Source organism: Alkalihalobacterium sp. TH-98, assembly GCF_057473385.1.
This window is the reverse complement of the sequence record NZ_JBYCKM010000020.1, coordinates 115,343-173,013: the sequence shown is the minus strand read 5'-3', so window position 1 is coordinate 173,013 and position 57,671 is coordinate 115,343. Positions and strand designations below refer to the sequence as shown.

The following is a 57,671-nucleotide window of genomic DNA, read 5'->3' as shown; positions in this document are numbered from 1 at the left end:
TTGCTTTATCTTGATACAGTTGTCTTAACATTACTTCCATGAGTGGTCCCCTCTCTACAAACACTACAATAATAAAACATACACCCTCGTTACTATATCCAAAGGAACATCAATGTTCCTAATATAATAAGTCAACTAGTTCTTCGACAAGAAAACTCTAAACCCTTTTCCATTTATAAATTGCTATTAAATAATTTTTTAACATCTCACTATATGCTATACTAAAAAAAGGAGGGAAACTACTATGTCTACTAAACACTCTAATAAAATAAATAAAATAAGAACATTCGCCCTATCACTTGTGTTTATAGGGATTATCGTTATGTATGTAGGAATTTTCTTTCGGAATTCTCCTATTATAATGTCCTTAACGATGTTGCTCGGTTTTCTATTCGTTATCGCAAGTACTGTCGTTTACTTTTGGATCGGTATGATCTCAACGAAGTCAGTGAAAGTCGTCTGCCCTAACTGTAACACGACAACAAAAGTATTAGGCCGTGTTGATGCATGTATGAATTGTAACGAGCCATTAACACTAGATCCTGAGCTTGAAGGTAAAGAATTCGATTTAAAATATAATCGCAAAAAAAGCTGAATGCCATGATAGGCATTCAGCTTTTTTTTACTCCTAATGAGTAGATTTCTTCTTACAATCCGGACATACACCGTAGATTTCCATTCGATGATTACTAACATCAAAGTTCGTCACATGCTCAGCAAGAGTTTCTACCTCATCTAGACCTGGATAATGAAAGTCAACGATCTTTCCGCAATCCGTACAAATCACATGATAGTGGTCCGTCGTTACACAATCGAAACGACTCGACGAATCTCCATAAGTTAACTCTTTTACAATCCCTACTTCTTTAAACATACGCAGGTTATTATAAACTGTCGCAACGCTCATATTAGGAAATCGACCTTCTAATGCTTTATAAATGTCATCCGCTGTTGGATGAGTCATCGATTCGTATAAATACTCTAAGATTGCATGACGCTGCGGAGTCATGCGAACTTTCGTCGTTTTCAAAGAATCGATCGCTTCCTGCAGGCGATGTTTGGCCATCGTCATGCACCTCGCTTTCAGAACAACAATTCTTAATTTATAATATTTATAAATAGTATAATAATTTTTCGATAAATTGTCAATGTTTACACTGTATCATTAAAGAAAACGATTTAAACCATTATTAAGTCTGTAGTAAAGGCACTAATGCGGGACTTGTTGGGATGATGAATGATGTGTATCGATGGGCCACCGCTCTCTTTCTCCCTTTTTGCTTTTCAACATGCAGGCAGGCTTCTTGTAATGACTTCCTTAATTCCTCAATATCTTTTTCTTCAACACCAAACAAGAATGTCGTACTACCCTTCCTTAAAAAACCACCAGTACTAGCTAGCTCCGTCATGCGGAATCCTTTAAATTTCAATTGCTTTTCTACTTCATTAGCATAATAATTTTCCATAATACAAATCATCAACTTCAACCCTGTTACATCCCCTCTCCTTAATTATCCTTTGTTAACATTCACTAAATTAACCCAATCACTTATATCTAAACAGATATAGTCCAAATACTCGATAATGATACTGATGGGACTCCGAGAAATATGGTGTAACCGTTACGTCCCCCCGTAGAATATAAGTATTTCTGTATCTTCAAATTCATTCTACTTCATCTATATTACAATACTACTGAATGGTTACCGGCGGAAAATCTTCTTTTAGAAGCTGTCGTAGACCTAATTTAACTTTAGCAGAAGATAACCTTTACACCGGACCCCTCTTCTAAATTTGTTACTATTGCTTTTTAGGACCCTAACCAAGCAGATGCTCAGCTAGAGTCCCATTAGTTAGAAGCATTAAGAAACCAATCGTCCCAAGTTGTTACGTCAAGTTTTCTCTTATATAAGTGAGGGCTTCTTCCACATGACCTTTCACTCTGACCTTACGCCATTCCTTCACAATTTTTCCTTCTTTATCAATAATAAAGGTCGATCTTTCAATTCCCATATACTCTTTTCCAAAATTCTTTTTTAACTTCCATACACCATACGCTTCAGCTGCCTCATGGTTTTCATCAGCTAGCAAAATAAATGGAAGTCCGTGTTTATCTATAAACTTTGCATGACGTTCCACAGGGTCAGGACTGACACCTAAAATAACAGCATCAACATCCGCAAAACTTTCATGATGATCCCTAAAGTCACAAGCTTGAGTGGTACAACCCGGCGTCATATCTTTAGGGTAAAAATACAATACGATATTTTTCCCTTTATAATCATTTAATGAAACCGTATCTCCAGTATTTGCTGGTAATTTAAATTCAGGTGCAGTTTGTCCAATTTCTACAGTCATTTCTATCCCTCCAAATGTCTTCTTTCGTATAGATTAACGAAAGTTCTCAAGAAGTACAACTAATCTGAACGTTTGTCCATATATATGACCGTCGTGACAACAAATGCCGCCGGGAGAACATACCCAATTAACGCTTGAAACATCGCGATCGGCCGTCCAAACCCTAACGGAGTAATATCACCGTAACCGACAGACAATAACGTAACCGCACTAAAATACATCGTATCTTCTATTAGATGAAGCACATTCCCGCCGACATGTCTTTTTCCTTCAGTAAGAACTGTATACCCTGCCATTTCCAAAGCCATATACAAAGCACCAAATCCAATCGTAATGGTTACATAGACGATTAAGAGTACAACAAAATTACGAAGTGAAAGCGCTTGGCCTCGTACCGGGCGGCTTTTTAATAGTAATAATATACTCATCAGAACACCCAAAACGGCCATTAGGATAACGGTTAATATCAATAATTCCCCCATAAAACCACCTCTAACCCACTTTATGAGCGAATTAAAAAAAATAGGACAACTTCAGAGAAAAGCGCAAGGTGCCTGCTTATCGGCGACAAGCGCTGGAGGACCAGCAATACGTGTCCTGCCTTTCAGACACATTTGATGGACCGAAGCGACCTCGAGCCGATGGCACCTGGAGCTGGACAGAGAAAAGCGGAAGCGACCCGGTTAGCGACGTACGGACTGGACTGAGCCGTAGGAGATAAAGGAAATACGACGATCGCTAGTGAGTCGATGTTGACTTATCGTACGAAGGTGAGGGAAGTCTCGCTAGGCGCTGGGAGCTGGAGCTAGACAGGGAAAAGCGGAAGGTGCCTGCTTATCGGCGACAAGCGCTGGAGGACCAGCAATACGTGTCCTGCCTTTCGGACACATTTGATGGACCGAAGCGACCTCGAGCCGATGACACCTGGAGCTGGACAGGGAAAAGCGCAAGCGACCGGTTAGCGACGTAAGGCGAAGAGTTAAACTTAACTCCTCGCCTCATATCAGTTTCCTGCCCCTCGATATTTAGTTACACCAACATTCCAAATCACAATGGCCAGGATAAAGAAGATAATTCCCATTACAGGTGTCAGGGCCGCATACATAAACCACTCTTCCCTGCCTAAAAAGTAAGCCGCGGGATATACGCCGACAAACGCGAATGGTAAAATCCAAGTTAAAACAAAGCGAATTACACCATTATAAATATCCACTGGGTACCGGCCGTAGTTCCCAATATTGTACATCATCGGCATGAAGTCGGTCTTGCTATCCGACCAGAAGCTAATACTAGCAAGCATCGTAAATATACTGCCGTAAATTAACGCCCCACCTGCTACTAACGCAACAAAGATAAACGGATCATACCAAGACAACGACAGTCCTAATTGACTGCCCGCATAAACCATAATTGCTATACCTGTAATAACTCCAAATAATGACTCTAATTCCATCCGCTCGAGTACAATTTGAAATAAACTATGGATCGGTCGGGTTAGAACACGGTCCATTTCCCCTTTAACAATGTACCTGTCATTAAAATCCCATATATTAAAGAAAGAAGTGAAAATAGCATAAGGAACTAGAAAAAAGCCATAAATAAAAATAATTTCCTCTCGATTCCAACCGCTTAAGAACGAGGTATGCCCAAAGACAACGAGAATAAATACAAGATTAACTGCTTGAAATAGTAAATCTGAAAAAATCTCTACAACCGTATCTACACGGTAAGTCAGTCTTGTTTTTATATATTGAGAGGCGTATTGGAAAAACATAGATACATGAAACATCATTTTAGCCTCCTTGTACAACCATTTGTTTTCTAGCAATCACCCATAATACTTGGATTGGCACAATTAAGACAAGCGCCCAAATCAATTGAATAGCTAACCCTTGCCAAACTTCATGATGCGTAAAGCCTTCAGTGAATATCATACTCGGTATATAACTAATCGCCTGAAAGGGTAAAAACGTCATGACATTTTGGGCCCAAATCGGATAAAAGCTAATCGGTAATAACAGACCTGAAAAGAGATCAATTACAACACGTTTCCCTCTAATTAATCCGGTATTATTGTAGAGGAAGAATGTCAATATACCCGTAAGTAAATTAATTTGGGTATTAATAATAAAGCTGAACATCAGAGAAATAACAAAGAAAACCCAAGTCGAAGGACTCGCTGAAAAAGTAATTGGGAAAACTAACCAAACAATGAACATACCAGGAACAGAGAAGAAAAACAGTCGAAACAGCCCTTCCCCAAGCCCTTGCATCGTCTTCATGCCCAAGTAGTTATAAGGTCTGATAAGCTCTATCGCAACTTTACCTTCTTTAATTTCTTGAGCAATTTCACGGTCAATATTATTAAAGTAAAATGCCCTCGCCATCCAAGCAACAGCAACATACGTTGTCATTTGTAAGACCGAGAGCCCCTGTATTTCATCGTTCCCACCATAGATGGCCATCCATAAAAAATAGTAGGCACCAATATTAATGCTGTAAATCAAAATACCACTATAGTAATTTGTACGGTAAGCAAGCATCATGAGGAAACGAATTCGGATCATCTCCACATATTTACTTGCCATAGAACACACCTTCTTCATAAATGTTACGAATAATTTCTTCTGTCGAAACTTCGTTAATCCTCATATCCGACAACTTAAAGTGACTAGCAATTAAACTAATAATCTGCGAAACTGCTTCTTCTTGAGAAACGATCGCTGCCCAAACATTTTCTTGATCACCTTGTTTCCATTCTATAGGAAGACCAAGCCCTTCTGTTTTTTCTACTAAACTTGTTTTTAAAACCAATTCATCAAACTGGAACTGAATCTCCTTTCCTTTACCCCAATTTCCCTTTAGATCTGCTAAGGAGCCATCGTAAATAATTTTACCTTCATCAAGCATAATCACCCGTTCGCACAGCGCTTCAATATCACTCAAATCATGTGTGGTTAAAAGAATGGTAGTGTTAAATCGCTCGTTGATTCTCTTTAGAAACTCACGTATTTTTAACTTAACAAGCACATCTAATCCAATCGTCGGCTCATCCAAAAATAAGAGTGGCGGATTATGAATCAAAGCCGCTGCTAGTTCACAGCGCATTCGTTGACCTAATGATAGTTTACGAACAGGTTTATCTAATAGAGGTTCCAAATCTAACGTTTCAATGATTTCCTTAATGTGCGGTTCATATTGCTCATCAGGAATATTGTAAACCTTTTTTAGAAGTCGAAACGATTCTTGTACAGCGATATCCCACCATAATTGTGAACGTTGACCGAATACAACACCTATCGTCCGAACAAAACGCTCTCTTTCTTTATGCGGGTTCATACCGTTCACAACGACTTCACCTGCACTCGGGGTTAAAATTCCTGTAAGCATCTTAATTGTCGTTGATTTACCCGCACCATTTTCACCGATGTAACCAACCATCTCCCCTTTTTTCACTTCAAATGAAATTCCGTCAACCGCTGCAAGTATCTTATAGTTTCTCGTAAATAAATCACGAAACGCCCCTGCTAAACCCGAGCGGCTGGAATAGGACTTGAATTCTTTTCGTAATTCACGTACTTCTATTGCATTCATGTTTACACCTCTTCCAAATTTCCTTATCCTTCATATTTAATACTTCTATCTTTTTTCTATAACTCAAATAGTTTAACGCAATCCCTGTTTTCGCTCAAGGTAGGAGCTTATGGTAATATAAAGTTGGTAAATTTACATGAAGAGGTGCAAAGATATGAATCATACAAATTCTGAAACACTTTACACAGAAGCACTTGAACATATCGTAGGAGGCGTTAACAGTCCTTCACGTTCTTTTAAAGCAGTTGGTGGCGGTGCTCCCGTTTTTATGGATCGAGGACAAGGTGCTTACTTTTGGGACGTAGACGGTAACCGATATATAGATTACCTTGCAGCCTATGGACCTATTATTACAGGACATGCCCACCCACATATCACAAAGGCGATTACAAAAGCTGCTGAAAATGGTGTGCTGTATGGAACGCCAACCAATCTTGAAATTCGATTTGCAAAGATGTTAAAAGAAGCTATCCCTTCTATGGAAAAAATTCGCTTTGTTAATTCAGGTACAGAAGCCGTCATGACAACTATTCGTGTTGCTAGAGCTTATACTGGCCGCGACAAGATCATCAAATTTGCGGGCTGCTATCATGGACATTCCGATTTAGTCTTAGTAGCTGCAGGTTCCGGTCCTGCGACACTAGGAACTCCTGACTCTGCCGGTGTACCTCAGTCCATTGCTAAAGAAGTCATTACAGTTCCTTTTAATTGTATAGATAGTTTTAAAGAAGCATTAGAAAAATGGGGTCATGAAATAGCAGCGGTTTTAGTTGAACCGATTGTTGGAAATTTTGGAATCGTTGAACCGAAAGAAGGTTTCCTTGAAGGAGTAAATCAATTAGCACACGAAGCTGGTGCATTAGTGATTTATGATGAAGTCATTACAGCCTTCCGCTTCATGTATGGCGGTGCGCAAAACTTAGTAAACGTTGAACCTGATATGACAGCTCTAGGTAAAATAATTGGCGGCGGTCTTCCAATTGGTGCATATGGTGGAAAAAAAGAGATCATGGAGAAAGTCGCTCCACTCGGCCCTGCGTATCAAGCTGGAACAATGGCTGGAAACCCTGCTTCTATTAGTGCTGGGATCGCTTGCTTGGAAGTTCTGCAAGAAGAAGGATTATATGATCGACTGGATCAATTAGGCGAAATACTCGAAACTGGTATACTTGAACATGCAAAAACATACAATATTCCGATAACACTTAATCGCCTTAAAGGAGCGCTAACCGTTTACTTTACAAACGAGAAAATTACAAACTATGAACAAGCTGAAAAAAGTGATGGTGAAATGTTCGGCAAATTCTTTAAGCTCATGCTTGAGCAAGGGATTAACCTAGCTCCTTCAAAGTACGAAGCTTGGTTTCTTACAATAGCCCATACCGAACAAGATATCAACGATACCCTCACCGCTGTCAAACACGCATTTTCAAAATTGGCCAAATGAATAATTATGCATCCGATACAACCAGAAAAGAAAATCCTTTTCTGGTTTTTTTATTGAAAACCCCAATGAAAACGCTTACACATCCATTATTTTCTTATTTTATTTTAAACAATTAAACTGTAATTTTTGAATGACAATAGCATAGAAATGAATAAAAATAATTGATTTTATTCATTCATCATGATATACTTGATATACAATTCTGACAATTAGAACCTGCTGTTTTGAGGTTCTATTTTTAATATGTTAGAAAAGTATTTTTACAAACGTTTTGAAGCCAAGAAGGCTGTTCGAAAAGTTCACAAACAGAAGAACGAACGCGGAACTAATTTCTTGAGCACATTTGAATTTTTTTATACATTTTTGTAAGGTTTTATTACATGATTACACACTGCTTGCAAACTTTTCGAACATGCACTTTCAACCTTAGGAGGTGAAGGTCAGATATTCTGACCAGTTAAATGGAAAAAACATGGAGCCCGAGTACATTTAAAAATTTTAACACAATTGAACATGACAGCTGTGGGATTGTATCTGTCATGGAAAAAGCAAAAAAACCGACGAAAAAGAACATCGATGACTGTATTGACGCTTTAGTTAAGATGAACCACCGTGCTGGTTTTATTAATGATGAAGGCGATGGAGTCGGAATTCATATCGATATCCCTAAGACGTTATGGGAACAAAAGTTGTCAGCTGCTAATGCAGACAGCAGTCTCGTTGACCGACCTGATTTTGTTGTTGGACATTTATTCATTGATAAAAAAGTAGATACCGAAGCAGCAAAAGAACGAATTCGTAACTTAGTTGGAAAACATGAATTTAATCTTGTCTTTGAAACGGATCAAGTGACAAACAGCGATGCGTTAGGCCCATTAGGTCGTAAAGAAGAACCGGTATTCTTCCAGGTTGCCTTACTCCCTAATTTTGACGTGTCTAAGTTAAACCTAGCAATCTATAATTTAATGCTTGAGATTGAAGAGGATACTAGTATCCACGTCGCTTCTTTAAGTAATTATTATGCTATTTACAAGGTAATGGGCGCCGGAGATGTCCTACCTCGTTATTATGATGACTTAGCTAGTCCACTCGTTGCTTCTGCTATGACGCTTGGACATAACCGTTATTCAACAAATACATTATCTACATTTTTCCGTGTGCAGCCATTCAGCGTCATTGGACATAATGGTGAAATTAATACGATTGCCAAGCTAAGAGATGAAGCCCGAATGATCGATGTTCCTCTTGTAGATGGTGCATCTGATTCGCAAGACTTAAACCGTGTGATTGAGACGATGATTTATAGACATGGTTATAGCTTGTTTGAAGTATTAGATATTTTATTCCCTCCGATCATCAATGAAATTAAAGCATTACCTGAACATCTACAAGATTTATATACTTATATTAGAGAAGCTTGGGGACACTTTGCTCAAGGTCCAGCAGGGATTATTTCTCGTTTTGGTGATGAAGCTGCATTTAGTGTCGATGCCCTTGGTCTTCGTCCCGTTTGGATGATCGAGAATGAAACGTCTTATTATTTCGCTTCAGAACAAGGAATTATCTCCTCTTCAGAATTCGTATCAGAGCCAAAACCTTTAGCGCCGGGTGAAAAAGTCGGACTGAAATGGAATGAGGATGATACGTTATCCGTGTACTTCCAAGATGAGTACCAAGAAGAAGTGTACCAACGTCTAAATAAGCGATTAAATACGGCAGGTAGTCACGACAGACTGAACCCTCCAGCACTTGAAACAAACAATAAAGTATCAAGCTTACCGTTAAAAGTAACGAATAACCATTACGCTGCTTTTGGATGGGATCGTGAACACATTCAAATGGTCGAGCAAATGGCGGAAAAAGGTGTTGAACCGATTCGTTCATTAGGTCATGATGCACCGTTAGCAGCACTGCATCAAGGCCGCAAAAACATTGCTGATTTTATTAAAGAAAGTGTTGCTGTTGTTACAAATCCAGCGATCGACCGTGACCGTGAAATGGAGCACTTTTCTACGCGTGTTATTTTAGGAAAACGCCCTTCACTTTTTGATCATGAAGAAGGTCATACAAATTTAGAACTTACTTCACCTATCATCGTTGAAGGTGAAGCTGGAGTTTATTTAACAGCACAAACAGCACACCCATCCTATGAACAAATCGTTAATTACTACACAAACCTTGGAAGCAGTCACGTATTATCAGCAACATTTACAGAGTCAGAAACAGTAGATAAAGCATTAGATCGTCTGGTCCAAGAAGCAGCAGAAGCTGTTCAAAACGGCAAAGAGCTGATTGTTATTGACGATGCAAAATCACATGTCGACGGGAATCTATGGCTTGACCCTCACCTTGTGACTTCTGCAATCGACCAAGGATTAACAGAAAAGCAAATTCGCCGTAACTGCTCTTTAGTAATCCGTTCGGCTTCCATCCGAAGTTTACATGATATCGCTGTTCTTTTCGGCTTAGGTGCAGACGTTATTAACCCATATTTACTGATTGCAACGGTTTGTGGTGATACAAATGAGCCTGTACTTAAAGTAACTGAAGCATTAAATAAAGGGCTAGAAAAAGTAATCTCGACAATTGGTATTCACGAGCTGCGCGGGTATGGACGCCTATTCTCAGCAATTGGTCTGAATAATGAAGTATCTGATGTCCTTAACATCGTTAACTTCCTTGGTTCGGACGAATTAAGCTATAACTTTGAAGAAATGAAAAAAGACGCTTTAGATCGCGTTGAAGATTTCGCGAGTGACAAAGCACGAGCTGGGAAATCATTCCACTTCTTCCCTCGTATCTGGAAAGCAATTGGTGATATTGCATCTGGTTCAGGAGAATACAGTCAATATAGTCAAAAATTAAAAGATCAAGAAGAAAGCAATCCAATTTCTATTCGTCACTTGGCTGATATTAAAGAAACTGATCAAAAGGTTGAAGCTGAAAAAGTTAATGTAGGAGTTAACAAACACAGCCTTCCTTTCATTATCAGCTCAATGTCTTTCGGTTCGCAAAACGAAATTGCTTTTAGAGCGTATGCTGAAGCGGCGGACCGTTTGAACATGATCAGCTTCAACGGTGAGGGTGGAGAAATTAAAGATATGCTCGGTAAATATCCGAACACACGCGGACAACAAGTTGCTTCGGGACGTTTCGGAGTCAATGCTGAGCTCATTAACTCTACTAATCTAATCGAAATAAAAATTGGTCAAGGAGCTAAGCCTGGAGAAGGCGGACATTTACCAGGTTCAAAAGTAACAGCGAAAGTTGCTGCTGCTCGTAATGCTACTCTAGGTTCCGATTTAATTTCACCGTCAAATAACCATGATATCTATTCGATTGAAGATTTAGCGCAAATGGTTACTGAAATTAAGACAGCAAATGACCAAGCGAAAGTGTGTGTTAAAGTTCCTGTCGTTCCTAACATCGGGACCATCGCAGTAGGTATTGCAAAAGCTGGTGCTGACTACATCACCCTCAGTGGTTTTGACGGCGGTACAGGTGCAGCCCGTGTTCATGCCCTTCAACACGTTGGTCTTCCAGTTGAAATTGGTATCAAGGCAGCACATAACGCTTTAGTAGAGTCTGGCCTCCGTCATAAAGTTGAGCTTTGGGCAGACGGCGGTATGCGCAGTGCACTTGACGTTGTGAAAATTATGCTGCTTGGTGCTAACCGTGTTGGATTCGGTACACTAGCAATGATCGCTGTTGGTTGTACAACATGTCGTGGCTGTCACTTAGACACATGTCACGTTGGTATCGCAACACAAATTGAATCTGAAGCTCAAGCGAAAGAACACGGTCTACGCCGTTTCGTTCCTCGTCAATTCGATAACGCTGTTCAAGGACTAATGAACTTATTTACAGCGTTTGGTAAAGAGCTGCAAGTTTTAACGGGTGCACTTGGCTTTGAAAATACACAAGATTTAGTCGGACGTTCTGACTTGCTAGAGCAAACACGCGGTACAAACTTAATGGATTTAAGCAACATGTTACAAGTCGTTGCTGCGCAAGATGTTCCAATGTTACCGCAACTTGAAGTTGCTGCTTCTTCTGAAGAAAATCAACTTGCTGTGGCTGCTGGTGCAGAATACCTTGACTACAATGTAGAAGATCTAAATAAATCTCGAGAATTCTCAGGCGTAACTGCTGAGCAGCGAATTCTTGGAAGCCGCGTCTCTTGTCACCGTGTAAGAGGTCACTTAGATGGCTCTTATCGCAACCTTCCAGAAGTTAAGTTGAGCTTTAAAGACGGCTCAATTCCTGGAAATGGTCTTGGTGCTTATAACAGTGAAGGAATTGCTATCCATGTTGATGGCGGTGCTCAAGATGGGATTGGTAAAACATCTTTCGGTGGTCAAATGATGATCTTTAAAGCCAAAGGAAAAGATGGGAAATTCTATAATGGATCTGTTGGTAAAGGAGCAGGTTATGGTGCACAACAAGGTGTATTCATGTTCCAAGGAAATGCCGATGCCCGTGCTGGTATTCGTCTATCAGGAGCTGACATGATTTTCGGTGGTCGCCTGACAAAACCTTTAAAAGAAAACCACTACGCTAATCTTGGAGTTAATGCGAACCTTAAAGGCTTTGCATTTGAGTATATGACGAACGGACGTGGGGTTGTTTTAGGTGATCCAGGTCCATGGATTTGTGCGGGTATGACAGGTGGAGTGGTTTACCTTCGCCATCAGCCTGAACTTGGCTTAACGACAAAAGCGTTACAAGCGCGTATCGCAAAAGGTGCTAAAGTTGAGCTTCAACCGCTAGCTGAAGCTGGAAAAGAAGACTTAAATGAACTATTAGGTCTTTATCAAGATCGTTTAACGGAGTACGGTCAAACAGAAGAAGCTGCTTTAGTCGCTGAACTTCTAAAAGACTTAGAAACCAATTTCATGCAAGTCATTCCAGTTAAACAACAAGCAGACCCATCTGTTTCAACTGAGTAAAAAGTTCAATCGCCCTCTTTCCTTTGAGGGCGATTTTTCTTTAAGCTTTTTTCTCAATCCATGTATCTAGTACCTGATCCAAAACATGTTACATAAGAAAGAAACGGACTCACAGGCCCTTATTTCTACATAAAACATACTTTTGGAGTGCTAAGCGGACTGAGAGGCCTCTATTATCTAATCTATGTGCCGATTTACACTGATTTTAAGCAACTAGCGTCCTTTGAGTCCGCTAAATCAAAAAAATGGAGCATCCACTTCATATAGAGGCCTCTGAGTCCGCATAATAAGAAGTATTAATTAAAATTATGTTAACATTATATAAGTTTGTCTTTTCTACTTGATTATTATTTGGTTAGGGTGTATATTACGTCATTGTCTTAGTTTTATTATGCTTGTAGGCATGAAAGGATCATACGACTATGAAATTAGGTGCAAGAATTTTTAAAACTGGCTTGGCTATCATTTTATCGTTATATATTGCGATCTGGATTGGTCTCGAGAACCCGTCCTACGCTGCCCTAGCCGCAACATTTGCGGTTCAACCGTCTATCCATCGATCGTTTCAAACGATACTTGAACAAATACAAGCAAATATTATCGGGGCCGTCCTTGCTGTCATCTTTGTTCTTACATTCGGCCCTGATCCATTTGTCGTTGGATTGGTAACCGTCATTGCCATTGCTATTATTATAAAATTAAAGCTAGAGGCTTCTACAATTCCATTAGCGATCGTAACTATCATTATTATTATGGAAAGTCCAGTCGATAACTTTATTGAGTTTGCTTCATTTCGTTTTTTACTCATACTAATCGGTGTATTTTCTGCCTTTATCGTTAACCTTGTGTTTATCCCACCGCGTTACGAAACCAAACTGTACCATCAAGTCGTGGAATATACAGAACAAACTATTCAATGGACGATATTGCTATTGGCACGAGATGCAGATCATAAAGCGATGCGTAAAGACCTTTCAATCCTGCACGAGAAAATGGTAAAGCTCGAAAACCTCTTTCTCTTATATAAAGAAGAACGAAATTACTTTATAAAAAACAAATACAGTAAAGCTCGTAAAGTGGTTTTATTTAAACAAATGATTTTAAGCAGTCAAAAGATCTCAACCATTTTAAAAAACATCGAACGTCGTGAGAATGAACTGTTTCATATGCCAGAAAATCTTCAGGAACTCATTAAAGATCAATTAAGACGTTTAACCGATTATCATAATCGAATACTACTCAGGTATGCTGGAAAAGTAAACTCTCAACCAAGCCCTGAAGTATTAGAGGAAATTGATGAAGGTAAAACTAACTTAATGGAAAGCTACTTGGAGTTATATGAGCAAGCTGAAATTAGTAAAGAAGAATGGCTTCACCTTCTCCCTATCATTTCTCATATCATGGAATACGAAGAAAAACTCGAGCATTTAGATCATCTCGTCGACAGTTTCTTTACGTATCATAAAGACGATAATAAAGTACTGGTTCAAAAAGAAGAAGAATAATTCAGCTCAGTATAAGAAAACCAGCAGACACAAGCGTGCCTGCTGGTTTTTTACTTTATAATTTAAATTCCTGTCAATCAATAGGCGCTATGAACTTAATGATTACTGGTAATTAAAATTCATTTGCCAAGGAGATGGATTAAAGAATGCTGGTAACACTCCGTTTGCCGCACCTTTACCGTTTGCTGGAGGAAACGTGTCCTTACCACTATTCATTCTCGGGTGAGTAGCACCATCATTTGACTTTTTAGGGGAATGACCTGGATTTCCTTTTCCTTGCTTATTGTTGTCCTTCCCTTTGTCATTTCCTTGGCTATTTCCTTTTCCTTTTTCCTTACCTTTTCCTTTGCCAGGATGAGTTGGTTCTTCAACCTCTTCATCACTGATCTTAACAACAACAGCTGTTAAAGCATCTAGTGTAATATGGTCAGCAGAAAGGTTAAAACCATTAGGCTCAGTGACTTCTGTAGTACCTGCTTCATTACCGTCAACAATGACACTACCTTCTGTAAGATCAATATCTGCTAATGTAAGTGTACGTTCCTTACTATCAGCATTTACGAACACGTAGTACGTCTCAGATCCATTAGAAGAAACGGTTTGATAGCCGATAATTAAATCTCTCTCATTCATTTCTGGAGCATTAATTAACGAGACATTCGCATTTACTTCGTCCATCGTACCTAATCTAAAGGCATCGCTCGAACGACGCAGTTCAATTAAACCAGTTGTATACTCACGAGTTAAATTATTAATTGGGTACTTTTCTGCATTTGTTGCCATTTCCCAATCAATCATATTAATTCGGTCTGAAGAATCATACGAATCATGGATGAAGTACGGGTAAACAAATGGCTTACCATTTTCATCTGTCATATAAGTTGATTTGTACGGCGCTTCTGACGTTTCAGCTCTAAACTGTTTCGTACGTCCAAACTCTTGTCCAGCATGGATAAAGGCTGTTCCTTGAGCAGTTAAAACCATTAAGTTCCCTAAACGAATTCTCTGATGAATTTCTTCTTGATGGAACTCAGGGTCTTTTTTAATTGATTGCGCAATTACATCATGTAACGTTAAGTTATCATGTGCTTCAATATAAGGAACGACATCTCCAGGGTGGGTTGCAACAAAATTATGCGGGTTTGCTGCAACGTTATCAAAGATTTGCTGAATGCTTCTTGCACCACCTGTAATGAAACGAGGCTGACCTTCACTACCAAAACCAGATTTTAATTCATTACGGAAATCATCAGAGAATACTCCGACACTTTCTGTATGTTGCATCCAGTCTTGGTCCGCTGCCATTACAGGATCTCCCTCATCACCAACAAACGTTCTCCAACCTTCACCAATCATAATAATGTTCGGATTCAGTTCTTTTGCTCGATCATAAGCGATCTGAATACTTTCTGCATCATGGTCGCCCATCATATCAAAGCGGAACCCGTCTACTTTAAACTCATCGACCCAATATAAAATCGAATCAACTAAAATTCTACGTGCCATTTCATGCGTTGTCCCTAAACGACCACCACCAAAACTCGTTCTCGGTGTACCATCCGCATCCATAAAGTGATAATAGTTAGGAACTAAATCTTCGAAAATATCAACGCGCGCTGTGTGGTTGTAAACCACATCAAGTACAACTCCCATACCACGGCTATGAATTTCATCAATTAACATTTTGAACTCTTCAATTCGTTTTTCCGGGTTATCCGGATTTTCTGAGTACATGCCCGTAAGTGAGAAGTAACTATGTGGGTCATAGCCCCAGTTGTAATTGTTACCTGTTGATGAATACTCCATCTCTCTAATGGTTCTTTCCCATTCATTACCGAAGAAATAGCTCATTACTGGTAAAAGCTGAATGTGCGTCACACCTAAAGCTTCAATATAATCGAGCTTATCAATTAACGCTTTAAACGTACCGAAATCGGCCTTTAATTGTTTTTCAATGCTTGGATCAGATGTAAAATCTCTTACATGCACTTCGTAAATGATCGCATCTTCTCGTTTTTCAAAGCCATCAATGTTAGCAAAATCTAACGCAGGTCCAACAGAAGAAGGATCTACTATCGCCGCTTTTCCTATAGAGTATTTGCCACCCTTTTCTGGATTTGCCCAAGTTGCCATTGACTTCGCATAAGGATCAAGCGCTAGTTTCGTTTCATCCCCATGTGTAATTGCATAATGATAATAGAAACCTCTTAAGCTATCTTTTCCTGTGTTCTCTTTGTTTAACGTGACTTGCCATACTCCACGATCACCTAACGTCATCGGGATGTCTTCTTTTACTACTTTAAATTGATCTTTGTTATCATAAAGAACAATTGAAACATTATCTGCTTTCGGTGACCAAAGCTTTAACGTCGCTGTTCCATCTTCATGTAACGTTGCTCCTAACTCACCGTCATAACTAAACATCTCATCGATCATTCTCCAACCACCAGCAACTGTAATCGTACGTTCACCATATGTGATCGTGAATGGAAGAACCTCTAAGTCAAATGCTCCATTTAGCTCAACGATACTATCGTCTTTAATCGAAATGCCATCAATATTTACCACTTGATCATTACGATCTACTACTTCGATCTCTTCTTTCAAATCTGCTTCTACTAATCCTTCTGTTTTAGAAAAACGAAGTTGGATTTTCGAGTCAGATAGCACTTCACCTGAGAGTAATGTAACCGGAATCGAACCGAATGGGTTAGTATACACTTGGTCGTCACCGTCTTTAATAAAAATTTGATTGTATTCTAGTTGTGAGAACTTGTAATCACCTGTTTGTGCACCACTTGCTTTATTAACAAAAAGGAAACCAATTTCTTTTGCTGCCTCTGTTAATTTCACATCATAGTAAGCACCGTACTTACCTACACCTGCTGCATCTACTGCATCACTTGGCCAAGTACTTGAAGGAGAAGCTACATCTCCCCATAACCACGTGCCCCAGCCGTCGTAGTTTTTATCTGTTCTTTCATAGTGGATACGTAGTGTGTTTTCTGGAAGCTCAATAGGCTCGACGATAAATACTTGATCTGAACCTTGTTTAATCCAAACTTCATTGATTTCTGGAGAGAAGAGTTCGACTAGTTTATCATCGCCGTCTTTATCACCGTTCTTCGTATTTAATACGAGAAAACCGATCTTTTGAGCATCCCTTTTAATTGGAATATCCACATAGGCTCCATATGATGTACGTTGACCTTCTACAAAAGGAGTTCCTCCAGCTGGCCAGTTTTCAGAAGGTGATGCCACATCATGCCATAACCATAAACCTAAATCTTTAAAGTTATTGTCTGTTCGTTGATAGTGGATACGAAGTGTATCGTTTGCGATTGGCGGAACTGTAATTTCGCTCTCGTCATCTTTTTCACTAGATACGATGACAAAAGTACCTCCGTCTTCACGCCCTGGAAGAGTTAATGTAACTGTCTTATCACTACCAACAGTCAGTGTCGTGTTGTTATAAACGTCTACTACCGTTTCTCCTGCTTTAAAAGGAACTGCAATCGTTACTTCTGCTGCCTCTTTTTTTGTATTAATTCCTACTAGGGCTGTTTCGCCTTCATAACTTCTCTTAAAAATCATATGACCTGAAGCATTATTACCTTTAACTAGTTCATGACTACCTTTTGAGAATACTTGTGAATAATCTCCACGAATATTAAGTAGTTTTTGATAATGTTCATGAACATCGTTTCCTTCTACTTCATCCCACGGGAAGTTGTAACGATTATCATAATGCGGCCAGTTATCCTTGCCAGATAACCCTAGTTCTTCACCGTAGTAAATGACCGGTTGACCTTTAGACGTAATTTGCAGTGCTGCCGCTACTTTCAACTTACTAGTATCCTGGTCATTGATAAGATGTAGGAAACCATCCTCATCGTGACTTCCTAAAAATTGTCCTAACGTTGCACTGTTGTTAATGCTGTCATTTCTGTCTTTAATTCTTCGATTCACCGACTCGATTTGCCCGTTTACTAAGTCACGTGCAATATATTTAAAATCAAAGTCTAATAGAGAGTCCATCATTCCTGAATTTAAATATTGTTCGGTATATTGATTATTCGCCCCTGCCCCCCATGCTTCACCAATCATCTTAAATTCAGGCTTAGCAAGTGTTAATTCGTTTTTAAAGTGCATCCAAGTCGTATCTTCAACATGCTTGACGGTATCGACACGGAAATAATCAATTGTATTTCCATTAGGTGTGGTGGCTTTTTGTAACCAACCTACTTGCCAATCGACGATTTGCTCACGAACAGCTGGGTCCTCCGTAATCAAATCAGGAAGTCCTGCAAGTTCACCAGTTACTGCATCACCGCCGCCACCATCTTGACGAAGCATGTCTGCATACTTTTGACGGTCTTCATCTGAAGGAAAACCATTCGGCGGGTTCTTTTCATTCCCATTTTCCAGTTTTAATCCGTAACCTGTATGGTTTAATACGACGTCAACCATGATCTTAATGCCACGATCACTAGCAGCATCAATTAACTCATGGAAATCTGCTAACGTTCCTAAATGTGGGTTAAGCTTTTCAAAATCTAATGCCCAGTAACCGTGATACCCGTAATAAGGGATCGCTGCATTAGAGTCATTGTAAGCGACGTTATGATAGACATTTTCTACAATCGGTGTAATCCAAATAGTATTGATTCCTAAATTATCAAGGTAATCTAGATTACTAGTAATTCCTTTGAAATCCCCGCCTTGATAAGATCCTCGATTGTTTGGATCATACCCGTAATGAACATTATTTGTTTCATCGCCATCAGCAAAACGGTCTGTCAGCATAAAGTAAATACGAGCTTCATCCCAATCAAAGTCACCTTCGTTTAAGAACTCACGAGGCTCGATATGAACTTCCGTTTCTCCACTATGGGTATTCCCATATACATCGACTACTGTAATTGGCAAGGTCTTCGTACCAGCAGATACATTGTCTCTTACAGCAATCGTAATCGCTTTCAATTCTGGATCAATTGTTGTACGTTTTTTCCCACCTAGAGTAGAAAGATCAACATACATTTCTCTAATTGCTTCAAGATTAGCATCGTTACCATCTTGATCTTTAACCTCTAAAGCTAGTACTGCATTTTGATTATAGTTAATCGAGTTTGGTGTTACTTCTGTCGTTATTTCTATTGTGACCGACGAAAGATCAATCATTGATTTTCCATCCGCATTGGTGTTATAAGGATCAGTAATTTCTGTCGTAACACCATCTTTTGTTACGAGATACGTATACTCATACGTTCCTTCTTCGAGATTTTCATATGTGAAGATAAAACGCTCATTCTTTTCTTCAAAAGTCATATCATGAACTTTTCCATCAAGCTTCACTTGTACAGAGTCAATCGTGTTCATTGCATCCTGTTTATAAAGATCAGCATCACGATAGAAGAAAGTTACATTACCTTGTTCGATAGAAGGAGCTTGCGCGAAAGGAACCGTAAAGAATTCTAATTTACCTTCTTTTACGTAAACTTTCGTCAGCTTTTCAGTCGGACTAATTTGGATCGAGCGGTCTTCATCTACATCAACGACACTCCAGTCTGTGCCTTTACGTAGTTTAAAGCCCATGTTCCTTGTTGTTTTTCCAACTTCAATATTCGCAGTCGCGACATCACTTACTTCATCAAAGTCAATTTGGCCATTTTTGGCACCTGTATTCCAAACCCAAATATTCCAATCAGTATAATCTTTGTTTTCTCTTTCGTAAACAAAACGTACAGTTGGAGGTTGATAAGGATCCGCTGTCAAGCTTGGTTTCTCATAGTAGACTTGGTCATCTCCTTGAACTAACCATACTTCCACCTGGCTTTCACCTTGAGGCATCTTAATGGTTCTGCGCATTTCTTCGCTTTCCCAATTGCCAAGTCTAGTGATGACAGAAATCTCATCTTGCACAAACTGATATGAGCCTTGGGCAAACTCACCATCTAAAGCTTGGAAATCATAAGCAGCGCCATTTAGTCCTGCTCCAAAAATCCACATATTCCAATCTATTGCCTTGCCATCATGACGATAGTAGTTAATGATAAATTCATTTAAACCACTAACGATTGTGACTTCTCTTTCGGACACATAGCCATCATGTTCCGCCTGAATTCTAAACGTTTTTCCAGCTTCAGCATCACTTGCAACGGTTAAAACATTACCTGTTAATTCAACACCTTCAACCGATGTAACTAATGACCAGTTTGGAGTTACTTCAGTAGTTCCTCCAACTTCATCGATAAAGCTTCCTTTTAAGGTTGTTTCACTACCTTGTTCTAAAGAGCTAGGAATTTGATCTACCTTAACCCCTGGTACGTAAAGAATGGAATTTCCACCTTCACTGTGAGGGTTTAATGGATCAATGAAGTCACCCTCATCCCAATTTTGAGCTAATGTATATTTGTATTCGTATTTATTAGGACTTAAGTTTAACGTTGTAGAAAAAATGCCATTTTGCTTTTTCATAAGAACTGCGTTTGCAACGTCCCACTCATTAATACTTCCAACTACATAAAGGTTGTCCCCCTCGTGTTCAGCATTAAAAGTAACGTTCCCTTTTTTGTCGACTACCGGGCTTTTTATTGTGTCATTTGTCCCTGCAGCAACCGCTGGAAACGCTCCAGTTAAAAGGCTGAATACCATTAGGAAAACTAAAAAGATAGAAATACTTCTTTGTTTTTTCCTTTTAACCATTATTTCTACTCCCCTTCCTCATTATGTAAAAACGTTTGCACAAATTAAAGATAAAAAAAGTTAAGGAATACTCAAAATTCCATAACACAAATGCAAGCGCTTTCCTTATTTAAAAGTTACTATGAAAACCCCTTTTAAACAATGACCAAAAAGATAGACTTTTTTATTAATAGTTGGTAGAGCTTAAATACTATTAAATCGACTGAATCAATAGTATGACTAGTCTATAACGCCCTCTATTTTGTATTTTATTTCCAAACTTTATAAACTTATTAACTTTTTTGCCACTAACAATAAAATGACATTGTTTCATTGAAAGTTTTTTACCTAAGAAAGGGTGATTTTTTTTAGCATTGCGCAAGTGTTTGCGCAATGCGTGCAACAAGTAGAAATTTGTCTTCTAAAAAAAATAAAAGAAGCCATAATCGGCTTCTTCAATTTCAATTCCTTTTTTTTACTTCAAGCTCTAGTTACTATAATTTAAAGATCATGTTCTTTCTAGTTCAACTGCTGGACTTCAAAAAGCCGTTTGTAGCTTCCGTCCTTTTTCATTAGCTCATCATGTGTACCGATTTCAGCAATTCTTCCATCCTCTACAACGACAATTCGGTCAGCATGAGTAATCGTAGACAGTCGATGGGCCACAATAAATGTCGTCCGGTTTTTTGCTAAGATTTCTAAAGCTTCTTGAATGTAGTGTTCACTTTCTAGGTCGAGTGCTGATGTGGCTTCATCGAATATTAATATAGGTGGATTTTTTAGAAAAACTCTCGCAATTGCAATCCGTTGTTTTTGCCCGCCTGACAGCTTAACTCCTCGTTCACCTACTTCAGTATCGTATCCATTAGGTAAATTCATAATAAAATCATGGGCATTAGCTGCCATAGCTGCAGCGATGACTTCATCGTCGAAAGCACTCGGATTTCCCATCAAAATATTCATCTTTATTGTGTCACTAAACAGGATATTATCTTGCAACACCATGCCTATTTTATCTCGAATACTTTGAACTTCGTAATTTCGAATATCATAACCGTCAATTTCAATGGAACCTTCTGTTACATCATAAAATCTCGGTATTAAACTAATGATTGTACTTTTACCCCCGCCACTCATTCCAACGAAGGCGATCGTCTCTCCAGCTTTTACTTCCAAATTAAAATCTTTTATAACTGTTAAACTGTCTTCATCATAACGGAAGGTTACATTTTTAAAAGAAATATCGCCCTTTACATATTTTAGAGGCTTAGCATTTTCAAGATCTACAATGTCATACTTCTCATCTAAAAATTCAAATACACGGTCCATTGAAGCAATCGATTGAGTTAACGTAGTCGAAGAATTAACAAGTCTTCTAAGAGGATTATACAAGCGCTCCATATACATCACAAAAGCCACCATCGCTCCAATTTCTAACCGTCCAGTGATGACAAAATAACCCGAAACAAGTATGACAAGAAGCGGCGCAACGTCCGTTATCGTGTTAACCACCGCAAAGGTCTTCGCATTCCAGCGAGTATGATCAAGGGCTCTCTCGAGAAAGTGTCCATTTCGATTTGCAAACTGCTCTTTCTCGTAATTTTCTAAAGCAAAGCTTTTAATTACATTCATGCCCTGAATTCTCTCATGAAGGTGACCTTGAACTTCGGCTAACGCTTGAGAGCGTACCCGTGTTAAGTGCCTTAAACGAGAGTAGAAATATTTAATTGAGAAACCATAAAACGGGAACATACATATCGCAACTAACGTTAACCATGGGCTCATTGTAAACATGATCGCCAGTGCTATTAATATAGTAAATAAATCAAGCCAAATATTCATCAAGCCTGTGATGACGAAGTTTTTTGTTTGCTCAACATCATGAATGACTCTCGAGATAATTTCCCCGACTTTTCGGTTGGAATAGTAACGGAGACTTAATTTTTGAATATGTGAAAACAGTTTTTTACGGATATCATATAATACTTTACTTCCAATCCATTGCGCATAGTATTGACGATAGTACTCAATGGGCGGCCGCACAACTACGAAAACGAAGAACATAATACCCATTAACCAAAGTAATTTTGTGATTTTTTCATCTTGTAATAATGTTTCCGCTAATACAATGTCATCAATAACATACTTTACAATTAGCGGTGTTAAAAGCGGTATCCCAAATTTAAAGATGCCGATACAAACAGCAACTACAACAATCTTCCAATACGGCTTTACAAATTTTAAATATCTTCTTATAGAGGTCAGATCGATCCCCCCATATATTCATTATGTTTACGTGCTGAAGTAAAGTCAGGTGTTTTGGTGCTAGTTCCAGCATTAGCATTTAACCTTGTTAATGGTAGCCTTGCTATGGCTAGGCGAAAGCCCGACAATCCCGAAACTTCTGTTTTTACACTAGCTCATTTTTTAACGGACTCAGAGGACCTTATTCTAACAAAATAGCCTTTGTTTTAGGGTTTAGTGGACTCAGAGGACCTTATTTTCAATAAAAACACGAAGAAACCACCCGAAAATGGTAAATAAGAGCTTCTCAGTCCTATAAACTAATCAATTAACAGCTTTTAATCGAAATAACGGCCTCTGAGTCCGCCATTTCAATCCTGTAGGCCAAAAAGGAAAAAGCAAAAAACCTTTGAAGATTTCTAGCTCTAGGCACCTTCCTGCTCAATCGCCTGCCACTAAGCCTTTTTTCCTTCAACGCTTAAAGTGGGCATCTTAGTGCCAGCTAAACCATGATAAAAAAGGCAGACTCAATGACAAGTATCTGTTACACCTTATTAAGATGTACAGAGTGTCACCCTTTTATGGGACACCCTATATATCACAATATGAGGAGAACAGATACTTATGAGTCAGCCTCTATAGCCGATATTGTAAAAAGCGCTCGTACCACATTTCAACGAATTGAGGTGCAAATGGCCCCTTGCGTTGATGGATCCATGAGATGAGCTCTTCTACATTTCGCTCTAGTATATGATCGATTTGGTCAGGGTATTTCATTTGCTTTCGATGCACTTCGTATTCATCTTCATCTAAAAGCTTATACGTCATATCAGGATAAACTTTAATATCTAGATCATAATCAATATACTTTAACGCTTCTTCATCCCATGTAAAAGGGGAGCCTAAATTGCAGTAATAGTAAATCCCGTCGGATCTGATCATACCAATTGTATTAAACCAATGATTTGCATCAAAATAACATATAGCCGGCTCACGTGTCCGCCACTGGCGACCATCTGCTTCCTTAACTAAAATACGGTCATTACCACCAATTACTACTTTTGACGTCCCCTTTAGTACCACAGTTTCTTCCCAGACGCGATGAATGAAGCCATTATGCTTGTAACTCTGGATTTGAATAACACTTCCAGTCTTGGGGAAATCCATGGATTACTCCTTTCTCGCTTACTGATTTGGACGCCGGTGTGTAACTAAACGGTCGTTAGGATCGATATATAACGGGTAATCTGGCTGCTCATGATGTATATATTCCTTAATTAGAAAGTAACTAATTCGAAATGTTGGATCTCCAGGCATAACCGGGATCTCATTTTTCTCGCTTATATATTGATCGACAGCAATTTGTACTTTATCAATTGTTTTTGCCTTTTCAGCGTCTTCAAATACTTCAAACGTCTCTTTTGACATGTAAAATTTTTGCTTAGGTATGCCTTTTAGAATATTTTTTAGTAATTTAAAGTTAATGGAATGATCCTCGTTCACTAACGATCGTAACGAAATTCCCATTGGCATATCACTTGCACATTGCTTGATTGCCTGTCTTACTTCATCAATTGAAACATCAATCTCTTGTTGATTTCTTTCTTCTTCCTCCTTTTTACGTTTCCTTTTCCAGAACATACGTTTTCTCCTTCCCCCTAAGAAAACTATCAAAACGGTTCACTGTTTACGCCACAAAAAAGTTTTATCTATATTATTATACATTTTTCAAATTTATTTTAAAATGAATAACCATTTTTTTCTTTCCGATTTGCTTTGAAGAAATAACTTTTAGACCAAATTGCTTGATTAGACGGGGTGGGAGTGAGGCTGGTTGATACGGTTTGAAACGGTGCTGATCGACCTTATTATGTAAAAGCAAGCTTCAAGCGAGGTTTAGGACAAGAATTTTACTTATAATGGTAAAAAAACAACCTAAGTACGCATTTAGACCTCATAATTACTAGGATGTGGAAAATAATTGATCTAAATCCCTGTTTAGTACGAAAATATTACATTTATTGTAAATTATTTAATCTAAATATCTTTTTAGATGATTGTTATTACATTTATTGTAAATTATTTAACCTAAGTATCTGTTTAGATAATAATTATTACATTTACTGTAAGTTTATAAATCTAAATATATGCCTAGCTAATAATTAATACATTTAATGGTATTTACTTTAATTAAACTCATTCATGGACCTCTTCATCAGCATTCATCCAGTAAATGGTTTATGCCATAAAAAACATTTCCACCCACTTAAACATAAAAAAGGCACTTTCTGAACGTCTCTCAGAAAGTGCCTGGCGTCAATAATAATTATTGACCTTGTTGGTTTGAAGAAGCTTGTTGCTTACGTGCCGCTGATTGCTGGTTTTGCTGACGTACTTCTTGTACATCAGTTTCACTAGCAAATTCAGTGTTGTAGCTTTGCCCTTGAGCTGAAGCAGCGTTTTGCTGTCTCACCTGTTGAGCGTTTGTTTTTGAAGCTTGGTTTTGTTGGTTGTTATTCATGAGTATCACCTCCACAGAAGTTAGATTGTCCTGAACTTTAACACTTTATCCAAAAAAAATTTTACAAAAAAATGAAGTTTCTCCACCAACTATTCAATCCGTTGTCAAGCATAAGACGAGGGCTGCTCACAAACACTATAAGTATCATTAAATAAGGGGGACACTCTGTATGTACGTAGGACGTGACATGACTGAACTCTCAATGATGTCTAAGACAGATTGGTCTGATAAGGAATTGGCTTATTTTCATAAAAGCTTACAGCAAATGACTCCATATTTAAATTCTGAAGGAGTTACCATTCATCGTGAAATCATAAAAGAAATCGAACATAGAGGCGGTTTTAAACAAGAAGCTGATTATGAGCATGGCAGTCAAATTCATTATGATTAATTGAACTTCTACCGTAATGAAAGAGGACACAGGGTGCAAATTGTGTCCTCTTTCTTAATGCTCTTCTCCCCAAGCTCATCACTTAAAAAGAGGGCAGAAATTTCAATTCAATTCAACCATATAAATAGGCAAACCCTATAATTTCCGATAGAATATTCTGTAAAGGAATGTTTTGGAGGAGGATACAATGATTAACCCTTCACGGAGATTAGACCATTTAACTACAAGTGTTTTTTCTGAAATGGCTGAACGGAAAAGAGAGAAACTGAGTCAAGGCATAGACATGATTGATTTAAGTATCGGCAGTCCTGATCAGCCGCCGCCAGAAAGTGTACGAAAAATTTTTGCTGAAGAAGTACTTCGTGACCATTCTTATCAATATGCGATCAATAGCACACAAACGTTTAATGAAGCCGTCGTTTATTTTTATAAAGAAAGATATGGGGTTGAAGTTCAACCGTCCAGTGTTCTTCAACTCATGGGCTCGCAAGATGGTTTAGCTCATATCGCTTTAGCTTACTTAGATGAAGGGGATGTAATCATTGTCCCTGACCCAGGGTATCCGATTTATTCAGCTTGTGCACATATTGCTGGTGCTGAATTATATTATGTTTCTTTAACGGAAGAAAACCAGTTTATGCCGGACCTTGAAGCAATTCCAGCTGATATTAGAAAACGGGCAAAGCTAATGATTACAAACTATCCTGGGAACCCAACGTCTGCCTTGGCAGATAAATGCTATTTTGAGAAATTAATTCAATTTGGTTCTGATCATAATATTTTAATCCTGCATGATTTTGCTTACTCTGAGCTTCTTTTTGATGGAAGAGAACCATTAAGTATTTTCTCGATTCCAGGAGCTGAAAAAACAGCCATTGAGTTTAATTCCTTATCGAAAAGTTTTAATATGGCTGGAGCAAGAATAGGATACGTAATCGGTGATCCAAGCTTTCTTCAACCACTTGCTGTGTTAAAATCACATCTAGACTATGGCGTATTTTTACCTGTCCAGCATGCTGCAGTGGAAGCTTTAACAGGAGACTTTACTTTTCTAGACGAACATTGTCAAACCTATGAACGACGCCGTAATGTTTTAATTCAGGCACTTAATGAAATTGGTTGGACCGTCCGTCGGCCCGATGGCGGTATGTTTGTGTGGGCTAAGGTTCCTCCTCACTATTCTTCCATGTCGTTTTCGCTCGCTGCATTAGATGCTGGCGTTGTTGTGACACCAGGAAATGCATTTGGTACCGGTGGAGAAGGATATGTACGGATTGCCTTAGTACAAAATGAAGAAAAATTAAAAGAAGCAGCCCAACGGCTAAAAACTATTTTATAGGAGGGAATAATAATGAAAGCAGTAGCTTATCAGAAACATGGCGGACCAGAAGTTCTTGAAATAATAGAGGTTGAAAAACCATCGCCACAACCAGGTGAGGTATTAGTAAAAGTAGGCGCAAGCGGCGTGAATCCAGTTGATACATATTTTCGATCAGGGGTCCGTCCCGTCGACCAATTTCCATATATCCCGCATTTTGACTTAGGTGGAACGATTGTTGAAATAGGACCCAATGTAACGAAGTGGAAAGTCGGTGACCGTGTTTGGGGAACAAATATTAAAGGAACGGCAGCTGAATTTGTCTCGGTAACAGAAGATAAGGTATTTCCACTTGCAAGTCATCTCAGTGAAGAAGACGGTGCTGCTTTATCCATGGCTTTTGTAACTGCCTATTTATCTTTGTTTAACCGGGCAAAATTAAGTGCCGGCGAGACTGTACTGATTTACGGGGCTGCTGGCGCGGTTGGAAATGCTGCTGTTCAGCTTGCCAAACAACACGGGGCTAATGTGATTGCAACCGCAAGTTCTGCTGAAAAAGCAACCATTGCGAGTAATGCTGGTGCTGATAAAGTGGTGCTCTATAATGAAACAAATTTAGTCGATGAGGTGAATGCATGGACGAACAACGAAGGCGTTCCCGTCATTTTGGATGTTTCATTAAGTGAGAACATGGAGACTAATTTTGAAGTCTTAGCAAACGGGGGCCGAATTGTTACGATTGGTTCACCGAAAAATAATACTCCGACATTACCGTGGCGCTATTTAAATATGAAAAATGCATCGTTAATAGGTGTACTATTATTTAAGGCTCCACCACATGAATTAAAAAGTGCGGGTGAAGAAATCTCAAGGCTTTTTGCTCAAAAGAAATTATCAACTCATATTGGTAAAGTGTTCGACTTCAAAGATGCCGCCAAAGCTCATGAAGCGATCGAAAGTAAAAGTTTTAGCGGAAATATTCTAATTAAGTTTTAAAATGTTTATAAACCCTCCCTCTTGCAAAACCTAACAAGAAAAGCGGAAGGCGCCTGCTTATCGGCGACAAGCGCTGAAGGACCAACAATAAGTGTCTTGCTCTTTAGACACATTTGATGATCCGAAGCGACCTCGATCCGATGGAGCCAGACATCTTATAAATAAGTTAAGGGGGAGTCTTTTTCATGGGAAAAGATATTTACTACGTCAATTTAAATCCAATTAGTATGGACAACATCAGTCGTACACCTGTCCATGACGGTCAGATGATTGAATATGAAATTGAGGCCACAGACGAACAATACCGAGACCTTCAAAAATTGTTACAAGAAGTTCAAGCTCACGACCTTGAAGCAGCTGACCTTTTTACGTTCAAACATTTTAATGAAGAGTTTACAGAAGCGGATCGACGTGAGACACAACGCGGGCTAAATCAAGTGTACCGTACCATTTATGAGCTCGGTACACCTAAGACAAAACAAGCATTAGAAGAAATCCATTTGATGGATAACGACGAGTAAGCATTCTTCCAACAAAATGCAGTACCTATTATTCAGTTCGACTATAAAAATAGAAAAGTCGCATGGTGATGTTTAAACTAAACAACACATGCGACCTTTTTCATTTAATAAAATTCTGAGTCAGCTGAAGCCAATTTAGGTTTGAACTTCTCGTAAGTGCCTTACCCTAAAAATACTGCGCCATATACTAATGCACCGGCTATGACAAGTGCGGGGTGTACCTTCCATTTTTCTAAAAGTAATAAACTAATAACAATGAGTAGACCTGTTTGCCATACTCCTGTTGCTTCGTAAGAAGAAGCAAAGAAGCGATATGCTAGTACACCTAATAATACAGCGATCGTTGGGCGGATGAGCATCGTCATTTTTTTTACTTTTGGTGAATGACGGAATTTGTATAGGAGGCTCAGTAATGCGATCATTAAGACAAGAGATGGTGCTACAGTAGCAAAGACACCGACAATCGCACCGAGTACTCCTCCTTGCTCATAACCAACGAAGCCTGCCATCTTTGTTGCAATTGGGCCTGGCAACGCGTTACCTAATGCTAACACTTCCCCAAACTCGTCAACAGTCATCCAACCATAACGATGAACGACTTCATGCTCAATGAGCGGAATGGAGGCTGGACCGCCGCCATAGCCGATAATCCCTGGAATAAAGAAGGCGATAAATATTTCAACATATATCATGGTTATGCCCCCTCCTTCTCACTAGATTTCTTCTTGCCGCCAACTAGTGCATAAGTGAGGAGAATAGCTATGACAATTCCAGGATGGATTCCTAAAAACTCAATGATAATTAAAGATATGATAACTAACGCTGATGTTTTTACCCAGCCAAGACCTTCTCTTCCTTTATCAAAAAATTGCCAAGTTAAAACAGCCATCATTACACCGACTACAGGAAGAACACCATGTGTCATGCCTTGAACCCAGGATTGATCTTTATATGCGGCTAAGGACGTTAAAAATACAATCATTAAGATAATGGTCGGAACAATGGATGCCATAAGTGCAGTTACCATGCCAATGTAGCCACCAACTCGGTATCCGATATAACCTGCCATTTTCGTTGCAATCGGCCCTGGCAGTGTATTACCAATGGCAAGGATGTCTCCAAATTCGTCATTATCCATCCACTGATATCGCTCGACAACCTCTTTTTGAACGAGAGGGATAGACGCAGGTCCACCCCCGTAACCAAAAATCCCGACTCTAAAAAACGCAATAAATAATTCCCACTGTAATTTCATGTTGGATTTCCTTTCTATTTACCAGACAGCAATTGCACCATCTGTTCGCATCTCGGTTCCACCTGCTAAAACCCCGGTTTTAGGATCACGCCAAATAATTTGTCCTCTGCCAAAGCTGCCGGAATGAGGTGCAATCTGAACTTGATGCCCTTTTGCGGCTAACGCTTGGACAAGATGACTCGGCATCGATTGCTCTACTAATACAGTCTTGTCCTTCATCCACTGCCAACGCGGTGCATCTAAAGCAGCTTGAGGGTTTAATTTAAAATCAATTGTATTCATAACCACTTGCATATGACCTTGTGGTTGCATAAATCCTCCCATTACTCCAAACGGACCGACAGCTTCATTATCTTTTGTTAAGAAGCCAGGAATAATGGTATGGAACGTCTTTTTATTTGGTGCAAGAGCGTTATCATGGTTTGGATCCATCGAAAAGTTATGACCACGGTTTTGCAGTCCAATTCCAGTGCCAGGTACCACAAGACCCGATCCAAAGCCCATGTAATTACTTTGAATGAACGAAACCATATTTCCTTCTTCATCGGCTGTTGCTAGATATACTGTTCCACCTCGAGGTGGTTCTCCGGCTTCAGGTAATAAAGCCTCATCTCCGATTAGGTCCCTTCTTGCTTTTGTATACTCTTCAGATAACAGCTTGTCCACTGTTGTTTTCATATGCTTCGGTTCAGTAATATACTTCATGCCATCGACAAACGCTAATTTCATTGCCTCTATTTGCTTATGTAATGTGTCCACACTATCGCGATGAGAAAACTCATACCCTTTTGCGATATTTAACGCCATCAGTGCGACGAGTCCTTGACCGCTCGGCGGAATTTCCCATACGTCGTAGCCGCGGTAGTTCACACCAATAGGATCAACCCACTCAGGCTTATAGTTTTGTAAATCTTCTTTACGTAAAAAACCGCCATATTGTTTCGAGAACGCATCAATCTTATCAGCAAGTTCACCTTCATAAAAATCTTTTGCATTCGTTTCAGCAATGGCTCTTAGCGTATCAGCGTGACCTTTCGATGACCAAACTTCGCCTACTTCCGGTGGCTTGCCACCTGGTGCGAACGTTTCAAACCAATGTTTGAATTCATCGCCATTTAATTGTTTTTTGTAGCTGTTATAAGCACCTTTCCAGAAATAAGCTAACACTGGAGACAACGGATAGCCGTTTTCTGCATACTCAATCGCTGGCTGAAGTACTTCTTTTAAAGGTAATTTCCCGAACTTTTCCGATAATTCCGCCCACGCTGCAGGTACACCTGGGACCGTAACCGGAATCCAACCAAATTTCGGAATTTCTTCATGTCCTTTTTCTTTAACTGCCTCGATAGAAATGGAGCTTGGTGACGGCCCATTTGCATTTAACCCGTGTAATTTTCCCTTGGTCCAGACGAGTGCAAATGCATCCCCACCAATTCCATTGGATGTAGGTTCCACTACTGTAAGACAAGCTGCTGTAGCGATTGCTGCATCAATTGCATTTCCACCTTTTTTCAAGATGTCTAGGCCTGCTTGGGCAGCAAGTGGTTGAGAAGTTGCCACCATTCCTTTTTTGCCGTATGTGACCATTCTCTGTGATGAGTATGGATACTCATTTCCTTTTTCTAATAGCATATAAATGCCCCCTTATTTTTCTGTTGTTTTCTATTCTACTTTGTTGCCCCATTTTTCTGCAAAAATAAGTCCGTCTAATTGGCGCCTTTTCTCCCAACCTTCAGCTTCTAAAATTGGTTTTTCAGGATAATTGTCGGTATACCCAATGGAAAGCAGAGCAATTGGATCGATGTGTGGCGGAATATTTAAAATGTCTCTAATATCGTTTTTCTTGTAAAAGCTGACCCAACCTAAGGCCAATCCTTCTACAGTAGCCGCAAGCCACATGTTTTGAATCGCGCACGCTGTAGACATTACGTCCGTTTCAGGAATTGAGTTTCTTCCAAGCACGTGTGAGCCGCCTCGCGTTGGGTCACATGTTACACAGATCGTTATCGGTGCTTCTTTTAAGCCTTGTACTTTTAATCCAAGAAATTTTTGATGCTTCTCATCTTTATCTTCATAATGAATCGCAAGGGCTCTTTTTTCCTTGTTGGCTGCCCAAGCTAGCTTTTCTTTTACTTCTTGAGATTGAATGATAACAAAATTCCACGGTTGCATAAAGCCGACCGATGGTCCATCATGGCCCGCTTGAATAATGTTCATGATCGCTTCTTCAGGAACTGCTTGGCTTGTAAAAGTTCTTACATCCCGACGGCGTTTAATCACATCGTACAGCGTTTTTTTCTGCTCGTCTGAATACATAGGATTTCCCCCTTAAAAATTCGATTTTGATTGACCCCCATCAACATTTAACGTAGCTCCAACCACCCATGATGCTTTTTCACTCGCTAGAAAGAGAACTGTATTAGCAACCTCTTCAACCGAACCAAAACGACCAGCCGGGATTTCATTCGCAATAAACTGCTGAATTTTCTCTGGATCTTCCTCTAATCGTCTTTGCCAATTTCCCGTTGGATGGAGGATTGAACCTGGTGCTACGCCGTTGACACGAATACCCTCTTTAATCACTTCGTCAGCAAGAGATTTTGTAAAGCTGATCATTGCTGCCTTTGCACTATTATATGTCGGTTTACCGCCAGATTCCCTACCAAATATAGATGAAATATTTACGATTGCACCTGATTGGTGTTTCTTCATAATTGGTAAGGCTAATTTACTAAAATGAACCGCAGAAAAGTAATTAAGTTGCATCGCCTCTTCAAACAAAGCTAAGTCTGTTTCTGTTGTGGTTGATCCATTACTTCCACCGACATTATTTATTAAAATATCGATCGTTCCAAATTCGGATAGGAACCGATTAAAAGCTTGTTCACGTTCGGCAGTATTTGTTAGATCTGCTGAAATACCTACAACACCTCTTAATTCTTGTTCTACCTCTTTTAAAACAGAAGCGTCTCGAGCCATGACCGCTACTTTTGCGCCTTCTTCGAGAAATCCTTTGGCGATTGCTTTACCAATTCCTTTGGAACCCCCAGTTACTAGTACAACTTTATTGCTGAGATTTAAATCCATAACATTCACCTTCTTATTTGCTGTTCGATTATTTTCTGATGCGATACCGGGAATGGATAGCTTTCAATCGAATTTCCATCTACCCATCTCGTATCTTCACTACTTACATGATCTTCTGATAAAAGGGTCCCCTCATAAACCGTGATGTTCCAAACGAGATGTGAAAAAACATGTTCGACTTTTTGTACTGGTTCTTCTATTTTAACAGAAATTTCGAGTTCCGAACGAAAAAATTCTTGTAAACATTCTTTTTGCCTGTCTGCACCTTTGGTAACTTCGACATTCGGAAACTGCCACAGCTTTGCTAACAGGCCTGTATCTGGCCTACGTTGAATGAGAACTTCCCCTTGTTTATTTCGCAGTACAATTGCAGCCATGTCTTTTACTGTAACTTTTGTTTTCTTTTCTTTAATGGGCAAGCTTTTCTCTTTACCAGCATGATAAGCTCGACAATGGTCTCGAACGGGACACAGTAAACAACCAGGGGATTTCGGTGTACAAACTAATGCACCCAACTCCATTAATCCTTGATTAAACTCAGACGGCTTGTCCGGTGAAATCATCTTAGCTAACGCTTTTTCAAAAATAGGTCTCGTTTTTGCTTTCCCAATATCTTCTTCAATTAAGAGAACTCTTGAAATAACCCGCATGACATTCCCGTCTACAGCCGGTTCTGGTTTATGATAGGCAATACTTAATACGGCCCCGGCCGTATACGGTCCTACACCTTTTAATTGGCTGATCTCTTTTATAGTATCCGGCACCTTGCCACCATAGTGCTCGACAACTTCACGGACAGCCGTTTGTAAATTTCTCACCCGAGAATAGTAGCCTAACCCCTCCCACGCCTTAAGAATATCCTGTTCTTCAGCATAAGCTAGGTCTTGTAATGTTGGAAATTTTTGTACAAAGTTATTATAATAAGGAATAACCGTATCGACACGGGTTTGTTGAAGCATTATTTCTGAAACCCAAATTCGATACGGATCGTTTGTTCTTCTCCATGGTAAATCTCTTTTATGTTCTTCAAACCAATAAACTAACTGATCTCGAAAACCTTTTATGTCAAATTCTTGTAGTATTTCTGTCAACCTTTTAACCTCCAGATTACACTTCTTTCTTGGCACGAAATGCCCAACAATGAATTTTTTCTTTGCCACCTTCAACCATGGAATGAATTTTACTAAACAGATGATGCTCCTCATCTCGTCTTAGTTTCTTAAGCGCTACATAATGAGCTTCAGTTGGGACTTTAAACATCTCAACATATAAATGCGGCTGATCGGTCGCTACAAACCACTGAATTTCTGACGCTTCAAAGTTTGGAAGTTCCGCAATAATATGCTCCATAGCTTGTTCATATTCGTTTACCATTTGTGATTTTATTCTATACTCCATAAAAATTTGTAAAGATTGTGTCATAATCTCAATTCCCCCTTTTTAATAAGTGCGATTTCGGGTATAAATATAGTAATGACTTTAGTAAGAAAAACGGATGCAAACGCTTAGGTAGCGTATACTGCAGTGGATATTGAGCTGTCGGTCAGCTATTACAAACTTTAAGTTTTGTTTTTATTTTTAGCGGACTCTGAGGCCCTTATTTTAACAAAAAGCACCTTTTTGAAGGTCTTAACGGACTAAGAAGCCCTTATTTGCCTAAAACTAGTTAAAAAAATCTCTAATAGTCGTAAATAAAGGTTTCTGAGTCCTCTAAATCAAGAAAAGAAGCGGTTTTGACAGAAATAAGGGCCTGTGTGTCCGTATCTGCTATTTTGATACGTTATCCCAAGCAAGCGAATCCCACCAGACGTCAGTGCTGTAACTAGACCTGATGTGGAAAGCGCCTTTATAATTAAGCTTCACCGAAAGGAGGTCGTTCAAACTTGGATACTGGAACTCACGTGGTTATGGGAATTGCTCTCGGTGGGCTTGCTACATTAGATCCTGTCGTTGGAAATGACCCGGTTATGAGACAAACGGTTATGGTAGCTGCAATTATCGGTTCGCAAGCTCCCGATTTCGATACCGTCCTAAAATTGAGAAATAATGCCGTTTATATCCGTAATCACCGTGGCATTACTCACTCCTTACCAGCCATATTGATATGGCCTTTTATTATCGCGGGTGGAATTTCTATGTTTGTTCCGGAAGCGAATTATTTACATCTATGGCTTTGGACATTCATCGCAGTTTTCCTTCATGTTTTTGTCGACATATTTAACGCTTATGGTACACAAGCTTTGCGACCTGTGACTCATAGGTGGATTGCTTTAGGATCTATCAATATTTTTGACCCTTTTATTTTCTTAGCACATGTCGTTGGGATCATTTTATGGCGCTATGGATTTGATCCTGGATATACATTCTTGACGATTTACTTAGTTCTTATCTTTTATTACATATGGAGGTTTCAAGCACGTTCAAAAGTTATTGCACATGCTCAGTCTCTCCATCCAACTGCAACTCATGTGTTTATTTCACCTACATTTCGCTGGAATCAATGGCATCTTGTGATCCGAACAAAAGAAATGTTGTACGTGGCCGAGTCTAGAAATCACAAAATTAATTTCTTTGAGCAATATCCATTTGAACCGATACCCGATGATCCAATTATTAATGCAGCAAGAAAAGACGCCAACCTATCTGCATTTCTTTCCTTTTCTCCGACCTATCGTTGGGAAGTCGAAAGTGTTGATAATCAACATGAAGTTCGATTTGTTGATTTAAGATATCGTACAAAAGGCCATTATCCGTTTGTAGCGATCGTTCAATTAGATGAAAACCTCGATATCGCCAGCTCCTATACTGGTTGGGTATATAGTGAAGAAACGTTAAAACGAAAACTACAGCTTTCTACACAATCATAAGGTTGACTCCTGAGTGTCTAGTTCTACTGGCACTTGAGTCAACCTTTTTTATGTAACAATATTCTTTCATTGCAAGGAAAACTAATTTTTCAAACTGTCGTCTTCGAGTAAATGTTTAAATTTTTCATTTTTTGACGCATATTCATGTAAATATGGTCCGTAGTTGGTGATCCATTGCATTACAATTTGTTCTGTTTTTTCAGGCCCTTCATATGTTCTTCCTGATTTTGCTCTTGTCGCTTCAAAATCTTCCCATAAGTTCTCAACCCATTTTCGAGCTTGTCCATAGGATAATTGATCATTTCGTTTAAGTAATTGATCAGCTAAGCGTTCAATTCGCTCATTCATTAAAGGTTACCTCCTCTAACAATTATTGCATATCATATGATCGCTTGTACCTTCTCATACTAGGAGAGAAGCACAGACAATTCAGTGCTTGATTTAATGTTTGGTTTAACTTTAAGTTGTCGTCAAAGGAGGGTTCACCGATGCGTAACAAAGAGAAAGGATTTCCAAACCGTAAATCATTTTCGGGAGAACCAAGAGCGAAAGAAGAGTATTCTTCAAAACGAGCTGATGGCAGTATTCGGGATCATCCTCAACAACGAATGATGCAATCGAATCAATCCCGCTAATGACATGACATTGATTTCATTTCTCTAAGCTATCTAGGAGGTGTTTTACCTTGCATAAGGTAAGAGGTAAAAACTATGCTGACCCATTTCAATCTCCACGAGCTAATCCAAAGCATGCATTCCATCAAGTGAACGGTGAAACAGAAAGAGGCCTCCACAACTACGTTCTTAAAGTCCAAACAAGAAAACGTTCATAATTCCCATTGAACGTGTCCAATCTTCAAACCTTTTCCTTCCTTACTTTGAAAAGGAGAAGCAACTCCTCTGCTTCTCCTTTTTTTTTATATTGGTGACGGCGAGATATTTTGGCATCGAGTGCTTCCATACTCGGTAGATCTTAAACGTAAACCTTACCTTAACATTTCCGCTTTACTGGTACTCTACTACACAAAGCATTTATTGTTCTAATTTTAATACAGAAATTGGAACTCCTTCTAGCTCGCTGCTTCCGTTACGAAACCCCCAAGCAAACCTGCCATTCATATAAGAAATTAAAAAGCTCGATTGTTCATCAATCATTTCATACGTTTCGCCAGGTTTATAATCATCCGGGTTTAGCAAGTACGCTTTTGCAATAAGCATTTTGCGCTCATACACTGCGAATTCGCTAGCCATCCCCATTTGTTCTGCCTTTTTCGCTTTTTCGTTCAGTTGAGCAATTTCATTATTAAGTTCATATGCGGTCATTTCACTAAAACGCTTTTCCATTCATTACGCCTCCATCGGCTTATTTCTATCTGTTTTTATTATACTGGATTTTACACTATGCGACCAACTACAAGCCTGAGCTACAATATGATATAAGCATAAATTAATCCGATCACACCTGAAAAGATGGCATAATAAAACATAGGCAGTAATGTCAATCGTATAATAGGACCTTCCTTCCCTAATAAGCCGACAACTGAAGCAGCTGCTACAACGTTAAGTACACAAATCATATTTCCACCGTTCGACCCCAACACTTGTAACGCAAGTACTAACGTAGGGTCAACTCCAATTTGATCGGCAACGCTAAACTGAAATAGCGAAAACATCATATTACTGAATGTTGCACTACCTGACACAAATGATCCTAGCGCTCCAATAAAAGGAGCTACTAACGGCCAACTGCCGCCTAATGCTGCAGAAGCCGTATTCGCTAGCTCCATCGGCATACTTTCCAATCCAGAAGCGTTCACTCCAGAATTAATAAAAATTCGAACCATCGGCACTGCCGTAAATAATGTAACCGCACTTCCAACGACCGCTTGTGCAGAGGAACCGAATGTCGTTTTGATTTTTTCGATGTTCATCTTATGAATAACAAAAGTGATTAAGACGACTAGTACAAAAATGGTCCCCGGTAGATAAAGGGGTTCAAGAGTAGTACTTATATTTGTATTTAAAATATTCGGCCAGCTCCATCTCACTGACTGAAACCAGGCTTTAAATGGAAGGACCTCAAGACGTGTGAGCACAAGAAACAGCCCGACTAAAAGGTATGGAACCCAGGCCATAACTAGACTTAACGATGGTCCTTTTTCTTCTTTTTTTCGGGAAGTTAACACCTTTCCTATCCAATCTGGTGACCATTTATCAGTAGGTGCAAAATCCCACGCCTTTTCAGGAAGAAGAAAGCCTCGTTTTGCTGCTGGAACAACGATTAACAGTCCGAACAATCCACCGAAAATAGACGGAAATTCAGGCCCCAGAAACACAGCTACTACTAGGGCGGGGACTGTGAATGCGAGTCCTGCAAACAAAGCAAACTTCCATACTTGTAACCCTTCTCGCCAAGACTTGTTTTCACCAAAAAAACGAGTTAACATGACGACAAGAATGAGTGGCATAAAGGTGCCAACAAAAATATCAATTTGCATGACTTGTGCTCCAACACCTTTTACAAATTCACCAATTTGAGTTGGATCCGTTAAGTATGGTGTTACAACAGCAGCTACTTGAGAGCCTTCTTGCAATCCTTGCTCGACCCCGACAATGATAGGTGTTCCCACTGCCCCAAACGAAACCGGGCTACTATCGGCGATTAGCGCTAAAACGACCGCTGCTAATGGAGGAAAACCTAGTGCAACGAGAAGAGGGGCAGCAATTGCAGCAGGGGTACCAAAACCAGCTGCTCCTTCAATAAAAGCCCCAAACAGCCAAGCAATGATAATAAGCTGGACTCTTCTATCCGGACTTATCTCTAAAAAACTATTACGGATGGTAGTAATTGCCCCACTCAGTTGCAGAGTATTTAATAGTAAAATAGCACCGAATACAATATATAAAATTGAAAAACCAATAATAATACCTTCGATTGATGCTGCGACAATTTGTACAAAAGGAACTTTCCAATAAAGGTACGCCAGTAAACCTGTTGCTATTAAGCTAATTGGCATCGCCTTCATAGCAGGCATCCTCATAACAACTAAGAATAATAAAACGGCAAGGATTGGAGTTAAAGCAATGATGCTGTTCAAGATTGTTTACTCCCTTTCATATGTAAGATAAAACAATAATAACAAAGTTTGTGCAACACTTCACAATGTCTTTGTTATTATTTTATGACATTTTATTATTCCCTACTATCCTCTAAATATTGATCAATTAGATCGATTGGAAACCCCTTTTGGTACAGCCATTGCTTCAATTTATAACGATATTCATATTCACTTAGATGAGCAAACTTTTTCTTACCTTTCTCTCCTTGATGGAGAATTGCTTCCCATTGTTGATCTTTATTAAACGACACAGCATTTTCTTTAATCCCTTCTTCAATAACTTCATAAGAGAACCCCTTTGATAAAAGTTGTCGTTTAATCCTTTGTTGGTAGGCTTGCTCCGACTCCTTTAATGTCTTTTTCGCTTGTTTATCCACCCATTTCATAATATGATCCAGCTGTTCTACATACGTATATTGGTCCATAGCCTCTGCTGATATTTTTTCGTTAACACCTTTCTTAAGTAGCTCCTGTTCAATCACCTTTGGGCCTTTTACTCCTGTATTTTTTTTCGTTCGTACAAAAGCCACCGCAAAGTCTAGATCGTTTAAAAAATTATATTCTTTAAGTTTTTTAATGACCTGATGAATTTCCCACTCTTCATACTCTTTTTTCTTTAAGTAGTCGACAACTTCTTTTTCTGACCTCATACGATAAGACAAGTAGGACAAAGCTAAGTTATAGGCTTTCTTTACTTTATCTTCAGCTAAAATTTTCTGTAATTCCTCAACATCGATCTCCATCCCTTTTTTCAAGCGCGATGAAATAAGGACATCTTGATCAACACTAAATCCGTACTCTTCCCCTGCTCCTTGATTAATAAAAACATTAAACCGTTCCTTATTATTCTTTTGAGTTGTAATTTTTGTAATGACAGCCATATCAACCATCTACTTTCCATAAATATTAATCATTAAAGAACTATTTGTTTCAATTCTACCGTTACTGGTTATTGATTTGTATGTGATCATTTTTAGTATACTGAAAGGCTAAAGTTTCTGCTCATTTCAATTATGAAGTTTTATTTAAGTGATTATTTTTCTTTTGTTAAACTTATAAATTACTTATACTATAATTAAACAACAATTGAACGTACTAATACTTAATTTGAAGGGCAGTGGTTGTATGAATATAGCAATAGCTGGCGGTACAGGATTTATTGGGACAGCTTTAACTGAATATTTCATATCACAAGGTCATCAAGTTTTTATTTTAACGCGAACACCTAAAGAAAAGAAGGCGAACGTTCATTATGTTCAGTGGTTAGTATCAGGGTCTAAACCAACGGAAAGCCTTCCACCTCTTGATGCACTCATTAATTTAGCAGGAGATTCAATCGGCTCTGGTCGCTGGACAGAAAAAAAGAAAGAGCGGATTTTAAAAAGTCGTATTAAAGCCACAAATGCTGCTATAACATTACTTCAACAGCTAGAACATCAACCTAATGTATTCATTAATGCCTCGGCCATTGGCATATACGGTCACTCTGATACCCACACGTTTACAGAAGGTCACGTTGCAGGTGGCGAAAATAACTTTTTAAAAGAAGTGGTACTACAGTGGGAAACAGAAGCGCTGAAAGCAGAAGATCTGGGAATCCGAACCGTTCTTCCTCGCTTAGGTTTAGTTCTAGATGAAAATGAAGGTGCATTACCAAAGATGCTACTACCTTATCGCCTGTTTGCTGGTGGCGCTTTAGGATCCGGCAACCAATGGTATTCTTGGGTTCATATTCAAGATGTCGTTCGACTTATCGATTTCGTCATCAAAACGAAAGAAATTGAGGGAGCGATAAACGTTACATCTCCTCACCCTGTTCAAATGAAAGAAATGGGAAAGGCTATTTCAGCTGTTCTTAAGCGACCGCATTGGTTACCAACTCCGGCTTTTGCTTTAAAGCTGTTGTTAGGAGAAATGAGCTCATTACTGCTGCAAGGACAACGTGTTTTACCTGAAAAAGCGATTCGTTATGGATTTATATTTAATTATTCAACCATAGATGAAGCGCTGAAACATTTATTAAGACAGGATCATGATTAATTTGTTATCTCTTCTTAAAAAAGATAAATCTGATTTAGCTCTACTTAGAATATTTTTCCTCTTATTTACTCATACTATATATATCACTTCATTACGAGGAGGAAACATTATGGAGAAAAAGAAACGTCGTGACCAACAGGAAAGACATACACTTAAAAAGGCTCAACAAGTAACGTATCAATCCGATTTTAAAGCTGCTGACCGTGCTGCACGCAGATAGTAAATGCAGGTACTCAACTTCGAGTACCTTTTTTTTTGGAAATTATTTTATTACATGAACGATCTGCACCTGTCTCAAACTAGTATTAGGTGTTGTAGAAGACGATAAACAGCAGCACCATTACTTATAAGAGGAGTGTTTCAAATGGGTAAAAAGAAAAAGAAACAACAGCAAATCGCAAACGTTGATAATGATGGAATGGATGTAGAATATTCTGCAGAATTAGCTGACGCTGAGGATATTGAAGCAAATGCACGTGGAGCAGCTGCAGATCGTCGTGCCAAAAAGAAAAAGAAAAATAAATAACAAGAAAAGCGCATGGGGCCTGCTTATCGGCGACAAGCGCTGGACACCTTCAAACTCTATACTTAATTTTTAAAAAAGCTGACTCATGAGCCTGTTGCTCATAAGTTAGCTTTTCTAATGGCCATCTAAACCATTGGATAGTAATCAAATTTCACTCTTATCATTTCTAAACGCCACAGAAAATGCCTGTTTTTAGCTACCTCTAGACCCTCATTTACACGCCATTTATTTTTTTTATTCATATTTCGTCATCTTTTGTTAGATTTGCTCACATTTTTTCAAATTGTTCGAAAACACTAAGATATGGAAGGAATATGAAAGATACGTGCTCTTACTAGATGGCAACGTAAGTCATCCTGATTAATCATGAATTATCAATAAATAGCTGGTTTGCTTTAATTTCAGCATCCCCTTATCATTTATAATAGCTACAATAAAATTAATAAACCATCCATTTTAAGGAGGAATACGCTATTATTTACAATAAAATGCGATTTGTAGGTGAAAAGCGATGAGTCAACTAACGAAGACAATTACCCAACCTATTCCAAATGTCACTTTTGAAAAGCCTTCTGTTGAAGATGGCGCCGCCATGTGGGAACTTGTAAATAACTCTACGCTCGATTTAAATTCTTCTTACAAATACATTATGTTTTGTGAGTTTTTCTCAGAAACTTGTGTCGTAGCAAAAGAAAATGGCAAACTAGTAGGTTTCGTAACAGCTTTCATCCCCCCTACAAAACCAGATGTCATTTTCGTCTGGCAAATCGGAGTGGATGCTTCTCAACGAGGAAAAGGTCTTGCATCCCACCTCTTACAAGAGTTGATTATCCGAGAAGGTTGCCAAAATATTAATTATCTTGAAGCCACTGTTACACCTTCTAATCAGGCCTCTCAATCACTATTCCGACGCCTAGGGCGAGATCTCAATACAGACTGTGAAGTACTAGATTGTTTCTCAGAGGACTTATTTCCTGGAGACGATCATGAAGCAGAACTGACTTTCCGAATTGGACCATTTAATCAAGATAAGTAACATTTATCAAAAGTAACCTAGGAAGATGAATGATTCGATCGTCACATGTGAAAAACTTCACAAATTTCTCATTGAAGAATAATTCCTTTCTTACAAAATAAAAGGAGGATCTATTATAAAAATGGAAACTAACAATTTGAGTATATTTAACGAATTAGAATCTGAGGTACGTAGTTATTGCAGAAGCTTTCCCGCTATTTTTAACAAGGCTAAAGGCTACAAACTTTGGGATGTCGAAGGAAACGAATATATCGATTTCTTCTCAGGTGCTGGAGCTTTAAACTACGGGCACAATGATCCAAAAATGAAGGCGAAATTAGTGGATTATATTTTAAACGATGGTATCGCCCATTCTTTAGATAAGGCGACAGCAGCAAAGGCTGAATTTCTAGAAAAATTCAACAATGTCATCCTTAAACCTCGAAATATGGAATACAAAGTAATGTTCCCTGGACCAACAGGAACAAATACGGTAGAAAGTGCATTAAAGCTTGCAAGAAAAGTAACTGGTCGTACGGATGTAATTAGCTTTACCAACGGCTTCCATGGTATGACAATTGGTTCTCTATCAGTTACAGGAAATTCTTTTAAGCGTAAAGGTGCTGGTATTCCATTGCAACATGTCGTAACAATGCCATATGACAGCTTCGTCAATGACGAACTCGACACTCTGGAGTATCTCGAGCGCTTTTTAGAAGATAACGGAAGTGGAGTTGAAATTCCAGCCGCAATGATCCTCGAGACAGTCCAAGGTGAAGGGGGCATTAACGCTGCCCGTTTCGAGTGGCTACAAAAATTAGAAAGCATTTGTCGTCGCTTTGGAATTTTACTCATCATCGACGATGTTCAAGCTGGTGTCGGCAGAACAGGTACTTTCTTCTCTTTTGAAAAAGCTGGAATTACACCAGATATTATTTGCCTGTCAAAATCAATTGGCGGCTATGGATTACCACTTGCATTAACACTAATTAATCCAAAGTATGATATTTGGGAACCAGGCGAGCATAACGGAACATTCCGTGGAAATAACTTAGCATTTGTTACAGCTACTGAAGCACTTACTTATTGGGAGAATGACTCTTTTGAAAAAAGCATTCAAGAAAAATCTGATAAGATTAGTGATTTTTTAGTCGGCCTTACTGTGAAATATCCACAAATTAAAGGTACAGTACGCGGTCGCGGCTTTATGCAAGGAATTGCAACAGAAGTAGACGGTCTTGCTTCTGATATTGCCAAAGCTGCTTTCGAGCGAGGACTTATTATGGAAACAGCAGGTCCAGACGATGAAGTGTTCAAACTCTTCCCTGCGCTTACAATTGATAATGAAGGCTTGGAAAAAGGGTTTGCTATTATCGAAGAAAGCATCAAAAGTTTAGTAAACGAAAAAGAACCAGTATCGTCCTAAAACAATGAAACAATGAGCGGCACTTTTTAGCCGTGCCGCTCACCCAGTCAACATATAACGCTCTAAACCAAACATTTTAGATTAATTTTACTTATAAAAACACATTACTGGAGGACATTTAAAATGAAAGTTGTTAAATTAGAAGATATTATTGGAACTGATCAAGAAGTAAAAGGAGAAAACTGGACTAGTCGCAGACTATTATTAAAGAAAGATGGTATGGGGTATTCCGTTCATGATACAATCATTAAAGCTGGAACTGAAACACATATTTGGTATCAAAACCACCTTGAAGCCGTTTACTGCATTGAAGGTGATGGTGAGGTAGAAACATTAAGTGATAATAAAATCCACCCTATTTCAGCTAATATGATTTATGCTTTGGATAAGCATGATGAGCATTTACTTCGTGCTAATACAGATATGCGTATGGTTTGTGTGTTCAACCCTCCAATTACTGGAACTGAAACACATGATGAAAACGGAGTATATCCAGTAGTTGAAGATTAATTCTCTGTTTACTAAATACAAACTAGTTCACTAGAAAAGGCTGTGCCTCGGATCTCAGATCGATGGCACAGCCTTTTGTTATCCTAATCGAGATGCTTACATTATTCATATTTCTATCTAGCTAATCATAGGTATGATTAAATAAAAGGTATAATTATGTAAAGGGGACGTTTATATGGAAGTTTTTGCAGCTGCTAGTATTGTCTTACTTTTAATATTTGGTTTGTTTTTATTAAATATATTTACTAGTATTTGGGCTTATCGTGATGCCATTAGTAATGGAAATAGTAAAGAATATGCCCTGCTTGTTTTAATTGGAACGTTATTTTTCCCTGTCCTCGGACTAATCATTTATTTTTTTATTCGAAACGATTAATTTAGTGTAAATAGATTTTTTCAAATTTTATATGCTTCGTATTAATTCCAATCGTCTTTAACAACTCTCTCACGTCTTCTAAGGAACCTGCAGGATAGGTTGATCTACAAATATGATCCGTTTTTGATAATTTCTCTTCCGTTATCACTTCTTCTTGTATGATATCTTTCATTGATGCAATAACTTTAATCACTTCTTCGTCTCTCTCAAACGAAATAAGTCCAGTGACGTTGTTATATAATATAATAAGCGGTACATCTGTTAAAGGATGAACAAAATGCGCTTTAAATATAGCTTGTTCCATGTAGTAACTCCTCCTCCTTACTTTAGTTCATATTCTAACACGAAAAAGACGATCTGGCACAAAAATGAGGATGACTCCAATCAGCTACTGTCGAGTGGCACTTACACATCTATAGCTACTAAACTTAAATCTTAAAGTATAGTAACTATTTGCTACATGCGCCCGACAGTTCACCATGGAGTTCATCCTCTTTTTCATTTAATTGTTCATTTTACTATCAATATCAGCTAATTCTTTAGCAGCATCTCTTGCAGTAAGATTTTCAATTGAGTGTGCAATTCGATTTCCTATGATCATAAAGCCTAAGAAAAGGGAGAAAAACACGATTACAAAAACGACAACAAAGCCTTCAAATAAACTCATATGTCCCCTCCTTGTAACTTGCTTTATGAAACTATATGAAACCCAATCCCGTTATATGCGAATTAAAACATTTCATTCCACAGAAAATTGAAGATCTTTTGAACTTATCGTTGTGCCAAAAAAACTCCATAAAAACCCCCCAAAAGTTATTTTCTACTCTAACTTTTGGGGGTCGGTACCCATCGTGTCTTTTTTCTTTCAGCTGTCCCTATGAGCACCATTAACTATTCTCTAGATCATTCACTCGTTGCTTTCCTTTTTCCGTCACTGCTTGTTTTCGAACCATTGTCTTAATGTTGTCAACATGGCGGAAGCGCAGTGCTGACCAATCCTCATCTACTGCTACCTGACGAACCGGTTCAAAATCTTTCTCAGTTAATAATGCAGCTACCGATTCGCGACTACAATTAGATCCCTTATAGGTTTTAGAAGATTTTTTAGGATAGCATAACCACAGCAACCCATCTTCTGAAAGAACCTCGACTGCCTTCCCACCCAATTCTAGAATCGTTTCATTTGTAGTTCCGAAAACTTGGACAAAAGAATACGTATCTTCCTCTGCTTCTGTATGTACCTCTGCTTCAAAAGAAGCAATAACCTCTTCATACTCTTTCGGTGCGTTTAATATTAAGACTGGTTTGCTTTGATCTTTAAGTTGTAATTTCTTTATGACTGGGTGTAATTCAACCATAGTGGACATGGACATCCTTTCGATTATAAATTTCTAAGGCAAATTATAAGTCAGCTATTCATTTATTCATACCGTTTATCTTGATAAAAATAATTAGGTGTCACCACTTCATTTTCATATGGTTTATGAAAGATATGAGTTGTCGCTGGAGAAACTGGTGGAATTAACCATGTCCAGTCACCTGTTAATGAACGTCCGCAACGTTTTTCTTTGTCTTCGAAATGCTGAAATTGAGCCGCCGCTGTATGATGATCGACAATACTTACGCCTTGCTTTTTAAAAGAATGAAGTACCGCTACATTTAACTCAACTAATGCTTTATCTTTCCATAAAGTTGAAGCACGACTTTTGTCTAACCCCATAATTGAAGCTATTTTCGGCAACATGTTATAGCGATCTTCATCAGCTAAATTTCTAGCACCAATTTCTGTTCCCATATACCAGCCATTAAAAGGAGCTGCTGTATAGTGAATACCACCAATTTCAAGTTTCATCTCAGAAACGATCGGAACAGCGTACCATTTTAACTGTAAGTCAGAAAATCCCTCTAATTCAGGGTGGACAAGCTGAACTTCTAATACGATTTCTTTCGGTATATCAAACCAGTGAGGTTCACCCTTTTTCATTTGGATGACGTACGGTAATACATCGAAGTGGGTTCCTTCACCTGCCCAGCCAATTTCTGTACATAACTTTGTAAATGAGATCGATGCAGGATCGCCGATAATTCCGTACTCAGTTTCATAGCCAGCATAACGAATGAGCTGGTAGTTCCATATTCTTACCTGCTCTTCACCGTTAATCATCGGTTTCAACACAGTAATTGTCGGAAGAATTTTTCCTCCATTGGTACCATATTCAATATGCTTGTTTAAAGCATCGGCTACTTTTTCGGCCGTATCGGCGTTTCTCTCATCTAAGACATGCAAGCTATCCCAAAACAGTCTTCCAATGCAGCGATTGCTGTTCCTCCAAGCCATCCGTGCCCCATGCTGCAGCTCTTCATATGTATGGTCGTAATGTTCTGTTTTTTCTATTTCCGTCCTTATTTCTTCCAGCCTTGTCCTGATTTGTTCTTCATTTTTTCCTAATTCTTTGTAGCAAATATATATAAATTTCTCAGCTTCTTTAAACAAATTTTCTTTTGTTTGCAAAATTGCCACCTCATTGTCATCAATAACCTTCATTTAGTATGACCGTATTAAACACCATTATTATAGCTGACATTTAGACATCTAGCCTATGATCTAAGACTATTTCACTAAAAAGACACAGGATGAAATGTTCTGTTTAGATGTCTAAATCGTACAGGTCTCGGCAAAGATAGTTGCTAAGTGAAAAGGGGGGAGTTCCATTTAAACTTAGAGTTTTATCTTTCAACATACGTCATGGTTTAGGTACGGATCGCCGTGTTGACTTACATAGAATTGCCAAGATTATCAAACAAAGTGATGCTGATATTATCGGTCTGAATGAGGTGGATAAATCGTTCTCAAAACGAAGTCAATTTATCGATCAAGCGAGTTGGCTAGCCGAGCAGTTGCAAATGGACTATGTATTTGCACCGGCCATTTCCATTCGATCTCGAAAAGTTGAACAACGAGAATACGGAAATGCATTATTCTCGAGGTTTCCTATTAAACAATCTAAAAGCCACGTCGTTCGTCTCCGTCCTTTTCTATGTGAGCCACGGTCTATCATTGATGCTACGATTCAAATAAACCAAACATTTGTCAAAACTTTAGTTACCCATTTCAGTCTGCATCCTTTGTTACGGAGAAAACAAATAAAAAAATTAGTAGAGGAAGCCACAAGTGAACACCCTACTTTATTAATGGGAGACTTGAATTGCAGGCCACATTCAAGAGATTACAACGAAATATCTAAGTATTACCATAATACGTGTGATAAGCGCATCAAAAAAGAACTCGGAACCTTTCCTTCACGTAGGCCAAAAGTTCAGCTTGACTACATTTTTGTTAATAACAAGTTCGAAGTCATCTACTCTGATGTCATAACTACGTATAAAGAAGCTTCTGATCATTTACCGATAACTTCACTTGTGAAAATAAAAAATAATATCACTTTGTAGCTTCCTACTCTTCACATTGAATGGAGATAGGAAGCTTTTTAAATGGGAGCGCTCCATTTATTTAGCTAGATGTTCGTTTCACAATATTGTTGTTTTTAAGTGAAAGCATTTACTGATATAATCACTATATAAAGCTTGTTTATCTCAAGAGGAGGTTCAACATGTTAGATACACCACTTAAATGGTTTCGAAATATTGGCTTTCTAGAAGCTTGGTCATATTTATTACTTCTGGGGCTTGCTATGCCTTTAAAATACCTTGCAGATATTCCTCAGTTCGTTACAGTTATTGGCGCTGCACACGGAGCTTTGTTTGTTCTTTACTTAGCCATTGCTCTATACGTTACTGTAAAATACAAGTGGCCACTAACCCGCTTTATCGGTGCTGCAATTGCAGCCATGGTTCCGTTTGGACCGTTTATATACGATGCCCGCATCTTAAAGCAATACGAAATAGAAGTGAAAGAAAGTGTGTAAAAGACATTTACCATACTGGTTGTAAAAGATGAGAACCGCCAGCCTTCGCATTGAAGGCTAGCGGTTTTTTTGTGGTTTAAGCTAATTTCAGTTTGGTACTGGGGGATGAGCGATTTTTCCTTTTATTGAAATTTTTTTCGGCTATAGCCGATATTTTTTCTTTTACTGGCATAGTCGGCTATAGGCGATGTTCTTTCTTTTATTGGCATTTCATCGGCTAGAGGCGATATTTTTCCTTTTACTGGCATTTTTTCAGCTATACAGCCGATATTCCCCCTTTTCTTGGCATTTCATCGGCTAGAGGCGACATTTTTTCTTTTACTGGCATTTATCCGGCTACAGACAATTTTTTCCTTTTATTGGAATACCATCAGCTATAGGCGATATTCTTCCTTTTACTGGCATTCCTCCGGCTACAGACGATATTTTTCCTTTTATTGGAATAATCATGCTCTAAAGCTTTCTTTAGATCAGTTTTTTCCCTTTTACTGTAATTTTCTTGATCTAATCTATTCTTTAGATTAGCTTTCTTCCTTTTACTGTAATTTTTTTACTCTAATCCATTCTTCAGATTAGATTTTTTCCTTTTACTGTAATTTACTTGATCTATTCCTTTCTTTAGATCAGTTTTCTTCCTTTTACTGGATTTTTTTTGATCTATTCCTTTCTTTAGATCAGTTTTCTTCCTTTTACTGTAATTTACTTGCTCTTAACCTTACAATTTTCTTCCTATATCCTGATAAACTTGAGATCATGTCCTATAACGACGCCAGCAATTCATGGAGTTCACTATCACTTAGTTCGCGCCACTCCCCTGCCGGAAGGGATCCAAGCTCAATATTCATAATCCGTACCCGCTGTAGACGCGTAACTTTATAGCCAAACACTTTACTCATTCTTCTGATTTGCCGATTAAGCCCTTGGGTAAGTATGATCCGAAACGTATAATCATTGATACGGGACACGTGGCATAATTTTGTTGTCGTCCCGAGAATTTCTACTCCTTTTGACATTCCCTCTATAAATTTATCTGTAATTGGTTGATCGACAGTTACAATATATTCTTTTTCATGATTATGTTCAGAACGCATCATTTTATTCACAATATCCCCGTCATCTGTAAGCAATATTAAGCCTTCTGAAGCTTTATCTAATCGCCCGACTGGAAAAATTCTCTTCGGGTAGTTTATAAATTGTATGATGTTTCCTTCGACTAAAGGTTGTGCGGTACATGTAACACCGACTGGTTTATTTAATACAATGTACGTCTTTTTTTCTTTTTCTTTAATCTTGATTTGCTTCCCGTCGATACGGACAATGTCTGTTCGTTCGACTGTATCTCCATGCTCACAGATTCTGTCATTAATCGTTATTCTCTCAGCACTAATCAAACGATCTGTCTCTCGTCTTGAACAAACACCTGTTAAACTAATAAATTTGTTTATTCTCATTTTGTCTTCCTTTCTTACAGTTGAGAACTTAAATGTTATCCTATTAGATCATATATTAATATACACAAAAAACTACAGCTTCATCTGAAACTGTAGTTTTCTTTGCAGTTATTCCCTTTAACTATCTAATTAACTCGACATTTTGTCTTTATCTTTGTTATACTCATTTTCCCAATAATCCGCGTTTTTGATATCTAATTTCTTCGGATCAAATACTGGGTCAAGACCTTGTTTCTTCTGTTCTTCATAATCTTTAAGTACTCGTAATGCAGGTTTCGCAAGGATAAGAATGGCGATTAAGTTTAACCATACCATCAATCCTAACCCAACATCGCCTAACGCCCAAGCAAGGTCTGCTTCACGAACAGCTCCGAAGAATACCGCACCTAGTAAGATGACTTTTAACACAAACATCGCTACTTTTTTTCCTTTACCACGAATGAGATAAGCCACATTCGTTTCTGCCATATAGTAGTATGCCATAATCGTAGTAAATGCAAAGAAGAATAACGCTACTGCAACGAATGCTGCACCAAATCCAGGGATTACAGATTCAATGGCCGCTTGCGTATAACCAGCGCCGGCAGGTACTTCGGCAATATAACTTACGATCGTGTTTCCAGCTCCATCAACAACGTTATACATTCCTGTAAATAGGATCATGAATGCTGTTGCCGAACAAACGAGTAATGTATCAATGTATACTGAGAATGATTGAACTAAACCTTGTTTTGCAGGGTGAGAAACTTCAGCTGCTGCGGCAGCATGCGGGCCTGTTCCTTGTCCTGCTTCGTTTGAATAAATACCACGTTTAACACCCCATGCAATCGCTAAACCAATAATTCCACCAAATGCAGCATCTGCTCCAAATGCACTGCTAACGATTAATGAGATTACAGCCGGTAATTGTGTAATGTTTGCACCGATAATTACGAAAGCAAGTAAGATATACGCAACCGCCATAAAAGGAACAACTAGCTGTGCAACGTTTGCAATCCTTTTAACCCCACCAAAAATGATAATACCGATAATAGCAATTAAAATTGAAGCTGTTATATAAGGATTAATCGAAAATGCATTATCAACAGCGATTGCAATTGAATTAGATTGGATTCCTGGCATTAATAGACTCATAGCAAGAAGAGTCGCTACAGCAAAAATAACTGCGTACCATTTCCAACCAATACCTTTTTCAATATAATAAGCTGGTCCCCCGCGGTATAATCCATCTTGCTTTTCTTTATAAACTTGAGCTAATGTAGACTCAATAAATGCACTTGATGCTCCGATAAATGCAATCGTCCACATCCAAAATACTGCACCAGGTCCCCCAAATGCTATAGCAGTTGCGGTACCTGCGATATTACCTGTTCCAACCCTTCCTGACAGTGCAATTGACATCGCTTGAAACGATGATACCCCAGCAGATGAGCTTTTCCCTCTAAACATTAAAGTGACCATATCCTTAATGTGCCTTACTTGTAAGAAGCGAGTAAGGATAGAGAATAGTAACCCTACTCCCAAACAAAAGTAGATCATCGGATTACTCCACAAAATACCATTAAGCCAGTTTATCAAACTTTCCAAGTAAATCCCTCCTCTTTTTCAATTATAATTTTTTGAACTTTTTTTATATTCGAATTATAAGCTAAAAATTTCCTTATGGCAATATACTAAAACGTTAATTTATTAGTTTACTAAAGTATTATAGTAAAAAATCTTACAAAAGGCGGGAACAAAAATGTCTTTTGATAAATAGTTTTAATATTCCAATGTTTCACAATATTAATTTATTGCTTCCCCAACCAAAATAGACCCAAGTGAAAATAAAAAAATGGTGCCAGGTACCTTAAAAAGGTACCTGGCACCATTTTTATTATTAAGGGATAGAGTTTTCTGCATTGATATAACCAGCGCCGTAAATATAAACTTCGGGTTCATCCAGATTGTTCCATAGATCTGTACCTTCTTTTAGTTTTTCTTTAACTTGATTAGGAGTTAGTGTGGGATCATGTTCTAACATTAATGCGACAATCCCCGCACATATTGGTGTCGCCATGGATGTGCCTGATAGAGTAATATAATTCGAACCAATCCGATTTCCTTTTTGTAGTTTATCTATGAATGATTTCGGTGATCTAAGCGAAACGATATTTACACCTGGAGCTAAAATATCAGGTTTTCTCTCCCCATATACGGTTGGTCCCCTGCTAGAAAAACTAGCAACATCGTCATCTTCTCTTTCCACCGTGTCTCTGTCATCTAATGCACCAACTGTAATTACTTGCTGACTGACACCAGGACTTGCAATAGTCTCAAATTCTGGTCCGCTGTTCCCAGCAGCGACACAGACAACAATCCCTGAATCCCACGCTTGGTTTACAATTCGCACCATAGGATCCTCATTCTCATTTTCATATCGTAGCGCAGGTGACCCTAAAGACAAGTTGATGACATCGATTTTATTCTCAGGATTACTCTCGTTGTAATGAATACAATATTCTACTCCTTGCATTACTGTTTCTAATGAGCCAGACCCTAGTTTATTTAACACTTTTATCCCTACCAAGTTAGCTTTTGGTGCAGGACCCCTATACCTTCCATCAGAAGCAGATCCATCACCTAACGCATCCCCCGCACAATGAGTTCCATGTCCATTATCGTCATATGGGTCTGATCTTTGATTAATAAAATCTACAAAATCTACAATTCTTCCAGAAAGATCTGCATGAGGATAAACTCCCGTATCAATAACAGCTACCGTTACACCTTCCCCGGTAAGAGTAGTTCCATTTCTTACAACTTCCCGTGCATTAGATGCAGCAACAGCTGTATCTAGTAGAGCATGAACTTCACGGTTTAGATAAATTTTTCTCACTTGGCTGCATGTTGTTAATACCTTCTCTAAAGCGGTAGGTGTCATTTGCGCACTACAACATGATACACTAGTAAACTCATGTCGAACTTTACATCCAAAATGGTTGCTAAAGATTTGCCGGACTTGGTCATATCCCTCTTCATAACATCCTTCTTCAAACTCAATAATGACTGAGAGTCTTTTCGTTCTTTTTATAAAACCTTCGAACATTTTATGAAGAAAACAAGGTGTCCACTTAAATGGCTTGTATTGATTTAACACTCTCTCCCGCAATGGTTTGTCTAATTTATGAGCATGGGTCCGTACAAGTTGCACCATAGAGTATCCGAACAATTCAATTCCTCCTTTACACATATGTAATACTCTATGAGATTTTTAAAAGAGTTGATTTGGTCAATGTCCTTACTCATAAAAATTGTGCGAGAAACTAACACACAATTAGGTCATTTGATTAATTTCAGAATAATCTGTTAAACTAAAAGGAGGTTTTTTGTAGATACTGTACGTTCAACCTAGATAAAATTGAATAAACAATCTCAATATTATAGGAGCGGTTCAAAAAATAGGTAGAGGAGTTAATTCCATGAGTAAACTAAAGTTTTCTTCACAATACGAAGGTGAAAAAGATGTGCGGGATGTTTCCTTAGAAGGAGCAATAAATTTTCGTGATTTAGGCGGGTATCCGACCGTTGATGGACGAAAAGTAAAATGGGGCCGATTTTTTAGATCCGCAGCTCTAAGTGACCTGACAGAAAATGATATTCTTCATATTCAAAAGCTAGGAATTAAAAGAATTTGTGACCTCCGACGTACGAATGAAACGAGAGCACAGCCAAACCCTGTCATTCCAGGGATTGATAACGTTCACCTACCGATCATTCCGGAGAATAAAGAAAAAGAGCAGGTAAAACAAATCGGGGAACTATCTTTACACGGGAAACAAATCAACTTAGGTGAGCCGGGGGAGATGCTGTTACGTTTAAATCGTGTAATTGCCCATCAAACCGATGCTTACACTCAATTTTTAAAAATGGTATTTGAAGAAGAACACGTCCCTTTAGTTTTTCATTGTGTTGCTGGAAAAGACCGGACAGGAGTTTGTAGCTCAGTTATTTTAATGACTTTAGGTGTTCCCGAAGAAATCGTAATTGAAGATTTTACTTATACTAATAAATACCTTGCTCAGTTGAGGCAAAAAGTTTTCACTAAGAAATTTATAGAAAAAACGAAGGATGTTGATCCGAAAGCTATTGATGCTTTATTAGAAGCCAGACCTGATTACTTAAAAGCGTTCTTAAAAGAAATAAACGATCATTATGGTTCTTTCGATACGTACTTGTCTGAAAATCTCGGCATTAGTAAAAATGATCGTAAAGATTTTCAAAGCCGCTACTTACAGTAGGCGTTTGCTTACTCGGTATAAAAAGTTAAACTTCTCTCTTTTCTAACAGCATAGACTAATAATATAATTCCTGCCACAACGAGAATGGGTTCAATAATATCTGCTTCAGGACCATAAGTTAAACGATGCAACCTGAAAAACCAATGAAATACAACGATATCAAAACTTGCAAAAAATCCTGAAGCAGCGAGAACCCCATGAAAAAAAGAAAGGGAGAATACTTTTCTACTAATAATAAAAAACAGGATTGTCCCTGCCCCTCCAAAAGCCAAAGCGCCAAGACGCTCTACAGTTGTGGTAGCTGTCATTTCGAAAGCATGTACATGCTGCGTGTGAAACAGCCAATCTGTATATAAAAAACCTACAAATATACCAATGAAAAAACCGATCGTTCTCTTCAAATTAGCAGCCACCTTTTTCTTATATATTAGTATTAATATTCTCTTAACTTATAGGTTTTATACTAACAATATAATAGAAATATAGATTAGCAGCGGCTCCTCTTTTCTTAATTTTTCTTGGACAAGTTATGTATGAACTATGAATTTCTCCTTAACCTATTGTAAAATAACATTGATCGTTTCTAGATAAAGAAACATCATAAAATGTCTGAATAAAGAACTAGTGGAGGATTTACTTTGTGATGGAAGAAAATGAACACAGCACTAACGACTTTACTTATTTATACGGTTTCCGTTCAAGAAAGTACTATAAACTTTTTATTACCAAGAACGGCATTGGTGGAGCTGTAATCGCTGGGACAATTCCCGATGCCATTATGGCCGATATTATGCTACCTCGTAATCCGGCTGGCTTCTTTCTTGAGCCAGTTTATAACAAAAAAATCTTAAAACGCCATGATAGGGAAGATGAACTAACTCCAACAATGATCGATAACCTCGATTTTCTAAAAATAGAAAAGAAAAATTTCTTTTGGGCAAAAGAGGATATTCATGAAGTACGGGTCCAAACGAAAATGCATAATTTTACGTGGCCTGCACAAAATTCAGGGACAATTACTTTTGTTTTACCTAAAAAGAAGAAGAAAACATTTATTATGTACCCTGTGCAGGATATAGGGCATTTGATTGAAAATCTAAAAGAAATAATTAGCAATGTGAAAGTCATATAAAAACCTGGGCTATGAATAGTTACTACTTTGCTCAATTTTAAAAAAAACGCTAATGACCCAAAGGGCTGAATTGCCTTATCATTTTCACTGAGCGGCAAAGCGGACTCTTAGGCCGTTATTTGTGTCAGTATCAATGCTTTCTAAAGTTTAGGGGACTCAGAAGCTCTTATTGCCTAAAAAAACAGGCTTTTACACAAAAATTACGACCAATAAGGTCCTCTCAGTCCGCCAACAATGATAAAATGATAAATTTTAGGACATAAGGCCCTGTGAGTCCGCAAAAAGATTAAAGATCAAAAAAGATTACCAGCCTTAATTACAATCTATAAAACTCACTTGTTAACGGCATGTTTTTTCCATGTACTATACTTGTTGAGTTTCAAGTACCTCATAAATGCACTTATGAGGTAGGTTATGCGCTTTTGCTACTCCTTCATAAACAACAGAACCATTCATAATATTCAGCCCTTTGAGTAAGGCTGGATTTTGTATACACGCTTTTTTATACCCTTTATTAGCTATTTCGATTGCATAAGGCACGGTGACATTAGTTAGGCCAATCGTTGATGTCCTTGGGACCGCGCCTGGCATGTTTCCGACTGCATAATGAACAACACCATGTTTCGTATAGGTCGGATCCGCATGTGTTGTTACTCGGTCAACCGTTTCAAAGATACCGCCTTGGTCAATCGCAACATCAACGATGACCGTGCCTTCCTCCATCAACCGAACGGTTTCTTCAGTAACCAGTTTCGGTGCTTTAGCTCCAGGAATTAAGACAGCACCAATGACCAAATCCGCCTCAGAACAAGCCTCACTAATCGTTTGCGGATTCGACATTAATGTTTGAATCGACGTGCCGAAGATATCATCTAACTCACGCAAACGGCTTGGGTTTACATCGATAATGGAAACTTCTGCGCCTAAGCCGATTGCAATTTTAGCAGCATTTGTACCAACAACTCCCCCACCTATAATCGTTACTTTACCTCGTTTCACCCCAGGAATGCCGCCGAGTAAAATGCCTTTGCCACCTTTTGTTTTTTCAAGGAATTGCGCACCGATTTGTGTTGCCATCCTTCCCGCGACTTCACTCATCGGTGTTAAAAGCGGTAAAGTTCCGTCAGCCAATTGTACGGTTTCATATGAAATCGCTATGACATTTTTTTCTATAAGAACTTTGGTTAATTCGCGTTCTGCCGCTAAATGTAGATACGTAAATAAAACAAGCCCCTCATAAAAATAACGATATTCTTCACGTAACGGCTCCTTAACTTTCATAACCATATCACAGGCCCATGCGTCTTCAGCCGTCACGATAACAGCGCCAGCTTCAGTATACAGTTCATCGTAAAATCCCGATCCAAGGCCAGCACACGTTTCAATAAAAACTTCATGACCTTCTTTTACTAAAGTTAACACCCCTCCAGGAGTTAAAGCAACACGGTTTTCATTATTTTTAATTTCCTTCGGCACACCAATCCGCACAACAATGAACCTCCTTCTTTAAATGGTAGCAGGTACCTTTAGTGGACTAAAGGTACCTGCTACCATATTTTTTTAACCTTTATAATCCTTTTTTTTAACTCAACCTTTATATACTCAGTCATAACAGCTTTTACACTTTTCTTAATACCATTGTCCATCTATACATTACTTGTTTTCGACGATTAATCTTTTAATTCATTCAATGCTTCTTTTAATGTTTGAACTAAGAAGGCTAGATCCTCTTCTTCTGTATTTAACGGTGGCGCGATCGTTAGTACATTATTATAACCTGCAACTGTAGCGCCATTTTTTCCGATAATAACACCCTTTTGTTTGCATGAAGCGATTACTTTATTGACAATACTTACATCAATTGGAGTCTTTTTCGCTTTATCGGCAACGAGTTCGATCCCGATGAGAAGACCCTTTCCTCGAACATCTCCAACATAAGGATGGTTTTGGAGAAGATTTTGGAGATCGTTCTTCAGTCGTTCTCCTAATTGCTTCGACCGGTCAAACAAGTTTTCTTTTTCCATAATTTCTAGGTTTTTAAGAGCTAGTGCACAAGCAGCAGGGCTGCCACCAAATGTGTTTACATGTCTGAAGTAGTCATACTGCTCCGAACCTTTGAATGCCTCGTAAATTT

56 protein-coding genes (2 of these 56 running past the window's edge) are annotated in these 57,671 nt (G+C 38.5%); 22 read left to right on the top strand and 34 right to left on the bottom strand.

What is annotated here, in order from left to right:
* Positions 1-40, bottom strand: the 5' portion of a protein-coding gene (locus AC2VNP_RS08545; protein ID WP_486916913.1) for a nucleotidyltransferase-like protein. 827 nt of this gene lie to the left of the window's left edge; the window shows 40 of its 867 coding nt (coding positions 1-40); its start codon is at positions 38-40; its stop codon lies beyond the left edge, outside the window.
* Positions 41-244: 204 nt separating this feature from the next.
* On the opposite strand from AC2VNP_RS08545, the gene AC2VNP_RS08540 reads away from it, so the two are divergent.
* Positions 245-595 (top strand): YgzB family protein, encoded by a 351-nt coding sequence (locus AC2VNP_RS08540; RefSeq protein WP_275119486.1) that lies wholly within the window; start codon positions 245-247, stop codon positions 593-595.
* Between the two features lie 33 nt (positions 596-628).
* On the opposite strand, the gene perR is transcribed toward AC2VNP_RS08540, so the two are convergent.
* The 7 genes from perR to AC2VNP_RS08505 form a co-directional block, all read right to left on the bottom strand.
* Positions 629-1,066, bottom strand: a complete 438-nt coding sequence (gene perR / locus AC2VNP_RS08535) for a peroxide-responsive transcriptional repressor PerR (protein WP_275119485.1) — start codon at positions 1,064-1,066, stop codon at positions 629-631.
* Positions 1,067-1,190: 124 nt separating this feature from the next.
* Positions 1,191-1,478 (bottom strand): cyclic-di-AMP receptor, encoded by a 288-nt coding sequence (locus AC2VNP_RS08530; protein ID WP_486916919.1) that lies wholly within the window; start codon positions 1,476-1,478, stop codon positions 1,191-1,193.
* A gap of 409 nt (positions 1,479-1,887) precedes the next feature.
* Positions 1,888-2,358, bottom strand: coding sequence for a thioredoxin-dependent thiol peroxidase (bcp, locus tag AC2VNP_RS08525; RefSeq protein ID WP_486916912.1), 471 nt, complete (start codon positions 2,356-2,358; stop codon positions 1,888-1,890).
* A 59-nt stretch (positions 2,359-2,417) separates the two neighbouring features.
* Positions 2,418-2,840, bottom strand: a complete 423-nt coding sequence (locus tag AC2VNP_RS08520) for a potassium channel family protein (protein WP_486916911.1) — start codon at positions 2,838-2,840, stop codon at positions 2,418-2,420.
* Positions 2,841-3,361: 521 nt separating this feature from the next.
* The gene (locus AC2VNP_RS08515; RefSeq protein WP_486916918.1) at positions 3,362-4,147 is read right to left on the bottom strand and encodes an ABC transporter permease; all 786 of its coding nucleotides are present in this window, start codon (positions 4,145-4,147) and stop codon (positions 3,362-3,364) included.
* A gap of 4 nt (positions 4,148-4,151) precedes the next feature.
* Positions 4,152-4,946, bottom strand: coding sequence for an ABC transporter permease (locus tag AC2VNP_RS08510; protein ID WP_486916910.1), 795 nt, complete (start codon positions 4,944-4,946; stop codon positions 4,152-4,154).
* Positions 4,936-5,952 carry an ABC transporter ATP-binding protein gene (locus AC2VNP_RS08505; RefSeq protein WP_486916909.1) on the bottom strand — a complete coding sequence of 339 codons (1,017 nt, stop codon included), beginning with the start codon at positions 5,950-5,952 and terminating at the stop codon, positions 4,936-4,938. Before AC2VNP_RS08505 ends, AC2VNP_RS08510 begins: the two co-directional genes overlap by 11 nt.
* A gap of 154 nt (positions 5,953-6,106) precedes the next feature.
* On the opposite strand from AC2VNP_RS08505, the gene AC2VNP_RS08500 reads away from it, so the two are divergent.
* From AC2VNP_RS08500 to AC2VNP_RS08490, 3 genes are all read left to right on the top strand, one after another.
* Positions 6,107-7,399: a glutamate-1-semialdehyde 2,1-aminomutase gene (locus tag AC2VNP_RS08500; protein ID WP_486916908.1), complete on the top strand. Its 1,293-nt coding sequence runs from the start codon at positions 6,107-6,109 to the stop codon at positions 7,397-7,399.
* 461 nt (positions 7,400-7,860) lie between these two features.
* Positions 7,861-12,348, top strand: coding sequence for a glutamate synthase-related protein (locus AC2VNP_RS08495; RefSeq protein WP_486916907.1), 4,488 nt, complete (start codon positions 7,861-7,863; stop codon positions 12,346-12,348).
* A 422-nt stretch (positions 12,349-12,770) separates the two neighbouring features.
* Positions 12,771-13,853, top strand: coding sequence for an FUSC family protein (locus AC2VNP_RS08490; RefSeq protein ID WP_486916906.1), 1,083 nt, complete (start codon positions 12,771-12,773; stop codon positions 13,851-13,853).
* A gap of 102 nt (positions 13,854-13,955) precedes the next feature.
* On the opposite strand, the gene AC2VNP_RS08485 is transcribed toward AC2VNP_RS08490, so the two are convergent.
* The 5 genes from AC2VNP_RS08485 to AC2VNP_RS08465 all read right to left on the bottom strand — a co-directional run bounded on the left by AC2VNP_RS08485 (position 13,956) and on the right by AC2VNP_RS08465 (position 25,302).
* The gene (locus AC2VNP_RS08485; RefSeq protein WP_486916905.1) at positions 13,956-20,558 is read right to left on the bottom strand and encodes a pullulanase; all 6,603 of its coding nucleotides are present in this window, start codon (positions 20,556-20,558) and stop codon (positions 13,956-13,958) included.
* Between the two features lie 498 nt (positions 20,559-21,056).
* Positions 21,057-22,802: an ABC transporter ATP-binding protein gene (locus AC2VNP_RS08480; protein ID WP_486916917.1), complete on the bottom strand. Its 1,746-nt coding sequence runs from the start codon at positions 22,800-22,802 to the stop codon at positions 21,057-21,059.
* A gap of 615 nt (positions 22,803-23,417) precedes the next feature.
* Positions 23,418-23,948: a nucleoside tri-diphosphate phosphatase gene (gene ntdP / locus AC2VNP_RS08475; RefSeq protein WP_486916904.1), complete on the bottom strand. Its 531-nt coding sequence runs from the start codon at positions 23,946-23,948 to the stop codon at positions 23,418-23,420.
* 18 nt (positions 23,949-23,966) lie between these two features.
* Positions 23,967-24,422, bottom strand: coding sequence for a DUF3939 domain-containing protein (locus AC2VNP_RS08470; RefSeq protein ID WP_486916903.1), 456 nt, complete (start codon positions 24,420-24,422; stop codon positions 23,967-23,969).
* 685 nt (positions 24,423-25,107) lie between these two features.
* Entirely contained in the window at positions 25,108-25,302 is a 195-nt protein-coding gene (locus tag AC2VNP_RS08465; protein WP_486916902.1) for a gamma-type small acid-soluble spore protein, read from the bottom strand.
* Between the two features lie 169 nt (positions 25,303-25,471).
* Here AC2VNP_RS08465 and AC2VNP_RS08460 point away from each other — a divergent pair, with 169 nt between their 5' ends.
* The 4 genes from AC2VNP_RS08460 (at position 25,472) to AC2VNP_RS08445 (ending at position 28,528) form a co-directional block, all read left to right on the top strand.
* Positions 25,472-25,693, top strand: coding sequence for a cytosolic protein (locus AC2VNP_RS08460; RefSeq protein ID WP_275119472.1), 222 nt, complete (start codon positions 25,472-25,474; stop codon positions 25,691-25,693).
* 187 nt (positions 25,694-25,880) lie between these two features.
* On the top strand, positions 25,881-27,032 hold the full coding sequence (locus AC2VNP_RS08455; protein ID WP_486916901.1) for an LL-diaminopimelate aminotransferase: 1,152 nt from the start codon (positions 25,881-25,883) through the stop codon (positions 27,030-27,032).
* A gap of 12 nt (positions 27,033-27,044) precedes the next feature.
* Positions 27,045-28,007 carry an NADPH:quinone reductase gene (locus AC2VNP_RS08450; RefSeq protein ID WP_486916900.1) on the top strand — a complete coding sequence of 321 codons (963 nt, stop codon included), beginning with the start codon at positions 27,045-27,047 and terminating at the stop codon, positions 28,005-28,007.
* A 185-nt stretch (positions 28,008-28,192) separates the two neighbouring features.
* Positions 28,193-28,528: a hypothetical protein gene (locus AC2VNP_RS08445; protein ID WP_486916899.1), complete on the top strand. Its 336-nt coding sequence runs from the start codon at positions 28,193-28,195 to the stop codon at positions 28,526-28,528.
* A 161-nt stretch (positions 28,529-28,689) separates the two neighbouring features.
* On the opposite strand, the gene AC2VNP_RS08440 is transcribed toward AC2VNP_RS08445, so the two are convergent.
* The 7 genes from AC2VNP_RS08440 to AC2VNP_RS08410 are packed head-to-tail and all read right to left on the bottom strand — an operon-like array spanning position 28,690 to position 34,292.
* Positions 28,690-29,220 carry a chromate transporter gene (locus tag AC2VNP_RS08440; protein WP_275119468.1) on the bottom strand — a complete coding sequence of 177 codons (531 nt, stop codon included), beginning with the start codon at positions 29,218-29,220 and terminating at the stop codon, positions 28,690-28,692.
* A gap of 2 nt (positions 29,221-29,222) precedes the next feature.
* The gene (locus AC2VNP_RS08435) at positions 29,223-29,783 is read right to left on the bottom strand and encodes a chromate transporter (RefSeq protein ID WP_486916898.1); all 561 of its coding nucleotides are present in this window, start codon (positions 29,781-29,783) and stop codon (positions 29,223-29,225) included.
* Between the two features lie 18 nt (positions 29,784-29,801).
* On the bottom strand, positions 29,802-31,415 hold the full coding sequence (locus tag AC2VNP_RS08430; RefSeq protein WP_486916897.1) for a gamma-glutamyltransferase family protein: 1,614 nt from the start codon (positions 31,413-31,415) through the stop codon (positions 29,802-29,804).
* 30 nt (positions 31,416-31,445) lie between these two features.
* Positions 31,446-32,099 carry a 5,6-dimethylbenzimidazole synthase gene (gene bluB, locus AC2VNP_RS08425; protein WP_486916896.1) on the bottom strand — a complete coding sequence of 218 codons (654 nt, stop codon included), beginning with the start codon at positions 32,097-32,099 and terminating at the stop codon, positions 31,446-31,448.
* A gap of 12 nt (positions 32,100-32,111) precedes the next feature.
* Positions 32,112-32,870, bottom strand: a complete 759-nt coding sequence (locus tag AC2VNP_RS08420) for an SDR family NAD(P)-dependent oxidoreductase (protein WP_486916895.1) — start codon at positions 32,868-32,870, stop codon at positions 32,112-32,114.
* Positions 32,871-32,875: 5 nt separating this feature from the next.
* Positions 32,876-33,961, bottom strand: coding sequence for an A/G-specific adenine glycosylase (gene mutY, locus AC2VNP_RS08415; RefSeq protein ID WP_486916894.1), 1,086 nt, complete (start codon positions 33,959-33,961; stop codon positions 32,876-32,878).
* 16 nt (positions 33,962-33,977) lie between these two features.
* Positions 33,978-34,292 carry a hypothetical protein gene (locus AC2VNP_RS08410; protein ID WP_275119463.1) on the bottom strand — a complete coding sequence of 105 codons (315 nt, stop codon included), beginning with the start codon at positions 34,290-34,292 and terminating at the stop codon, positions 33,978-33,980.
* A 461-nt stretch (positions 34,293-34,753) separates the two neighbouring features.
* Here AC2VNP_RS08410 and AC2VNP_RS08405 point away from each other — a divergent pair, with 461 nt between their 5' ends.
* A complete protein-coding gene (locus tag AC2VNP_RS08405; protein WP_486916893.1) occupies positions 34,754-35,737 on the top strand; it encodes a metal-dependent hydrolase in 984 nt (327 codons plus the stop codon).
* Between the two features lie 81 nt (positions 35,738-35,818).
* Here the strand turns inward: AC2VNP_RS08405 and AC2VNP_RS08400 are convergent, their stop codons facing one another.
* Positions 35,819-36,085, bottom strand: a complete 267-nt coding sequence (locus AC2VNP_RS08400; RefSeq protein ID WP_486916892.1) for a YfhJ family protein — start codon at positions 36,083-36,085, stop codon at positions 35,819-35,821.
* A 140-nt stretch (positions 36,086-36,225) separates the two neighbouring features.
* On the opposite strand from AC2VNP_RS08400, the gene sspK reads away from it, so the two are divergent.
* Positions 36,226-36,372, top strand: a complete 147-nt coding sequence (sspK, locus tag AC2VNP_RS08395) for a small, acid-soluble spore protein K (protein WP_275119460.1) — start codon at positions 36,226-36,228, stop codon at positions 36,370-36,372.
* Between the two features lie 50 nt (positions 36,373-36,422).
* A complete protein-coding gene (locus AC2VNP_RS08390) occupies positions 36,423-36,569 on the top strand; it encodes a YpzG family protein (RefSeq protein ID WP_075388112.1) in 147 nt (48 codons plus the stop codon).
* A gap of 199 nt (positions 36,570-36,768) precedes the next feature.
* On the opposite strand, the gene AC2VNP_RS08385 is transcribed toward AC2VNP_RS08390, so the two are convergent.
* The 3 genes from AC2VNP_RS08385 to recX form a co-directional block, all read right to left on the bottom strand.
* Positions 36,769-37,080 (bottom strand): YfhH family protein, encoded by a 312-nt coding sequence (locus AC2VNP_RS08385; protein ID WP_486916891.1) that lies wholly within the window; start codon positions 37,078-37,080, stop codon positions 36,769-36,771.
* Between the two features lie 80 nt (positions 37,081-37,160).
* Positions 37,161-38,834, bottom strand: coding sequence for an L-lactate permease (locus AC2VNP_RS08380; protein WP_486916890.1), 1,674 nt, complete (start codon positions 38,832-38,834; stop codon positions 37,161-37,163).
* 95 nt (positions 38,835-38,929) lie between these two features.
* Entirely contained in the window at positions 38,930-39,736 is an 807-nt protein-coding gene (recX, locus tag AC2VNP_RS08375; protein ID WP_486916889.1) for a recombination regulator RecX, read from the bottom strand.
* Positions 39,737-39,980: 244 nt separating this feature from the next.
* On the opposite strand from recX, the gene AC2VNP_RS08370 reads away from it, so the two are divergent.
* The 7 genes from AC2VNP_RS08370 (at position 39,981) to AC2VNP_RS08340 (ending at position 44,748) form a co-directional block, all read left to right on the top strand.
* A complete protein-coding gene (locus AC2VNP_RS08370; protein WP_486916888.1) occupies positions 39,981-40,895 on the top strand; it encodes a TIGR01777 family oxidoreductase in 915 nt (304 codons plus the stop codon).
* Between the two features lie 109 nt (positions 40,896-41,004).
* Entirely contained in the window at positions 41,005-41,115 is a 111-nt protein-coding gene (locus tag AC2VNP_RS08365) for a YfhE family protein (protein WP_275119455.1), read from the top strand.
* 144 nt (positions 41,116-41,259) lie between these two features.
* Positions 41,260-41,421: a YfhD family protein gene (locus AC2VNP_RS08360; RefSeq protein WP_275119453.1), complete on the top strand. Its 162-nt coding sequence runs from the start codon at positions 41,260-41,262 to the stop codon at positions 41,419-41,421.
* A 511-nt stretch (positions 41,422-41,932) separates the two neighbouring features.
* Positions 41,933-42,457: a diaminobutyrate acetyltransferase gene (gene ectA, locus AC2VNP_RS08355; RefSeq protein ID WP_486916887.1), complete on the top strand. Its 525-nt coding sequence runs from the start codon at positions 41,933-41,935 to the stop codon at positions 42,455-42,457.
* Between the two features lie 121 nt (positions 42,458-42,578).
* Positions 42,579-43,862: a diaminobutyrate--2-oxoglutarate transaminase gene (ectB, locus tag AC2VNP_RS08350; RefSeq protein WP_486916886.1), complete on the top strand. Its 1,284-nt coding sequence runs from the start codon at positions 42,579-42,581 to the stop codon at positions 43,860-43,862.
* A gap of 123 nt (positions 43,863-43,985) precedes the next feature.
* Positions 43,986-44,372, top strand: a complete 387-nt coding sequence (locus tag AC2VNP_RS08345) for an ectoine synthase (protein ID WP_275119450.1) — start codon at positions 43,986-43,988, stop codon at positions 44,370-44,372.
* 175 nt (positions 44,373-44,547) lie between these two features.
* Complete coding sequence (locus AC2VNP_RS08340) at positions 44,548-44,748, top strand: PLDc N-terminal domain-containing protein (RefSeq protein WP_486916885.1); 201 nt, start codon at positions 44,548-44,550, stop codon at positions 44,746-44,748.
* Position 44,749: 1 nt separating this feature from the next.
* Here AC2VNP_RS08340 and AC2VNP_RS08335 read toward each other — a convergent pair whose 3' ends face one another.
* The 4 genes from AC2VNP_RS08335 to AC2VNP_RS08320 all read right to left on the bottom strand — a co-directional run bounded on the left by AC2VNP_RS08335 (position 44,750) and on the right by AC2VNP_RS08320 (position 47,260).
* Positions 44,750-45,052 (bottom strand): hypothetical protein, encoded by a 303-nt coding sequence (locus AC2VNP_RS08335; RefSeq protein WP_486916884.1) that lies wholly within the window; start codon positions 45,050-45,052, stop codon positions 44,750-44,752.
* A 198-nt stretch (positions 45,053-45,250) separates the two neighbouring features.
* A complete protein-coding gene (locus AC2VNP_RS08330) occupies positions 45,251-45,415 on the bottom strand; it encodes a hypothetical protein (RefSeq protein ID WP_486916883.1) in 165 nt (54 codons plus the stop codon).
* Positions 45,416-45,635: 220 nt separating this feature from the next.
* On the bottom strand, positions 45,636-46,106 hold the full coding sequence (locus tag AC2VNP_RS08325; RefSeq protein ID WP_486916882.1) for a DUF3052 domain-containing protein: 471 nt from the start codon (positions 46,104-46,106) through the stop codon (positions 45,636-45,638).
* Between the two features lie 62 nt (positions 46,107-46,168).
* The gene (locus tag AC2VNP_RS08320) at positions 46,169-47,260 is read right to left on the bottom strand and encodes a nitric oxide synthase oxygenase (protein ID WP_486916881.1); all 1,092 of its coding nucleotides are present in this window, start codon (positions 47,258-47,260) and stop codon (positions 46,169-46,171) included.
* 173 nt (positions 47,261-47,433) lie between these two features.
* On the opposite strand from AC2VNP_RS08320, the gene AC2VNP_RS08315 reads away from it, so the two are divergent.
* Positions 47,434-48,198 (top strand): endonuclease/exonuclease/phosphatase family protein, encoded by a 765-nt coding sequence (locus AC2VNP_RS08315; protein ID WP_486916880.1) that lies wholly within the window; start codon positions 47,434-47,436, stop codon positions 48,196-48,198.
* A 161-nt stretch (positions 48,199-48,359) separates the two neighbouring features.
* Positions 48,360-48,674 (top strand): DUF3817 domain-containing protein, encoded by a 315-nt coding sequence (locus AC2VNP_RS08310; protein WP_486916879.1) that lies wholly within the window; start codon positions 48,360-48,362, stop codon positions 48,672-48,674.
* A gap of 758 nt (positions 48,675-49,432) precedes the next feature.
* Here AC2VNP_RS08310 and AC2VNP_RS08305 read toward each other — a convergent pair.
* The 3 genes from AC2VNP_RS08305 to AC2VNP_RS08295 all read right to left on the bottom strand — a co-directional run bounded on the left by AC2VNP_RS08305 (position 49,433) and on the right by AC2VNP_RS08295 (position 53,336).
* Positions 49,433-50,125 carry a pseudouridine synthase gene (locus AC2VNP_RS08305; RefSeq protein WP_486916878.1) on the bottom strand — a complete coding sequence of 231 codons (693 nt, stop codon included), beginning with the start codon at positions 50,123-50,125 and terminating at the stop codon, positions 49,433-49,435.
* Between the two features lie 129 nt (positions 50,126-50,254).
* The gene (locus AC2VNP_RS08300) at positions 50,255-51,712 is read right to left on the bottom strand and encodes an alanine/glycine:cation symporter family protein (protein ID WP_486916877.1); all 1,458 of its coding nucleotides are present in this window, start codon (positions 51,710-51,712) and stop codon (positions 50,255-50,257) included.
* Between the two features lie 292 nt (positions 51,713-52,004).
* Positions 52,005-53,336 carry a S8 family peptidase gene (locus AC2VNP_RS08295; RefSeq protein ID WP_486916876.1) on the bottom strand — a complete coding sequence of 444 codons (1,332 nt, stop codon included), beginning with the start codon at positions 53,334-53,336 and terminating at the stop codon, positions 52,005-52,007.
* 250 nt (positions 53,337-53,586) lie between these two features.
* Here AC2VNP_RS08295 and AC2VNP_RS08290 point away from each other — a divergent pair, with 250 nt between their 5' ends.
* Positions 53,587-54,405, top strand: a complete 819-nt coding sequence (locus AC2VNP_RS08290; RefSeq protein ID WP_486916875.1) for a tyrosine-protein phosphatase — start codon at positions 53,587-53,589, stop codon at positions 54,403-54,405.
* Positions 54,406-54,413: 8 nt separating this feature from the next.
* Here the strand turns inward: AC2VNP_RS08290 and AC2VNP_RS08285 are convergent, their stop codons facing one another.
* Positions 54,414-54,806, bottom strand: a complete 393-nt coding sequence (locus AC2VNP_RS08285; protein ID WP_486916874.1) for a hypothetical protein — start codon at positions 54,804-54,806, stop codon at positions 54,414-54,416.
* Between the two features lie 239 nt (positions 54,807-55,045).
* On the opposite strand from AC2VNP_RS08285, the gene AC2VNP_RS08280 reads away from it, so the two are divergent.
* Positions 55,046-55,537, top strand: a complete 492-nt coding sequence (locus AC2VNP_RS08280) for a hypothetical protein (protein ID WP_486916873.1) — start codon at positions 55,046-55,048, stop codon at positions 55,535-55,537.
* Between the two features lie 363 nt (positions 55,538-55,900).
* On the opposite strand, the gene ald is transcribed toward AC2VNP_RS08280, so the two are convergent.
* Both ald and AC2VNP_RS08270 read right to left on the bottom strand, forming a co-directional pair.
* Entirely contained in the window at positions 55,901-57,025 is a 1,125-nt protein-coding gene (gene ald, locus AC2VNP_RS08275; RefSeq protein WP_486916872.1) for an alanine dehydrogenase, read from the bottom strand.
* Between the two features lie 182 nt (positions 57,026-57,207).
* Positions 57,208-57,671, bottom strand: the final stretch of a protein-coding gene (locus AC2VNP_RS08270; RefSeq protein WP_486916871.1) for an aminotransferase. Its footprint extends 895 nt past the window's final position; 464 of the gene's 1,359 nt are visible here — the last part of the coding sequence; its start codon lies beyond the right edge, outside the window; it ends in the stop codon at positions 57,208-57,210.

Coding starts and splice junctions, on each gene's coding strand:
- AC2VNP_RS08330 (WP_486916883.1), bottom strand. CDS start 45,415: ATGAGTTTATTTGAAGGCTTTGTTGTCGTTTTTGTAATCGTGTTTTTC.
- AC2VNP_RS08290 (WP_486916875.1), top strand. CDS start 53,587: ATGAGTAAACTAAAGTTTTCTTCACAATACGAAGGTGAAAAAGATGTG.
- AC2VNP_RS08465 (WP_486916902.1), bottom strand. CDS start 25,302: ATGAATAACAACCAACAAAACCAAGCTTCAAAAACAAACGCTCAACAG.
- ectA (WP_486916887.1), top strand. CDS start 41,933: ATGAGTCAACTAACGAAGACAATTACCCAACCTATTCCAAATGTCACT.
- AC2VNP_RS08370 (WP_486916888.1), top strand. CDS start 39,981: ATGAATATAGCAATAGCTGGCGGTACAGGATTTATTGGGACAGCTTTA.
- AC2VNP_RS08435 (WP_486916898.1), bottom strand. CDS start 29,783: ATGAAATTACAGTGGGAATTATTTATTGCGTTTTTTAGAGTCGGGATT.
- AC2VNP_RS08530 (WP_486916919.1), bottom strand. CDS start 1,478: ATGATTTGTATTATGGAAAATTATTATGCTAATGAAGTAGAAAAGCAA.
- AC2VNP_RS08310 (WP_486916879.1), top strand. CDS start 48,360: ATGTTAGATACACCACTTAAATGGTTTCGAAATATTGGCTTTCTAGAA.
- AC2VNP_RS08515 (WP_486916918.1), bottom strand. CDS start 4,147: ATGTTTCATGTATCTATGTTTTTCCAATACGCCTCTCAATATATAAAA.
- AC2VNP_RS08345 (WP_275119450.1), top strand. CDS start 43,986: ATGAAAGTTGTTAAATTAGAAGATATTATTGGAACTGATCAAGAAGTA.
- AC2VNP_RS08360 (WP_275119453.1), top strand. CDS start 41,260: ATGGGTAAAAAGAAAAAGAAACAACAGCAAATCGCAAACGTTGATAAT.
- AC2VNP_RS08430 (WP_486916897.1), bottom strand. CDS start 31,415: ATGCTATTAGAAAAAGGAAATGAGTATCCATACTCATCACAGAGAATG.
- AC2VNP_RS08445 (WP_486916899.1), top strand. CDS start 28,193: ATGGGAAAAGATATTTACTACGTCAATTTAAATCCAATTAGTATGGAC.
- AC2VNP_RS08410 (WP_275119463.1), bottom strand. CDS start 34,292: ATGACACAATCTTTACAAATTTTTATGGAGTATAGAATAAAATCACAA.
- AC2VNP_RS08490 (WP_486916906.1), top strand. CDS start 12,771: ATGAAATTAGGTGCAAGAATTTTTAAAACTGGCTTGGCTATCATTTTA.
- AC2VNP_RS08305 (WP_486916878.1), bottom strand. CDS start 50,125: ATGAGAATAAACAAATTTATTAGTTTAACAGGTGTTTGTTCAAGACGA.
- recX (WP_486916889.1), bottom strand. CDS start 39,736: ATGGCTGTCATTACAAAAATTACAACTCAAAAGAATAATAAGGAACGG.
- AC2VNP_RS08385 (WP_486916891.1), bottom strand. CDS start 37,080: ATGGAAAAGCGTTTTAGTGAAATGACCGCATATGAACTTAATAATGAA.
- AC2VNP_RS08470 (WP_486916903.1), bottom strand. CDS start 24,422: ATGTTCTGGAAAAGGAAACGTAAAAAGGAGGAAGAAGAAAGAAATCAA.
- ectB (WP_486916886.1), top strand. CDS start 42,579: ATGGAAACTAACAATTTGAGTATATTTAACGAATTAGAATCTGAGGTA.
- AC2VNP_RS08420 (WP_486916895.1), bottom strand. CDS start 32,870: ATGGATTTAAATCTCAGCAATAAAGTTGTACTAGTAACTGGGGGTTCC.
- ntdP (WP_486916904.1), bottom strand. CDS start 23,948: ATGGATTTCCCCAAGACTGGAAGTGTTATTCAAATCCAGAGTTACAAG.
- AC2VNP_RS08450 (WP_486916900.1), top strand. CDS start 27,045: ATGAAAGCAGTAGCTTATCAGAAACATGGCGGACCAGAAGTTCTTGAA.
- AC2VNP_RS08540 (WP_275119486.1), top strand. CDS start 245: ATGTCTACTAAACACTCTAATAAAATAAATAAAATAAGAACATTCGCC.
- AC2VNP_RS08440 (WP_275119468.1), bottom strand. CDS start 29,220: ATGATATATGTTGAAATATTTATCGCCTTCTTTATTCCAGGGATTATC.
- AC2VNP_RS08495 (WP_486916907.1), top strand. CDS start 7,861: ATGGAAAAAACATGGAGCCCGAGTACATTTAAAAATTTTAACACAATT.
- AC2VNP_RS08500 (WP_486916908.1), top strand. CDS start 6,107: ATGAATCATACAAATTCTGAAACACTTTACACAGAAGCACTTGAACAT.
- AC2VNP_RS08510 (WP_486916910.1), bottom strand. CDS start 4,946: ATGGCAAGTAAATATGTGGAGATGATCCGAATTCGTTTCCTCATGATG.
- AC2VNP_RS08365 (WP_275119455.1), top strand. CDS start 41,005: ATGGAGAAAAAGAAACGTCGTGACCAACAGGAAAGACATACACTTAAA.
- bcp (WP_486916912.1), bottom strand. CDS start 2,358: ATGACTGTAGAAATTGGACAAACTGCACCTGAATTTAAATTACCAGCA.
- AC2VNP_RS08335 (WP_486916884.1), bottom strand. CDS start 45,052: ATGGAACAAGCTATATTTAAAGCGCATTTTGTTCATCCTTTAACAGAT.
- AC2VNP_RS08325 (WP_486916882.1), bottom strand. CDS start 46,106: ATGGTTGAATTACACCCAGTCATAAAGAAATTACAACTTAAAGATCAA.
- sspK (WP_275119460.1), top strand. CDS start 36,226: ATGCGTAACAAAGAGAAAGGATTTCCAAACCGTAAATCATTTTCGGGA.
- AC2VNP_RS08520 (WP_486916911.1), bottom strand. CDS start 2,840: ATGGGGGAATTATTGATATTAACCGTTATCCTAATGGCCGTTTTGGGT.
- AC2VNP_RS08505 (WP_486916909.1), bottom strand. CDS start 5,952: ATGAATGCAATAGAAGTACGTGAATTACGAAAAGAATTCAAGTCCTAT.
- perR (WP_275119485.1), bottom strand. CDS start 1,066: ATGGCCAAACATCGCCTGCAGGAAGCGATCGATTCTTTGAAAACGACG.
- AC2VNP_RS08460 (WP_275119472.1), top strand. CDS start 25,472: ATGTACGTAGGACGTGACATGACTGAACTCTCAATGATGTCTAAGACA.
- AC2VNP_RS08485 (WP_486916905.1), bottom strand. CDS start 20,558: ATGGTTAAAAGGAAAAAACAAAGAAGTATTTCTATCTTTTTAGTTTTC.
- bluB (WP_486916896.1), bottom strand. CDS start 32,099: ATGTATTCAGACGAGCAGAAAAAAACGCTGTACGATGTGATTAAACGC.
- AC2VNP_RS08400 (WP_486916892.1), bottom strand. CDS start 36,085: ATGAATGAGCGAATTGAACGCTTAGCTGATCAATTACTTAAACGAAAT.
- AC2VNP_RS08455 (WP_486916901.1), top strand. CDS start 25,881: ATGATTAACCCTTCACGGAGATTAGACCATTTAACTACAAGTGTTTTT.
- AC2VNP_RS08340 (WP_486916885.1), top strand. CDS start 44,548: ATGGAAGTTTTTGCAGCTGCTAGTATTGTCTTACTTTTAATATTTGGT.